This window comes from Mesorhizobium sp. WSM4884 (genome assembly GCF_029625675.1).
GTDB lineage: Bacteria > Pseudomonadota > Alphaproteobacteria > Rhizobiales > Rhizobiaceae > Mesorhizobium.
Genome location: NZ_JARTVO010000003.1, coordinates 371864 through 426276, shown reverse-complemented (window position 1 = coordinate 426276; position 54413 = coordinate 371864). Strand labels below are relative to the sequence as shown.

The 54413-nt window shown below is 64.7% G+C and carries 52 protein-coding genes and 1 pseudogene (1 of these 53 cut by a window edge); 41 read left to right on the top strand and 12 right to left on the bottom strand.

Annotation, left to right across the window (positions count from 1 at the left end; all coding sequences use genetic code 11):
- Window positions 1-151, top strand: a pseudogene (locus P9236_RS07345) (5-aminolevulinate synthase); the annotation flags it as partial.
- A 42-nt stretch (window positions 152-193) separates the two neighbouring features.
- Entirely contained in the window at window positions 194-940 is a 747-nt protein-coding gene (locus tag P9236_RS07340) for a phosphoribosyltransferase (RefSeq protein ID WP_278073936.1), read from the top strand.
- Window positions 941-1053: 113 nt separating this feature from the next.
- Here P9236_RS07340 and P9236_RS07335 read toward each other — a convergent pair whose 3' ends face one another.
- The gene (locus P9236_RS07335) at window positions 1054-2094 is read right to left on the bottom strand and encodes a proline racemase family protein (protein WP_278073935.1); all 1041 of its coding nucleotides are present in this window, start codon (window positions 2092-2094) and stop codon (window positions 1054-1056) included.
- 95 nt (window positions 2095-2189) lie between these two features.
- Between P9236_RS07335 and P9236_RS07330 the strand changes: the two genes are divergently transcribed.
- Window positions 2190-3149 (top strand): dihydrodipicolinate synthase family protein, encoded by a 960-nt coding sequence (locus P9236_RS07330; RefSeq protein ID WP_278073934.1) that lies wholly within the window; start codon window positions 2190-2192, stop codon window positions 3147-3149.
- 54 nt (window positions 3150-3203) lie between these two features.
- Here the strand turns inward: P9236_RS07330 and P9236_RS07325 are convergent, their stop codons facing one another.
- Window positions 3204-4397: an SGNH/GDSL hydrolase family protein gene (locus P9236_RS07325; RefSeq protein WP_278073933.1), complete on the bottom strand. Its 1194-nt coding sequence runs from the start codon at window positions 4395-4397 to the stop codon at window positions 3204-3206.
- Window positions 4398-4772: 375 nt separating this feature from the next.
- Between P9236_RS07325 and P9236_RS07320 the strand changes: the two genes are divergently transcribed.
- From P9236_RS07320 to P9236_RS07285, 8 genes are all read left to right on the top strand, one after another.
- Window positions 4773-5885 carry a sugar ABC transporter substrate-binding protein gene (locus P9236_RS07320; protein ID WP_278073932.1) on the top strand — a complete coding sequence of 371 codons (1113 nt, stop codon included), beginning with the start codon at window positions 4773-4775 and terminating at the stop codon, window positions 5883-5885.
- Window positions 5886-5958: 73 nt separating this feature from the next.
- Window positions 5959-7479 (top strand): sugar ABC transporter ATP-binding protein, encoded by a 1521-nt coding sequence (locus tag P9236_RS07315; protein ID WP_278073931.1) that lies wholly within the window; start codon window positions 5959-5961, stop codon window positions 7477-7479.
- Between the two features lie 23 nt (window positions 7480-7502).
- Window positions 7503-8453, top strand: coding sequence for an ABC transporter permease (locus P9236_RS07310; RefSeq protein ID WP_278073930.1), 951 nt, complete (start codon window positions 7503-7505; stop codon window positions 8451-8453).
- 171 nt (window positions 8454-8624) lie between these two features.
- A complete protein-coding gene (locus P9236_RS07305; RefSeq protein WP_278073929.1) occupies window positions 8625-9509 on the top strand; it encodes an AraC family transcriptional regulator in 885 nt (294 codons plus the stop codon).
- Between the two features lie 115 nt (window positions 9510-9624).
- A complete protein-coding gene (locus tag P9236_RS07300) occupies window positions 9625-10353 on the top strand; it encodes an SDR family oxidoreductase (protein ID WP_278073928.1) in 729 nt (242 codons plus the stop codon).
- 29 nt (window positions 10354-10382) lie between these two features.
- A complete protein-coding gene (locus P9236_RS07295; protein WP_278073927.1) occupies window positions 10383-11990 on the top strand; it encodes an FGGY-family carbohydrate kinase in 1608 nt (535 codons plus the stop codon).
- 119 nt (window positions 11991-12109) lie between these two features.
- Complete coding sequence (locus P9236_RS07290) at window positions 12110-12505, top strand: hypothetical protein (protein ID WP_278073926.1); 396 nt, start codon at window positions 12110-12112, stop codon at window positions 12503-12505.
- A 170-nt stretch (window positions 12506-12675) separates the two neighbouring features.
- Window positions 12676-13866, top strand: a complete 1191-nt coding sequence (locus P9236_RS07285) for an NADH-quinone oxidoreductase subunit D (RefSeq protein WP_278073925.1) — start codon at window positions 12676-12678, stop codon at window positions 13864-13866.
- Between the two features lie 238 nt (window positions 13867-14104).
- On the opposite strand, the gene P9236_RS07280 is transcribed toward P9236_RS07285, so the two are convergent.
- Complete coding sequence (locus P9236_RS07280; protein WP_278073924.1) at window positions 14105-14539, bottom strand: hypothetical protein; 435 nt, start codon at window positions 14537-14539, stop codon at window positions 14105-14107.
- Between the two features lie 314 nt (window positions 14540-14853).
- On the opposite strand from P9236_RS07280, the gene P9236_RS07275 reads away from it, so the two are divergent.
- Window positions 14854-15036, top strand: a complete 183-nt coding sequence (locus tag P9236_RS07275) for a hypothetical protein (RefSeq protein ID WP_278073950.1) — start codon at window positions 14854-14856, stop codon at window positions 15034-15036.
- 43 nt (window positions 15037-15079) lie between these two features.
- Here the strand turns inward: P9236_RS07275 and P9236_RS07270 are convergent, their stop codons facing one another.
- Window positions 15080-15739 carry a methyltransferase domain-containing protein gene (locus P9236_RS07270; protein ID WP_278073923.1) on the bottom strand — a complete coding sequence of 220 codons (660 nt, stop codon included), beginning with the start codon at window positions 15737-15739 and terminating at the stop codon, window positions 15080-15082.
- A 237-nt stretch (window positions 15740-15976) separates the two neighbouring features.
- Here P9236_RS07270 and P9236_RS07265 point away from each other — a divergent pair, with 237 nt between their 5' ends.
- Complete coding sequence (locus tag P9236_RS07265) at window positions 15977-16567, top strand: TetR/AcrR family transcriptional regulator (protein WP_278073922.1); 591 nt, start codon at window positions 15977-15979, stop codon at window positions 16565-16567.
- 66 nt (window positions 16568-16633) lie between these two features.
- Here the strand turns inward: P9236_RS07265 and P9236_RS07260 are convergent, their stop codons facing one another.
- Window positions 16634-17818: a Gfo/Idh/MocA family oxidoreductase gene (locus P9236_RS07260; protein ID WP_278073921.1), complete on the bottom strand. Its 1185-nt coding sequence runs from the start codon at window positions 17816-17818 to the stop codon at window positions 16634-16636.
- Between the two features lie 455 nt (window positions 17819-18273).
- Here P9236_RS07260 and P9236_RS07255 point away from each other — a divergent pair, with 455 nt between their 5' ends.
- The 10 genes from P9236_RS07255 to P9236_RS07210 all read left to right on the top strand — a co-directional run bounded on the left by P9236_RS07255 (window position 18274) and on the right by P9236_RS07210 (window position 28668).
- The gene (locus P9236_RS07255; protein ID WP_278073920.1) at window positions 18274-19167 is read left to right on the top strand and encodes a MurR/RpiR family transcriptional regulator; all 894 of its coding nucleotides are present in this window, start codon (window positions 18274-18276) and stop codon (window positions 19165-19167) included.
- Between the two features lie 71 nt (window positions 19168-19238).
- Window positions 19239-20021 (top strand): SDR family oxidoreductase, encoded by a 783-nt coding sequence (locus P9236_RS07250; protein ID WP_278073919.1) that lies wholly within the window; start codon window positions 19239-19241, stop codon window positions 20019-20021.
- Window positions 19997-21547: a mannitol dehydrogenase family protein gene (locus P9236_RS07245; RefSeq protein ID WP_278073918.1), complete on the top strand. Its 1551-nt coding sequence runs from the start codon at window positions 19997-19999 to the stop codon at window positions 21545-21547. Before P9236_RS07250 ends, P9236_RS07245 begins: the two co-directional genes overlap by 25 nt.
- 18 nt (window positions 21548-21565) lie before the next feature.
- On the top strand, window positions 21566-22477 hold the full coding sequence (locus P9236_RS07240; protein ID WP_278073917.1) for a sugar phosphate isomerase/epimerase: 912 nt from the start codon (window positions 21566-21568) through the stop codon (window positions 22475-22477).
- Window positions 22478-22549: 72 nt separating this feature from the next.
- Entirely contained in the window at window positions 22550-23584 is a 1035-nt protein-coding gene (locus P9236_RS07235; RefSeq protein WP_278073916.1) for an ABC transporter substrate-binding protein, read from the top strand.
- Between the two features lie 140 nt (window positions 23585-23724).
- On the top strand, window positions 23725-25272 hold the full coding sequence (locus tag P9236_RS07230; RefSeq protein WP_278073915.1) for a sugar ABC transporter ATP-binding protein: 1548 nt from the start codon (window positions 23725-23727) through the stop codon (window positions 25270-25272).
- On the top strand, window positions 25269-26255 hold the full coding sequence (locus tag P9236_RS07225) for an ABC transporter permease (protein ID WP_278073914.1): 987 nt from the start codon (window positions 25269-25271) through the stop codon (window positions 26253-26255). The genes P9236_RS07230 and P9236_RS07225 overlap by 4 nt, the downstream gene beginning before the upstream one ends.
- Entirely contained in the window at window positions 26252-27238 is a 987-nt protein-coding gene (locus P9236_RS07220; protein ID WP_278073913.1) for an ABC transporter permease, read from the top strand. Before P9236_RS07225 ends, P9236_RS07220 begins: the two co-directional genes overlap by 4 nt.
- Window positions 27239-27586: 348 nt before the next feature.
- Complete coding sequence (locus tag P9236_RS07215; RefSeq protein ID WP_278073912.1) at window positions 27587-27823, top strand: hypothetical protein; 237 nt, start codon at window positions 27587-27589, stop codon at window positions 27821-27823.
- 122 nt (window positions 27824-27945) lie between these two features.
- Window positions 27946-28668 carry a Crp/Fnr family transcriptional regulator gene (locus tag P9236_RS07210; RefSeq protein ID WP_347405171.1) on the top strand — a complete coding sequence of 241 codons (723 nt, stop codon included), beginning with the start codon at window positions 27946-27948 and terminating at the stop codon, window positions 28666-28668.
- Window positions 28669-28785: 117 nt separating this feature from the next.
- Here P9236_RS07210 and P9236_RS07205 read toward each other — a convergent pair whose 3' ends face one another.
- Both P9236_RS07205 and P9236_RS07200 read right to left on the bottom strand, forming a co-directional pair.
- Window positions 28786-29229: a hemerythrin domain-containing protein gene (locus P9236_RS07205; RefSeq protein ID WP_278073911.1), complete on the bottom strand. Its 444-nt coding sequence runs from the start codon at window positions 29227-29229 to the stop codon at window positions 28786-28788.
- Between the two features lie 189 nt (window positions 29230-29418).
- A complete protein-coding gene (locus P9236_RS07200; protein WP_278073910.1) occupies window positions 29419-30912 on the bottom strand; it encodes an ATP-binding protein in 1494 nt (497 codons plus the stop codon).
- A gap of 320 nt (window positions 30913-31232) precedes the next feature.
- On the opposite strand from P9236_RS07200, the gene P9236_RS07195 reads away from it, so the two are divergent.
- On the top strand, window positions 31233-31487 hold the full coding sequence (locus P9236_RS07195; protein ID WP_278073909.1) for a hypothetical protein: 255 nt from the start codon (window positions 31233-31235) through the stop codon (window positions 31485-31487).
- A 228-nt stretch (window positions 31488-31715) separates the two neighbouring features.
- Here the strand turns inward: P9236_RS07195 and P9236_RS07190 are convergent, their stop codons facing one another.
- The gene (locus P9236_RS07190; RefSeq protein WP_278073908.1) at window positions 31716-32201 is read right to left on the bottom strand and encodes a hypothetical protein; all 486 of its coding nucleotides are present in this window, start codon (window positions 32199-32201) and stop codon (window positions 31716-31718) included.
- A gap of 191 nt (window positions 32202-32392) precedes the next feature.
- On the opposite strand from P9236_RS07190, the gene P9236_RS07185 reads away from it, so the two are divergent.
- Together P9236_RS07185 and P9236_RS07180 are read left to right on the top strand one after the other, a co-directional pair.
- Window positions 32393-32758, top strand: a complete 366-nt coding sequence (locus tag P9236_RS07185; protein WP_278073907.1) for a RidA family protein — start codon at window positions 32393-32395, stop codon at window positions 32756-32758.
- A gap of 87 nt (window positions 32759-32845) precedes the next feature.
- Complete coding sequence (locus P9236_RS07180; RefSeq protein WP_278073906.1) at window positions 32846-34078, top strand: amidohydrolase/deacetylase family metallohydrolase; 1233 nt, start codon at window positions 32846-32848, stop codon at window positions 34076-34078.
- Window positions 34079-34287: 209 nt separating this feature from the next.
- Here P9236_RS07180 and P9236_RS07175 read toward each other — a convergent pair whose 3' ends face one another.
- Window positions 34288-36075, bottom strand: a complete 1788-nt coding sequence (locus P9236_RS07175; RefSeq protein ID WP_278073905.1) for an NAD(P)/FAD-dependent oxidoreductase — start codon at window positions 36073-36075, stop codon at window positions 34288-34290.
- A gap of 217 nt (window positions 36076-36292) precedes the next feature.
- Complete coding sequence (locus P9236_RS07170; protein ID WP_278073904.1) at window positions 36293-37240, bottom strand: MurR/RpiR family transcriptional regulator; 948 nt, start codon at window positions 37238-37240, stop codon at window positions 36293-36295.
- A 275-nt stretch (window positions 37241-37515) separates the two neighbouring features.
- Between P9236_RS07170 and P9236_RS07165 the strand changes: the two genes are divergently transcribed.
- The 5 genes from P9236_RS07165 (at window position 37516) to P9236_RS07145 (ending at window position 43407) form a co-directional block, all read left to right on the top strand.
- Entirely contained in the window at window positions 37516-38349 is an 834-nt protein-coding gene (locus P9236_RS07165; protein WP_278073903.1) for an ABC transporter ATP-binding protein, read from the top strand.
- A complete protein-coding gene (locus P9236_RS07160) occupies window positions 38346-39194 on the top strand; it encodes an ABC transporter permease (RefSeq protein WP_278073902.1) in 849 nt (282 codons plus the stop codon). The genes P9236_RS07165 and P9236_RS07160 overlap by 4 nt, the downstream gene beginning before the upstream one ends.
- An 80-nt stretch (window positions 39195-39274) precedes the next feature.
- Window positions 39275-40447: an ABC transporter substrate-binding protein gene (locus P9236_RS07155; RefSeq protein ID WP_278073901.1), complete on the top strand. Its 1173-nt coding sequence runs from the start codon at window positions 39275-39277 to the stop codon at window positions 40445-40447.
- Window positions 40448-40653: 206 nt separating this feature from the next.
- Window positions 40654-41745 carry a Gfo/Idh/MocA family oxidoreductase gene (locus tag P9236_RS07150; RefSeq protein ID WP_278073900.1) on the top strand — a complete coding sequence of 364 codons (1092 nt, stop codon included), beginning with the start codon at window positions 40654-40656 and terminating at the stop codon, window positions 41743-41745.
- 228 nt (window positions 41746-41973) lie between these two features.
- Entirely contained in the window at window positions 41974-43407 is a 1434-nt protein-coding gene (locus P9236_RS07145; RefSeq protein WP_278073899.1) for an amidase, read from the top strand.
- On the opposite strand, the gene P9236_RS07140 is transcribed toward P9236_RS07145, so the two are convergent.
- Window positions 43404-43946 (bottom strand): hypothetical protein, encoded by a 543-nt coding sequence (locus tag P9236_RS07140; protein ID WP_278073898.1) that lies wholly within the window; start codon window positions 43944-43946, stop codon window positions 43404-43406. The genes P9236_RS07145 and P9236_RS07140 overlap by 4 nt on opposite strands.
- A 194-nt stretch (window positions 43947-44140) precedes the next feature.
- On the opposite strand from P9236_RS07140, the gene P9236_RS07135 reads away from it, so the two are divergent.
- From P9236_RS07135 to P9236_RS07090, 10 genes are all read left to right on the top strand, one after another.
- A complete protein-coding gene (locus tag P9236_RS07135) occupies window positions 44141-44290 on the top strand; it encodes a hypothetical protein (RefSeq protein WP_278073897.1) in 150 nt (49 codons plus the stop codon).
- A 45-nt stretch (window positions 44291-44335) separates the two neighbouring features.
- On the top strand, window positions 44336-44425 hold the full coding sequence (locus P9236_RS07130; RefSeq protein ID WP_040990279.1) for a K(+)-transporting ATPase subunit F: 90 nt from the start codon (window positions 44336-44338) through the stop codon (window positions 44423-44425).
- Between the two features lie 23 nt (window positions 44426-44448).
- The gene (kdpA, locus tag P9236_RS07125; RefSeq protein ID WP_278073896.1) at window positions 44449-46152 is read left to right on the top strand and encodes a potassium-transporting ATPase subunit KdpA; all 1704 of its coding nucleotides are present in this window, start codon (window positions 44449-44451) and stop codon (window positions 46150-46152) included.
- The gene (locus P9236_RS07120; RefSeq protein WP_278073895.1) at window positions 46136-46390 is read left to right on the top strand and encodes a hypothetical protein; all 255 of its coding nucleotides are present in this window, start codon (window positions 46136-46138) and stop codon (window positions 46388-46390) included. The genes kdpA and P9236_RS07120 overlap by 17 nt, the downstream gene beginning before the upstream one ends.
- Window positions 46387-48483, top strand: a complete 2097-nt coding sequence (gene kdpB / locus P9236_RS07115; protein ID WP_278073894.1) for a potassium-transporting ATPase subunit KdpB — start codon at window positions 46387-46389, stop codon at window positions 48481-48483. The genes P9236_RS07120 and kdpB overlap by 4 nt, the downstream gene beginning before the upstream one ends.
- A 12-nt stretch (window positions 48484-48495) precedes the next feature.
- On the top strand, window positions 48496-49059 hold the full coding sequence (gene kdpC / locus P9236_RS07110; RefSeq protein WP_278073893.1) for a potassium-transporting ATPase subunit KdpC: 564 nt from the start codon (window positions 48496-48498) through the stop codon (window positions 49057-49059).
- A 56-nt stretch (window positions 49060-49115) separates the two neighbouring features.
- Window positions 49116-51839 (top strand): sensor histidine kinase KdpD, encoded by a 2724-nt coding sequence (locus tag P9236_RS07105; protein WP_278073892.1) that lies wholly within the window; start codon window positions 49116-49118, stop codon window positions 51837-51839.
- Window positions 51836-52528 (top strand): response regulator transcription factor, encoded by a 693-nt coding sequence (locus P9236_RS07100; protein WP_278073891.1) that lies wholly within the window; start codon window positions 51836-51838, stop codon window positions 52526-52528. The genes P9236_RS07105 and P9236_RS07100 overlap by 4 nt, the downstream gene beginning before the upstream one ends.
- A gap of 287 nt (window positions 52529-52815) precedes the next feature.
- Window positions 52816-53094, top strand: coding sequence for a hypothetical protein (locus tag P9236_RS07095; RefSeq protein WP_278073948.1), 279 nt, complete (start codon window positions 52816-52818; stop codon window positions 53092-53094).
- A 148-nt stretch (window positions 53095-53242) separates the two neighbouring features.
- Window positions 53243-53710: an NUDIX hydrolase gene (locus P9236_RS07090; protein ID WP_278073890.1), complete on the top strand. Its 468-nt coding sequence runs from the start codon at window positions 53243-53245 to the stop codon at window positions 53708-53710.
- Between the two features lie 10 nt (window positions 53711-53720).
- Here P9236_RS07090 and P9236_RS07085 read toward each other — a convergent pair whose 3' ends face one another.
- A protein-coding gene (locus tag P9236_RS07085) for a citryl-CoA lyase (protein ID WP_278073889.1) crosses the window boundary here: on the bottom strand, window positions 53721-54413 show its 3' portion. The gene runs 147 nt beyond the window's last position; the window shows 693 of its 840 coding nt (coding positions 148-840); the start codon falls outside the window, past its right edge; the stop codon is at window positions 53721-53723.

Sequence of the window (54413 nt, the reverse complement as noted above, 5' to 3'; positions counted from 1 at the left end):
CTTCCATTCGGACGCGCTGATCGCCGAATTGCAGGACGCGCTGGTCGAGACCTGGGACGCGCTCGGCATCCCCTACGCCGCCGCCGGCCGCCCTGCCGTCGCCGAGAGCGATCGGATCGTTCCGCTGCTGGTGCCGAAATCGGGCGGGTAGCGAGTTTCCAATCCAGTAGCGATCATGACGGGGAAATGACCAATGTTTCGCGATCGCCAGGAGGCGGGACGAAAGCTCGGGGTCGAGCTGGAAAAGCTTCAGCTCGAGAACCCGATCGTGCTCGCATTGCCGAGGGGCGGCGTTCCGGTCGCCGCCGAGGTCGCCAGGGCTCTCAACGCGCCACTTGACTTGGCCATAGTGCGAAAGGTCGGAGCGCCGGAAAATCCGGAACTGGCCGTCGCCGCGATCGTCGATGGCGACCCGCCGGACGTCGTGCTCAACCGGGAGGTCGTGGAGGCCTACTCGCTCGGCGATGACGAACTCCGGGACCTGGTCGCAAAGGAACGTCCGGAGCTTGAAAGGCGCCGCATGGCATATCGCGGCAAGCACACGCCTCTTGAGGTAGCCGGCAAGACGGTGATCGTCGTTGACGACGGTGCCGCCACCGGAACGACGATGAAGGTCGCGATCCGCGCGCTGAAGAGGCGTTCACCTCTCGAAATCGTCGTAGCCCTCCCGGTGGCGCCGCCCGAGACGTTGACCGACCTTGCCGGGGAAGCCGACTGGACCGTCTGCCTCAGTGAACCAGCGCATTTCCGGGCGCTCAGCCAAAACTACCTCAACTTTCCTCAGCTCTCGGACGACGACGTCATTGCCATCTGCGACGAGGTCGCACGCACCCAGAATGCCAAGGCATGTCTCCCGAAGGGCGGAACCGGTTTCGGGTCAAAGACATGTGTAAAACCTAAAGCGCATCGAGCGAATCCGAAAGATCGCGACGCGCTTTAGGCTGTGGTGATCCAACGCGAGCCTGCAACGCGACTGCAAAGAGGCACGCTGCAGCCGCTCCGAAGATACCTTCGGCCAGCTCGGCTGTCCGTCCCTCGGCATCGCTGATCGCGTTACTGCGTCACCGAGGTCGACGTGCCCCACGTGTCCGACAGCACATAGCCTTGCGGATAGGGATCCGTCGGATCGAGATAGTAGTTGTGCTCGCCCGTGATCCAGGCGCGGCCGGTGATTTGCGGCACGATCGCCTTGCGGCCGGTGATTTCGGTCAGTTCGAGAATTGTGCCGGTGAAGCGCGAGCCGATGATCGATTCATGGATCAGAACGTCGCCGACGCTCATCAGACCCCTCGCCTGCAGCACGGCCATGCGGGCCGATGTGCCGGTTCCCGTCGGGCTGCGGTCGGAGCGTCCGGGCGAGACGATGCAGGTGTTGCGCGTGACATTGCCCGGCCCCTGGAACGGCATGGCGAACTGTACGATCGACACGCCGCGCACATTGTCGAGCTCCGGATGCACGACATCGAGCTGCTCGCGTGCAGCGCGGCGAACCTTCTCGCCGATTACCGCCAGGTCGCGCGCCTCGTCGGGTGTGACCGAGAAGCCGAGCGCGGCGGCATCGACAATGGCGTAGAACATCCCGCCATAGGCGATGTCGACTTTCAGCGTTCCCAGCCCCTCGACGTCGATACTGGCATCGAGGCGTTCGGCGAAGGCGGGCGCGTTGCGGAAAGTTATCGACAGGCATTTGCCGTCGCGGCATTCGGCGCGCACCTCGATGACACCGCCCGGCATGTCCAGCTTGAAGCGCGTCTCGGGCTCGTTCATCGGCACCATGCCGGTCTCGAGCAGCACGGTGGCGACGCAGATCGTGTTGGAGCCGGACATCGGCGGGTATTCCGTCGGCTCCATGATGATCGCTCCTGCGACGCAATCCTCGCGCGTCGAGGGGACCAGGAGATTGACGTGCCGGGCGATGCTGCCGCGTGGCTCGCAGATCAGCATGCGCCTTATATGATCGTGATCGCGTTCCATCGTGATCATCTTTTCCATCATCGTGCGGCCCGCCGGCGGCAGCACGCCGCCCACGATGACGTCGCCGACCTCACCCTCGGCATGGCAGCCGACGACGCGAATGCTTGATCTGGTACGCATTGTTTCTCCCTGTCGACCACGACTATCCGCTTGGCAAGCGGTATGCCTCCGGGACAAACTGACCAATCTGCGTGCCAGCCTCAAGGAGAATCCGAATGAACGCCAACGTCTTTTCCGGCTGCATGCCGGCGCTGATGACGCCTTGCACGAATGATCGCCTTCCCGATTTCGACCCGCTCGTGCGCAAGGGACGCGAGCTGATCGCCGCCGGCATGTCGGCGGTCGTCTATTGCGGCTCCATGGGCGACTGGCCATTGCTGCGCGACGAGCAGCGCATGGAAGGCGTCGAGCGGCTGGTGAAAGCCGGCGTCCCGGTGATCGTCGGCACCGGCGCGGTCAACACCGCCAGTGCCGTGGCGCACGCCGCGCACGCCCAGAAGGTCGGCGCACGCGGCCTGATGGTGATCCCGCGCGTCTTGTCGCGCGGGCCCTCGGTCACGGCGCAGCGCCACCACTTCAAGGCAATTCTCTCAGCCGCACCCGATCTGCCCGCGGTCATCTACAACAGCCCCTATTACGGCTTTGCCACGCGCGCCGACCTCTTCTTCGCGCTACGCGCCGAACATCCGAACCTGGTCGGCTTCAAGGAGTTCGGCGGCCCGTCGGATTTGCGCTACGCGGCGGAAAACATCACCAGCCGCGACGACGAGGTTGCGCTGATGATCGGCGTCGACACCGCGGTCTTTCATGGTTTCGTCAATTGCGGCGCGTCCGGTGCCATCACCGGCATCGGCAATGTGCTGCCCAAGGAAGTGCTGCATCTCGTCGGTCTCAGCCAGGCGGCGGCGAAGGGCGACGCCGAAGCGCGTCGGCTGGCGCTGGAGCTGGATGCGGCGCTCGCCGTGCTCTCCTCCTTCGATGAAGGCCCCGACCTGGTGCTCTATTTCAAACACATGATGGTGCTGAAGGGTAATCCCGAATACCGGCTTCACTTCAACGAGACGGATGCCCTCACCGACAGCCAGCGCGGCTTTGCCGAGGCGCAGCTAAAATTGTTCGATGCCTGGTACGCCCAGTGGTCGAGGCAGCCCGCAATGGCGAGATACGCGGCCTGATTGGCCCGTATGGCGGCGGGAGCTCGCTGAACCAGAACGCGCTCCCTCCGGCCGTCATTTCGGCGCCTGCTGGCCAGCCAGCAATCCCTCGAAAGCTTTCTCGAACACCTTGGCCATTTCGGCGTAGCCGTCGTCGGACGGATGCAGGCCGTCGCCGCAATCGAGGGCGGGGAGCAGCCTGGTCGGGTTGGCGGGATCGGCCAGCGCGCGCTCGAAATCGACGACGGCATCGGCTTCGCCCGATGTCCTGATCCAGGCGTTGACCGCCTGGCGGTCGCGCTCCTTGGACGCAGAATAGAAGGTCCTTAGCGGCTGGCCTTCGAACGCGCCGCCGAAGGGCGGCAGCGTGCCGAGCAGCACTTTGATGCCGCTGAGGCGGGCGCGTGCGATAATTTGCCGGTAGGCCGAAATGAGGCTTTCGACGGCCACGGCCTCTTGGCCTCCGGCGAGCATGGTTTCCGGCCAGCCGATATCGTTGATGCCCTCCAGCACCGAAATCCATTTGACGCTGGGAAAGCTCAACACGTCGCGGTCGAAGCGGGCGAGCGCATTGGCGCCGCGGGCGCGGCTGACAAGCACGCGGTTGCCGCCGATCCCCTGGTTGAGGACGCCAATGCCTGATAGCCGGCCGCTTTTCGCGAGCCGCTCCGCCAGCCGGTCCGGCCAGCGCGCATTGCCGTCGACGGTCGAGCCGAAGCCGTCGGTGATGGAATCGCCAAGACAAACCAGCGAGCCGCTGCCCGGCCCGCTCTCGACCATGACGGCGCTGAGGAAATAGCGGCTGGTCGAGGTCTGCTGCACGGGCAGTTCGGGCGCGTCGGCGAAATTGCCGAACTCGGAGATATAGGCGGTCTGCTGCGCCTCGTAGTGGTAGGTCTCGATCGGCGCGAAGTCGGGGAAATAAAGGCTGATCGCGATCTGCCCGAGATCCGGAACCTTGAGCTCGATCGGATCGCTGAGCAGCGGGGCGCCGGGCGCGAGATGGGTTCGCCTCTCACCGCCGAATGTAACTTGACGAATGTTGGCGGCGTCGACGGCGCCGTCTTTCGCGGCAAGCGCCACGGTGGCGGCACCGATCCGAATCGGCGAGGCGCCATATTCGTTGGACAGCCTCAATCGCAACCTCTCGCCGCCCTTGCTGATGCGCAACACTTGGCGCACCGTCTGCTGATGGAAGCCGTAGAGCACGGCGTCTCCAGGCCAGACATTCATCGGGCTGGCGCTCCAAGTTCCGATCCAATGTTGCATCTTCTCCATCCCTTCGATTTTCGGCGTGGCCAGCGTGAACACAGATAGCTGCAGCGCGCGGCGCAGGCTACCGATTGCACTTTGCACGACACATACATTTTTGACTCGCCGCGCCACGCGCCGGCAGTCCAGCCCTTCACTTTCCGGGGACGACGGCGCAGCCGCCGCATCGTCTTTTTCGAGCGGAATCAAAAAAGTACTAACACCCGCCCCGGAACGTGGTGGCTGGCCGGACAGCGCGCGCCTAGCCTGAAATCGACATCGGATCACCGGGGGAGGAGACGTCCGGGAGATGTCTGGGGCTGCGTGCCCGCCGGACGGCTTGGTGGAAAAGCCGCGACGGCAAAGGATTCCAACCATTCTAGGGAGCGAGACATGGGTTCCGAAACCAAGAGCTTTACGATGAACCGCCGCGCGCTTTTGCAGGGCGCGGCAGCCGCTGCCGGCGGCCTGCTGCTGGCCGGAGGCGAGCGCGCCGCGGCGCAAGGTGCGGCATCCAAGGTGGTGGCCTGGGAGACGGGCTATCTCGGTTTCTTCTTCTTCGTCGTGCTGCAGGAGGCGCTGAAGCGCAAGGTCGAGAGCCTCGGCCTGGAATTCGTCGGCAAGGACGCCAATGGCGACGCCAACGCGCAGGTGAACGACTGGAATAGCCTTCTCCTGCAGAAGCCGCGCTACCTCATTTCCGACGCGCTGGATTCGGAGCTGCTCATCCCGCTGAGCAAGAAGGCGAAGTCGCTCGGCGTGCCGCTCGGCATGGTCGACACCGTGCTCACCGGCGGCGAGGTGGCGGCCTCCGTCACCTTCGACAACAAGCAGTCGGGCGTCATGGCGGCCGAGAAGACCGCCGAGCTGCTCACCAAGAAATATGGTTCGCCGAAGGGCAGCGTGCTCAACAATTACGGCTCGCTTACGGCGGTCGCGCTGCGCGACCGCAAGGATGGTTTCGAGGACACGCTGAAGAGCAAGTACCCCAACATCGAGATCATCTCGCGGCCGCAGAACAACCAGCATGAGCAGGCGCTTGCCGTGGTCTCGGCGACGCTGCGCGAACGGCCGGACCTCGACGCCATCCACATGCCCACCGACATTTTCGTCGTCGATGCGCGCAAGGCGCTCGAAACGCAGCAGCGGCTGTTCCCGGTTGGGCACGAGAAGCACATCATCCTGACCAGCATCGATGCCTCGCCGAATGCGCTGGAATGGGTGAAGGCCGGCGAGATCGACGCCGATATCGCGCAGGACCCGATCGCCTATGTCGAGATCGTCGTCGATCTGCTGGAAGAGTACACGCTGAAGGGCAAGCCGGTCCCGACCGGGCCTTACGAGAACAAGAAGTATTTCTGGGAGAAGGGCACCATCGCCGACAGCCCGTCCGGCCCGCTGCTCACCATCCCGCCCTACTTCCTCACCAAGGAAAACGCCGACGACCCGCGCCACTGGGCCAATGTCGTGACCCAGGTGTGGAAGATGCAGCAGAACGCCGGCTGAGATCGCAACCGACGAGACCGGTGGGAACGCGCCGTCGCGTTCTCACCCCATTTCGGATTTACCGGTTATCCAGATGAATGTCGCCGAAGGCACGATCGTGCCCGATAGTCTTGCGCCGGACAACGCCGGTGCTGTCTTGACCGTCGGCAACGTCTTCAAGCGCTTCGGCCCGCTTGCGGTGTTGGACGGGGTCTCGTTGAGCGTGTCGCGCGGCGCGATCCACGGCCTGCTTGGCAAGAACGGCGCTGGCAAGTCGACGTTGTCCAACATCATCGCCGGCCTGCTGCGCCATGACAGCGGCTCGATCCTGCTCAACGGCGAGGACATATCGGCCTTGCCGCTGACTGCCCGTAAGAAGCGTGGGCTCCATCTTCTGTCGCAGCATTCCGAGATCTTCGAGGACCTCTCGATCGGCGAGAACCTTCTGCTGCCCGATTTGCCGACGCGCTTCGGCCTGACCGACTGGCCGGCACTTCACCGCCTGGCGGCGCGCCTGCTCGAGAGCCACGGCATGCCGGTCGACCCGAGGCGGCGCGCCGGCGACCTCGGCGCCAGCGACAGGCGAAGGCTCGCCATCATCAAGGCGGTCGCGGCCGAAGCCTCGCTGATCATCCTCGACGAGCCGACGGCGGGCCTCGCCGCGGCCGAACGGCTGCATCTTCTCGAATGGGTCGAGAGCCTCACCGAAAGGGGCACGTCCTTCATCTACATCTCGCACCACAATGACGAGGTGCGTCAGCTCTGTTCGGAATACACGGTGCTGCGCGACGGCAAGGTCACGGCCAGCGGCAAGGCGGCGGCGCTTTCGGCCGACGCCATGGCGCGCGTCATCACCGGCGCCGATGTCGCCGAATTCCACCGCAGCCGCGAGGATCACCCCGCCGCCATCGTGCTCAGCGGGCTTTGCTTTCCCGGCGGCGGGCCGGTCGATCTGACGATCGGCCGCGGCGAGATCGTCGGCCTCGTCGGCCTGCTTGGCGAAGGACCGCAGGAACTGATGCGGGCGCTGGGCGGCCTACTGCCGGTCGAAGCCGGCAGCGTCGTCATCGATGGCCGCGCACTGCGTCTCGGCTCGCCGGGGCAGAGCCTCGAATCCGGCGTCGCCTACCTCACCCACGACCGCATCGGCGAGGGCCTGGTCGGCTCGATGTCGGTGACGGAGAACCTCAACCTCGGCAACTGGCCGCGGTCGCTCGGTTGGCTGGTCAGCGGATCGGGCATGAACCGCCGCATGCGCGAGGCGCGCGGCGCCATGGATATCGTCATGGGCGGCGGCGGCCAGGAGATCGGCGAGCTGTCCGGCGGCAACCAGCAAAAGGTGATGCTAGGCCGGCTGCTGGAACGCAAGCCAAGGCTGCTTCTGCTCGATGAGCCGACCGTCGGCGTCGACGTCGCCGCCAAGGAACAGATCCACCGCCTGATCGACGACGCGACGAGGAACGGCGTCAGCGTGCTGCTGCTGGCGCAGGACCCGGAAGAGATGCAGCGCCTCGTCGACCGCGTGGTGATCTTTTCCAAGGGCCGCATCGCACGCATGCTGCAGCGCGCCGACATAACCATCGACGCAATCGCCGAAGCGAGAACTGCGCGATGAGAGTTTTGAGGTAAGGCTCCAAAATGGCCAGCAAGAAATTCCTTCTCGACAATGTGGTCTGGATCCTGATCGTCGTGTTCAGCATCCTCGCCGGCTTTCTCAATCCGTTCTTCCTCTCGGAAGGCAATCTGCAGAATGTGCTGGTGCAGGCGACAACGCTCGGCGTCCTTGTGCTTGCGGTTTCCTTCACGCTTCTGATCGGCGAGATCGATCTGTCGGTGGTCGGCAATCTCGTCTTTTCGAGCATGGTCGGCGCCTACGCCATGCAGCAGTTCGGCGTCCACTGGACGCTGGCCGTGCTCGTCACCATCGCCGCCGGTATCCTCGTCGGCCTGCTCAACGGCTATTTCGTCGCCTATCTGCGCATGAACTCGCTGATCGCGACGCTGGCGATGGGGCTTTTCCTGCAGGGCGCGGTGCTCGGCGCCACCCAGGCCCGCACCATGGTCGTCACCGACGAGGGCTACAGCTACATAGGCAGCGCCACCGTCGGCAACTGGCCGGTGATGCCGATCGCCCTCTTCGTCGCCTATCTGCTGGCGCATGTCGTGCTTGCCTATTCCGCCTGGGGCCGGAACCTCTATGCCACCGGCGGCAATCGCCGTGCCGCCAATGCCGCCGGCATCAACGTCAAGCGGGCGAGGCTCGGCGCCTTCACCGCTTCCGGCTTTCTCGCCGGAGTGGCCGGCTTCCTCTACACCTCCTATCTCGGCGGCGTCAGCGTCACCGTCGGCAGCACGACGCTGCTTTATGCCGTGGCCGCACCCGTCATCGGCGGCGTCTCGCTTTTCGGCGGTCGCGGCCGTGTCGTCGGCATGCTCGGCGGCACGCTGCTCATCACCGTCATCCAGACCGGCCTTCAGCTGATCAACGTCTCGGCCTACTACATCCAGATGATCGGCGGGGCGATGATCCTGCTCGCCATCGCCGTCGACGCCTTCCGCATCAGAAGTGAGGAGCGCGGCGTCGTCTGAATGCTAGAGCTGGAGTCGTGGAGGCTCAGTATAGTCAAAAAAGTACCAATGATCGGATGGGAACATGGTGGCGCCGGTTTTGTCGGCTCAGTAGTTTGGCTGGCATGAGGCCGATGACAAATAACGCATCGATGAGGGCGATGACGTTGAAGGCTTCGAGGAGGAACAGCGATGAAACCTGATCTCGAGGTTGTGCAGATCAGGCCCGGCGAATCGTTCACCGCCTGGTCGCACGGCTATCCGTTCCGCACCGTGCGCTGGCATTTCCATCCGGAATACGAACTGCATCTCATCGTCGCCACTCGCGGCCGCTATTTCGTCGGCGACTTCATCGGCGAGTTCGAACCGGGCAATCTGGTGCTTGCCGGCCCCAACCTGCCGCACAACTGGGTGAGCGACGTGCCGAAGGATGCGACGGTGCCGCTGCGCTGCCGCATCATCCAGTTCAATGAGGGCTTCATCGACGGCGCCATCAACACCTTCCCCGAGCTCGCCGCCCTGACGCCGGTGCTCGAAGCCTCGCGCCGCGGCGTGCTTTTCAGCCGGCAGACCAGCCGGCAGATCGCCCCGCTGATGGAAGAAATCATGAATTCCCAAGGCGTGCGCCGCATCGAGCTGTTCATGATGATGATGGGCCTGCTCAGCCGTGCCGAAGGCGCGCGCATGCTGGCCAGCGCGAGCTACCTGCCGGACCCGTCCGGCTACATGTCTGCCGGCATCAACAAGGCGCTGGCCTATCTGCGCGAGAACCTGACCCAGCCCTTCAGCGAGACGGACCTTGCCGCCATCGCCGGCCAGTCGCCCAGCGTCTTTTCCCGCTCCTTCCGCCAGCACACCGGCATGACGCTGGTGCAGTATGTGAAGCGGCTGCGCATCAACCTGGCCTGCCAGATGCTGATGAGCGACGAGCAGGCCTCGATCACCAGCATCTGTTTCGAGGTCGGCTACAACACCCTTTCCAACTTCAACCGGCAGTTCCTCGCCGAAAAGGGCATGACGCCTTCGCATTTCCGGCGGTTGACACTGCACAACATCAACCTGGCGAAAGCGGCCTAAGGCGGCTGACACGGCAATATCGGCATCGAGACGCGGTTGGGGCAAGCCACCCCGGCAGGCGAAGCGCTGCCTACATGCTGACTGGAACGGCAAGACGATAGGAATGTGAGGACCCATGGCTCAGAAACTGATCGACAAGGTCGCCGCGGTCACCGGCGCCGCCTCGGGCATCGGGCTCGAATGTGCCCGCATGATGGTCTCGGAGGGCGCGCGCGTGGTGTTGGTCGACCGCGACGAAGAGGCGGTGCATGCCGTCTGCGAGGAGCTTGGCCCGGCGGCGGTCCCGTTGCGGATCGATCTGACGGATGCCGCCGATGCCGCCCGCATGATGCCTCAGATCCTCGATCGCGCCGGCCGGCTCGACATCTTCCACGCCAATGCCGGCGCCTATATCGGCGGCGAGGTGGTGAGCGGCGACCCCGATGCCTGGGACCGCATGCTGAACCTCAACATCAACGCCGCCTTCCGCTCCATCCGCGCCGTGCTGCCGCATATGGTCGAACGCAAGACGGGCGACATCGTCATGACCAGTTCGATCGCCGGGCTGGTGCCCGTCGTCTGGGAGCCGATCTACACCGCCTCCAAGCACGCCGTGCAGGCCTTCGTCCACACCGTCCGTCGACAGGTCGCCAAATACGGCCTGCGTGTCGGCGCCGTCGCGCCCGGTCCGGTGGTCACCGCGCTCATCAAGGACTGGCCGAAGGACAAGCTTGAGCAGGAACTCGCCGCCGGCGGCCTGATGCAGCCGGTCGAGGTGGCGGAAGCCGTTATGTTCATGCTGACCAGGCCGCGCAACATCACCATTCGCGACCTTGTCATCCTGCCGCAAAGCAATGACCTGTAGAAACGGGATCGGGCGAAGGATCTGAAGTCATGGGCAGCCATTTCATCGGCATCGACATCGGCACCGGCAGTGCCCGCGCGGGCGTCTTCGACGAACAAGGCGTGCTGCTTGCATCCGCCAAGGCCGACATCGCCATCTGGCATGCCGAAAGCCATATCGTCGAGCAATCGAGCAACGACATATGGCGGGCGGTTGCGGCCACCGTCCGCGAGGCCGTGTCGCTTGCCGGAATTTCGGCCCGGTCGGTGCATGGCGTCGGCTTCGACGCGACCTGCTCGCTTGTCGTTCTCGGGCCGGGCGGCGCGCCGCTGACGGTGAGCCCGTCGGGCGATCCCGAGCGCAACATCATCGTCTGGATGGATCACCGCGCCACCGAGCAGGCGCGCCGCATCAACGACACCGGCGAGGACGTGCTGCGCTATGTCGGCGGCACCATCTCGCCCGAGATGGAGACGCCGAAACTCTTGTGGCTCGCCGAGAACATGCCGCGGACTTTCGCTGACACCTGGCAGTTCATGGACCTTGCCGATTACCTCACCTGGCGGGCGACCGGCAGCCTGGCGCGCTCGACCTGCACGGTGACCTGCAAATGGACCTACCTCGCGCATGAGGCGCGCTGGGACGACGCCTATTTCCGGAAAGTGGGGCTGGGCGCGCTTGCGGACGAGAAATTCGCGCGGATCGGCACCGAGATCGTGGCGCCCGGAAGCGCCCTCGCCAATGGCCTTACGAACGAGGCTGCGGCCGAGCTTGGCCTGCTGCCTGGAACGCCGGTCGCGGCCGGCATGATCGACGCCCATGCCGGCGGCATCGGCTCGGTCGGCGCGCGCGGCGGCGCCGGCGGCGTGACGACGCGCATGGCCTATGTCTTCGGCACTTCCGCCTGCACCATGACGACGACCGAGCAGGCGGCTTTCGTGCCTGGCGTGTGGGGGCCCTATTTCTCCGCCATGGTGCCCGGCCTGTGGCTGAACGAAGGCGGCCAGTCGGCGGCGGGCGCCGCCATCGATCGCCTCGTCGGCATGCACCCCGCCGCGGTCGAACTCGCCGGGATTGCGTCGCGAAACGGCCAAAGCCTCAGCCAATGGCTGGCGCAGGAGGCGCAACGCCATGGTGGCGCGGCCATGGCGGACAGGTTGATCGGCGGCCTGCACGTCGTTCCCGAATTTCTCGGCAACCGTGCCCCCCTGGCCAATCCCGACGCGCGCGGGCTCATTGCCGGGCTGGACATGGCGACCGGCGCCGACAGCCTCGTCGCGCTCTACCTCGCCGGCCTTTGCGGCCTCGGCTACGGCGCCCGGCAGATCCTGGAGGCGATGCGCGCCCGCGGCATCAAGATCGACACGATCGCCATCAGCGGCGGCGCCGGCCAAAACCCGCTGGTGCGGCAGCTCATCGCCGACACGACCGGCAAGGTGGTCTACGCGCCGACCTCTCCAGAGCCGGTGCTGCTCGGCTCGGCGATGCTCGGCGCCGTCGCCGCCGGCCGCCATCCCGACCTCCCCGCGGCCATGTCGGCGATGTCGGAAGTGGGCGAGGTCTATTCGCCTGACCTCTCGCTTGCCACCTGGCACGACAGGCGCTTTGCGGCGTTCGAACGCCTGCAGGCCGCGGCGCTGTCGGTGCTGGCCGCCTGATTCCATTGGCGGGGGCGGCTGTTCGGCTTCGTCGGCCTTCGCCTCCGACTTGCCGCCGGGAACCATCGCCCGGCAGAGGGGTTGTGTCGTCAGACTTTCGAGACATGGAAGGAAAGACGATGCGGACATTGACGATGGTCCTCACGCTTTCAGCGCTGGCGCTGGCGCAGCCGGTCTCGGCCCAGCGTGTGGACCCGCAGCCGCCGCAGGCCTTACCGCCTGCACAGCAACCTGCGCCGGACCATGCGCAACCCGGTCAGGAGAATTCCGGTCAGAAATTCACCAATGTCGTGGTGGTGGCGATCGAGGATCTGCCCGCCGAAGTGAAGGCGCAGGCGGAAGCCGTGGTCACCAGGACGACCGCCAAGGACCTGGCAAAGCTGCAGAAATCGATCGATGCCTCGCCGGCGGCGGTATCGGTCCTGCAGGCGAACGGGTTGAATTCCTCGCAGGTCGTCGCAGCCAACATCGATGGCGACGGCACGCTGACGCTGATCATCCAGACGACCACATGATCGGCGCTGCCTGGAGCGGTTCAGCGTTTGATGGGATCGCCGACCCGCTCCACGCGTTTGTCTTTACGCAATTCCGGACGGAAAACGGCTGTGCACTTTTCCTGGAATTGCTCTGGCGCGGTTGATCGGACTGCACCGGCCGAAACGAACAGCTTCCGCGGAGGGGCCGCATGACCGAAACCGCCGTCCGCAACTTCACCCTCAATTTCGGGCCGCAACACCCGTCGGCGCATGGCGTGCTCCGGCTGGTGCTTGAACTGGATGGCGAGATCGTCGACCGCGCTGATCCGCATATCGGTCTGCTCCATCGCGGCACCGAGAAGCTGATCGAGTACAAGAACTATCTGCAGGCCCTGCCCTATTTCGACCGGCTCGACTATGTGGCGCCGATGAACCAGGAGCATGCCTTCTGCCTCGCCGCCGAGAAGCTGCTCGAACTGCCGGTTCCCCGGCGCGGTCAGCTCATTCGCGTTCTGTTTTGCGAGATCGGCCGTCTGCTGTCGCATCTGCTCAACGTCACCACGCAGGCCATGGATATCGGCGCCCTGACGCCGCCGCTCTGGGGCTTCGCCGAGCGCGAGAAGCTGATGGTCTTCTACGAGCGCGCCTCCGGTGCCCGCATGCATGCGAACTATTTCAGGGTCGGCGGGGTGCATCAGGATCTGCCGGAGCAACTGCTCGACGACATCTGGGATTTCTGTGACCCTTTCCTGAAGGTCTGCGACAATCTCGAGGACCTTCTCACCGGCAATCGCATCTTCAAGCAGCGCAATGTGGATGTCGGTGTCATCTCTCTCGATGACGCCTGGGCCTGGGGTTTCTCCGGTCCCATGCTGCGAGGGTCGGGCGCCGCCTGGGATCTGCGCAAGGCGCAGCCTTATGAATGCTATCCCGAGATGGATTTCGACATTCCCATCGGCAAGAACGGCGACTGTTACGACCGCTATCTCGTGCGCATGGAGGAGATGCGGCAGTCGGTGCGGATCATGCGGCAATGCCTTGAAAAACTGCGCACGCCCGACGGCGTTGGACCGGTCGCCACGCCCAACCAGAAGATCACGCCGCCGCCGCGCGCCACCATGAAGCGCTCGATGGAAGCGACGATCCAGCATTTCAAGCTCTACACCGAAGGGCACCGCGTGCCGGCCGGCGAGGTCTATGCTGCGGTGGAAGCCCCCAAAGGCGAGTTCGGCGTCTATCTGGTCTCGAACGGCAGCAATGTTCCCTACCGCTGCAAGATACGCGCGCCGTCTTTCGCTCATCTCCAGGCGATGGATTACCTATCGCGCGGGCACATGATCGCCGACGTCGCGGCCATCATAGGCTCGCTGGACATCGTGTTCGGCGAGATCGATCGCTGAGGGAGCCGTCCGGAAAAGGGAACTGGAGCAATTCCAGGAAAAGTGTAGCGATTTTCCGTCCGGAAGTGCGTAACGCGAGCTACCGGAGCACTTCGGCGATTCTGCCGAACGCTGAAGTGCCCTCGCGAGGCTGCCCAGGTCTAACCTTGCCGGCCGGCGGAGAGAGCTGAAACTCCCCTCGCCTCCGGCAAAGTCCGGTATTGAACCTGCCGCGGTTCCGCGAACCGCGGCAGTCGCCTCAGTGCATGAACACCGATCTCAACCAGGCAAGAATGCCCGAGCCTGGAGAGATCGCCGCGCGGACGCGGGACGCTGCCCAGCGGGCCGGCAGATTGGCGCCGACATGGCAATGGCAGACGACCTCATGCAACTGCCAGTCGCTGAGCTCGAAGAAGCGCTTCGCTTCGCCGTAACTGTCGTCGTGCAAGCCTTGCGCACGAAAGATCGGGTCTTCGAAAGCGACAGTGATCGGCGATCCGGCCGCACGCATTCTTTCGCGCACGTCGGGGGTCGCGTATTCAGTACCCGCAAGCGCGGTCAGGCGCCGGCCAGGGTCCTGCTCGAGAAGTTGCGCCCAGCGTTCGAGGCGCTGGCCTCGACTGGCAAGAAGAACCGCTGCTTCAGCATTAACGTCGGCAACGGCATTGAGTTGATCAACGGTTTGGTACTTCAAGGCCGCCTCCTATGTCGGCAGTTTGACCACCCGCCCCGCAACGGAACTAATGCGCTGCGCGACACCGGCAAGAGCCGAAACGGGTTACAGGAATCATTTGATCGGCATTCGCATCCGCCGCCGCCGGAATGCGGCAGGTTCGCCTTGGAACCATCCGCGGCCCTGACCGTTCTGCCAGCGTTAGCCGCCCTCGGGCCCTCGATCGGCGCCGGGGCTGCTGCGATCAATCCGTCATGTTCTGGTCGGGCAGATATCCGGTTACCGGAAACCGCGTCACGCCGACGACCCGCCAGCGCAACGAGGGAAACCACAGCATGGCCATTATCCCCAATCCCGATCCTACGCCCACGCCGGTGCCCACGCCGCCGCCTTTTCCCGACCCGAAGCCGATGCGCGAACCGGATCCGGAGCGGCTGCCGGACGAGGAGCCTGTCCCCAATCCGGATGAGAACGATGTGCCGCCCAAGCACTCGCGGGCAAGCGCACGTCGGCGCTAGTTTCGAAAGGCCGGAGGCGCCGGCGGAAGGCGCCACCGCATCTTCACACCTTCACGGCGCGCAGGTAATGCAGGCCGAGCCAGTTGAGCGGGCCGCCTTCGATACGCTCGAACCCGGCCGCAGCCAGCGGTTCGCGAAGAGGATGCAGGTCGAACTGGCCATGCAGGCCGTGCTTTGCCGACATGTGTCCGCGCTCGTTGACGGGACCGGCATAATCGACCAGCAACAGCCGCCCGCCCGGAGGCAGGACGCGCGCGGCCTCGCGCAGGCAGAGGCTGCGCCGCGGCTCCGGCACCATGTGCAGCACCGTCGTGAAAGTGACCGCGTCGAAGCGCCCATCCGCGAACGGCAGCTCGGCCGCATCGGCATGGTGAAACGGGATATCGAGGCCAGCCAGGCTCGCCTTGCGGCGAGCGGCGGCAAGCATCTTTTCGGAGACGTCGACGCCAACCACCGATCCGTCGGGCTGCACGCGGCGCCAGGCGGAAATCGCCTGTGTGCCGGTGCCGCATCCGACGTCCAGCAGTTGGAAGCCGGGTGCCAAACCGGCCAGATCGAGCAACGCCTCGCGATAGGCCCGATCCCGCCCCCGCGTCAGCATGAGAACGAGCAGGTCGTAAAGACGCGGGAAGCCAATGCCCTTGTTGGCTTCCGGGCCGATTGCGGCCCCAGCGGTACGCACTTCGCCTCGCATATGATGCATGTCCGTCACGTCCTTTCTTCAGCAGCGCCAGACCTTCAACAGCGCCAAGCCGGCGAATGCCGGTCCAGCGGCCTGGTGAAGTTCGAAACAATCCATATGATAATGGACATTCTGTCCGGAAGATTCGACGGACGATGCAAATGGAACGTCCGTTAGTGGACAATCCGGGTCCATCGTCCCGGAAAACGTGCGGAGAAAGGCTATCCGGGAGCGGATTGGCAAAGGGAGGAGTGATCCATGTCGCGCGGAATCGACCGACGGGCCGCCCGTACGCGCAAGGCCCTTCACCAGGCGCTGCTTACGCTCATGCTGCGCAAGGGCTATGAGGCCCTCTCGGTGCAGGACATCATCGATGAAGCCGATGTCGGCCGCTCGACCTTCTATGCGCACTATACCGGCAAGGAGGACCTGCTGCGTAGCGGCTTCCAGCTGCTTCGGGAAGAGCTGAAAGAGGCGCAATCCGCGGTGCCCGCAACAGCTGGAGCATCACAGGACGATCCGCTCGGCTTCAGCGCGGCCATGTTCGAGCATGCGGCCCGGTACGCCGACCACTTCCGGACGATGACCGGAGGGCGAGGCGGCGCCGTGACGGAGAACGAGATCCGCCTGATCCTGTCGGAAATGGTGCGTCAGGAACTGTCCTCCACCCTCCAGGACGGCACCGTCCCGCGCGACTTCGTCGTGCAATTCGTCGTCGGCGCTTTCCTTACGACCCTGAACTGGTGGTTCGAACGGAAGCCTGGGCTGCTGCCGTCTGAGGTCGACGCCATATTCCGGAGCCTGGTGCTCGATGGGCTTTCACCCGTGATTGGCGACGAGCATCGATAGGCGGATCACCCCGCTGCAGGTCGCGATGCGGATTGATCGCGATCCAGAGCCTGGAGCCGTCGGCATTTATCCGAGCAGCGCCGGCGTCCACACGCCATCTGCCGCGTTCGACTCCACTGCCGCTGCGACAAACTTCACGCCGCGCGCGCCGTCGACCACGTCCGGCACCTGCGCCACGCGCGCGGCATCCACGACTCCTCCCGAGCGATGCGCCCGAATGATGTCGGCTGCGTCGCGGTAGAGATTGGCGAAGGCCTCGATATAGCCCTCGGGATGCGCGGCCGGCATGCGCGAGACGCGCCGGGCTTCCGCCGTCGAGCCGTGGCCGCCGCGCGCCAGCGTGCGGGTCTCCTCGCCATAGGGCGAGAAGCGCAGCTCCTCCGGCCTCGTGCCCGACCATTCGAACCCGGCCTTCTCGCCATAGATGCGCACCGAGAGGTCGTTGTAGTGGCCGGGCGATGTCTGGCTGGCGAGGATCGTGCCGCGCGCGCCGCCCGTCCAGCGCACAAGCACATGCGCATTGTCGTCGAGCCGGCGCCCGGGCACGGCGGTGAAGAGGTCGGCCGAAACCGCCTCGGCCTCAAAGCCGGAGATGTAGCTCGCCAGGTTAAAGGCGTGCACGCCGATGTCGGCAAGCACCGCCGATTGCCCGGCGCGCGCCGGGTCGGTGCGCCATTCGGCCTGCTTCTGCCCCTGCGCATCGATCGGCTGCGTCAGCCAGTCCTGGATATAGGCGCCATGCACGGAAACGATGCGGCCGAGTTCGCCCGCCGCGACCATCTCGCGCGCCTGGCGGACCATGGCGTAGCCGGTGTTGTTGAGCGTGACGACGAAGCGGCGTTTCTTCGCCTTTGTCAGCGCCACCAGCGCCTCGGCCTCGGCAAGCGTCGTCGACAGCGGCTTGTCGCAGATGACGTCGATGCCGGCCTCGAGGAAGGCGGCCGCGATCGGCGCATGCAGATGATTGGGCGTGACGATGACCACCGCCTCGATGCCGTCCGGCCGCACTGCTTCGGCCTTCGCCATGGCATGATAGTCGGCATAGCTGCGCTCGGGCGCGATACCGATCTCGGCGGCCGAGGCCGCGGCATTTTCGGGATCGGAGGAAAGAGCTCCGGCCACCAAGACGATCTGGTCGTCGAGCCGCATCGCCAGCCGGTGCACCGCGCCGATGAAGGCGTTGCGGCCACCTCCGACCATGCCGACGGTGAGGCGTTGGCGCGAGGTTCCGTCAGCGGTTGCATAGACCATGTTTCGATTCCTCCCGGATGGCTGTCATTGACAGCGGGACTATAGGGAGCTCTCCGCCATTTTCGAACAGCTTTTCCAAATTTTGTTTTGTAAAACGATCGTGCCGCACTAGCCTTGCGCGAAAACGGTGGAGGAGGTTTGGCGATGGAAGCAGCAGGACAATCGCTCCGGGTTTTGAGTTCGCCCTATTTTCCGGGCACTGGCGCCGCCCCTCACCTGCCTGCCGGCATCCTCTCCCCGTATAGTGACGGGGAGAGGAGCGCTCTCATCTGCGGTTTCGCCAATCGCGAGCGTTGCAGGAAAGGCGTTGAGGCTGCGGCCAGCCGCCTTCTCCCCGTCACTATACGGGGAGAGGATGCCGGCAGGCGGATGAGGGGCGGCGCCGACTTCGACATTTGGTGGTCTCTGCCGCAGCTCGGGACCTCATACGAGACAGCTCAAGCCCGGCCCATGCCATGAGCGGCGTGCGAACCTCACCCGGCCGGGTCGGCAGCGGCGAGAGCCGCAAACAGGGCCGATCTCTGGCAGCACTTGGCCACACGAAACCGCAAACCTATGAAGAGCTGCGCGCCGTGCTCTCGTCCGGCACCGTGCATTTTCCGAAGCGCCTGCGCCAGGTCGCGATCTTCCTATGGCAGCACCCGAGCGACGTTGCGCTCGGCACCATCGCCCAGGTGGCGGATCAGGCCGGCGTGCAGCCCTCGACGCTGGTGCGCTTCGCGCAGATCTTCGGCTATGCCGGCTTTTCCGATTTCCAGGGCCTGTTCAAGGACCACATGAAAGGCTCCTGGCCTGAGGGTCGTGGACAGGGCAGCCAGGAGCCGGCTAAGGAGCATAGCGCCAATCTGCATTTCCTCAACGGCATGGTCGGCGCCTCGCAGGCCTCGCTCAGCCGCATCGGCAGCGGCTTCAACACCGACAGCTTCGAGAAGATGGTCGACCTGCTTGCAGGAGCCGAGCTGATCTATGTCATCGGCAGCAAGCGCGCCTTCCCCGTCACCACCTATCTGTCGCTGACGCTGTCGCAACAGGGCGTGCGCAATGTGCTGGTCGACAATGTCGGCTCGACGGCTCTCGATCAGGTCGGTTGCATAACACCGCGCGACGCGGTGCTTGCCGTCTCGTTTAGCCCTTACAATTCAATCACGCCCGACTTGGTCGCCGTCGCGCATGAGCGCGGGGCGCGCATCGTCGCAATCACCGACAGCACCTTTTCGCCGCTGGTGAAACTGTCGGACACCTGGCTGGAGGTGGTGGAGTCGGATTTCGCCGGCTTCCGCTCGCTGGCCGCTTCGCTGGCCGTCGGTATGGCTTTGGTCCACGGCGTCGTCGCGCGCCGGACAGGCTGAACAGTACGGTTGACTACAGGGAACTGTCGTTCCATGTTTGAAAAAATAGAAACTTTGTTCCGGGAGGAGGAATGGAGGTTCGGCTCGACGGCAAGGTGTTGCTGCTCACCGGCGCGACGCAAGGCATTGGCCGTGCGATCGCCGAGACGGCCGCGCGCTCCGGCGCCGAAGCTCTTCTGATCACTGGCCGCAACCAGCAACGCGGCGACGCTGTCGCGGCGGACCTGACGGCAATGGGCGCGCCTGCCGCTTTCGTCGCCGCCGGCCTCGGCGACCCGGAGACACCGGCGCTGCTCGCCTCGGCGTGCATCGAGCGCTTCGGCCGCATCGACGGACTGGTCAACGCAGGGGCTCTGACCGACCGTGCCTCCTTCGTCGACGCCGACCTGGACGGCTGGGCAACGCTGTTCGCCGCCAACGCCCGCGCGCCGTTCTTCCTGATGCAGGCAGCGATCGCCGACATGAAGAAGCGCGACCAGGGAGGCGCCATCGTCAACATCCTGTCGATCAATGCGCATTGCGGCGCGCCGGAGCTTGCCGTCTATTCCGCCACCAAGGGCGCGCTGGCGACGCTGACCAAGAACGCCGCCAACGCGCATCGCTTCGATCGCATCCGCGTCAATGGCATCAATGTCGGCTGGACCGACACGCCGGCCGAGCGCATCATGCAGGCCGAAACGCTCGGCCAGGGTCCGGGCTGGCTCGATGCCGCCAATGCGGCGCAGCCCTTCGGCCGGCTGTTCTCGGTCAACGACATCGCAAACCTTGCCGTCTTCCTGCTTTCCGACGCGGCCGGACCGATGACCGGCGCGCTGATCGACCAGGAGCAATGGGTGATCGGAGCGAACCGGTGACCGCCGCCGAGCGCCTCGGCCCTGCCTTGCTCGGGCGCTTGCCGCCCCAGGTAGGCAAGCCGGCTTACGATCGCTCGGCGCTGCGGTCAGGGATCGCGCATATCGGCGTCGGCGCCTTCCACCGCTGCCATCAGGCCGAATACACCGACGACCTTCTGGCCAAGGATTTCGACCGCTGGGGACTGGTCGGCATCAACATTCGGCCTCCCCTGCTCGCCGGGACGCTCGGCCGGCAAGGCGGTCTCTACACGCGGCTGATCCGCCAGAACGACGAGATCGAGGCCCGCGTCATCGGCAGCATTGTCCGCGTCGTCGACAGCCAGGACAGCGCCGGGCCAGCGCTCGAAGTGCTTTCCTCGCCCGAGATCGAGATGGTCTCCATGACGGTGACCGAGAAAGGCTATTGCCATATCCCGTCGAGCGGCGCGCTCGACCTCGACCACCCCGACATCGTCTACGATCTCGTCAACCCGCAAGCCCCGCGCAGCGTGCCCGGCATGCTGGCAAGGGCGCTGGAATTGCGCATGGCCTCGCATGGCCGGCCGGTGACGCTGCTTTCCTGCGACAACATCCCGGCCAACGGCACCATTCTCGGCAACGTCGTGCGGACATTCGCCGAACGACGCGGCAGCGGGCTGGCGGACTGGATCGCCGCCAATGCCGCGTTCCCCTCGGCCATGGTCGATCGCATCGCGCCGGCGACGACAGAAGCCGATATCGATGCGGTAGAAGAGCGCTTCGGCTATCGCGACAGCGCCGTCGTCGTCGGCGAGCGATTCCGCCAATGGGTGATCGAGGACAGTTTCGCCGGACGCGTGCCGCGCTGGGACCGCGTCGGCGCCAGCTTCGTCGACGACGTCACCCCGTTCGAGCATCTCAAGATGCGGGTGCTGAATGGCGCCCAGACGACGCTTGCCTATCTCGGCGTGCTCGGCGGCTTCGAGCACACTTTCGAGGCGATCGCCGACCGGCTTTTGGCAACCTTCGTCCGCCGCATGCTGACGGAAGAGACGTTGCCCACGCTGATGCCGGTGCCCGGCATTTCACCGTCCGCCTATGTCGAGCAGAGCCTTGCGCGCCTCGCCAATACGGCGATACGCCATCGCAATCACCAGATCGCCACCGACGGCTCGCAGAAGATCATCCAGCGCCTGCTCAACCCGATCCACGACCGTTTGGCCATGGGCCGGAGCATTGCGCTTCTCTCGGTCCCGGTCGCCGGCTGGATGGCTTATCTGGTCAAGGCCTCCGCGCGTTTCGGCCGCGCCTGGCAAGTTTCCGATCCCTATGCAGAAAAAATCGCGCTGATCGCCGACAGCGTCGGGAAGAACAGCAAAGAACTCCTCGAAGCGATTCTTGCCATCGACGCCATCTTTCATCCCGGCTTGGCGGCCGACGACACGTTCCGCGCAAATGTCACCATCGCGCTCGATGGATTGCTCTCAGAGGATCCGACGGCCTTTATCAGACATGTCTGCTCTGAACCAATAGATGCGCGGTTGAAGCGACCGGCACGGTCTGCATAGTACGAGGAGGGAGGGATCATGAAGCTTGGACTGCTCACCGCACCATTTCCGGATACTCCGCTTGACGAGGTCGCAGACTGGGCGCGCTCGGCCGGTTTCGAGGCGCTCGAGATCGCCTGCTGGCCGAAGGCGTCAGGCGCCAGCCGCCGCTATGCCGGCACCAGCCATATCGACGCCGAAGTCTCCGCGTCGGAGGCCAAGGACATCGCCGCCGGGCTCGCCGGCAAGGGCCTGACGATCTCCGGCCTCGGCTTCTACCCCAATCCGTTGCATCCCGATCAGGCGCATCGCGAGGCGGTGATCGAACATCTGAAGAAGGTGATCGTACTGGCGAGCCGCATGGGTGTCTCGCTCGTCAACACCTTCTGCGGCGGCGACGCTTCGAAGACTGTCGACGCCAATTGGGAAACAGCGCAGAAAGTCTGGCCCGCGATCATCGCCCATGCGCGCGAGCACGGCGTGAAGCTCGCCTTCGAGAACTGCCCGATGATCTTCAGCTATGACGAATGGCCGGGCGGGCACAACATCGCCTACTCGCCTTATGTCTGGCGCCGCATTCTCGAGGCCTGGGGCGGCGACATCGGCATGAATTTCGACCCCTCGCATCTCGTCTGGCAGATGATCGACAAGGAACGCTTCATCCGCGAGTTCGGCCCGCACATGCTGCATGTGCATGCCAAGGACCTGATGATTGATCATGATGGTTTGTACGAGCGCGGAATTCTTTCCGCTGGCATAGGCTGGCAGGTGCCGCGCATGCCGGGGCTTGGCGACATCAACTGGAGCAGCATCTTTTCGGGTCTTTACCGGGCTGGATATGACGGGCCGGTCATCATCGAGCATGAGGACCGCCGGTTCGAGGGAAGCGACGAAAAGGTGAAACGCGGTTTCCTGCTGGCCCGCGATGTGCTGCGCCCCTTCGTCAAATGACGAAAAGCTTGGGCTCCGGCCACAACGGAGCCCTGGAACTGCAACTGACAGTCAATGTGGAGGAGTACTGAAATGAAGAAATACCTGACCATCGGCCCGCTACTTGCCGGTACCGCCCTGCTGGCCTCGGTGAGCGTCTCGTCCGCCGAGGGCAAATACACGATCGGCATTTCCAACACCGTGCAGGGCAACGGCTGGCGCGAGGAAATGATCTGCGCGATGAAGGCGCAGGCGCTCGCTTCCGGCGAAGTGGCGAAGCTCAACATCGCCCACCGCAACACCGATGCCGCCGGCCAGCTCGAGGACATTCGCAACCTGATCAGCGCCAAGGTCAACGCCATCGTCGTCAACCCGGCCGATCCGGCCGGCATCAAGGCCGGGCTGGAGGAGGCGACCAAGGCCGGTATCGTCGTCGTCGCCGTCGACCAGGCGGTCACCGAGCCTTCCGCCTACATTATCTCCAACAACCAGGAACAATATGCCTATCTCGGCGCCAAGTGGCTGTTCCAGCAGATGGGCGGCAAGGGCGAGGTGCTTTACATGCGCGGCGCCGCCGGCGCCTCGGCCGACAGCGACCGGGACAAAGGCTTCAAGAAGGCGCTGGCCGAATTCCCCGATGTAAAGGTCGCGCAGGAGGTGTTCACCGGCTGGCAGCAGGATCAGGGCAAGCAGCAGATCCTGTCCTTCCTCGCCACGGGAGCGCCGATCAACGGCATCTGGACCTCCGGCATCGACAACGTCATTGTCGACGCGCTGGTTGAACAGCAAGCGCCGATGGTGCCGGTTGTCGGCGCCGACAATGCCGGCTTCGTCGGCCAGCTGAACACGGTCAAGGGTCTGGTCGGCGCCGCCGTCACCAACCCCGGCTCGATCGGTGGCGCCGGCGTCACGCTGGCGCTGCAGATCCTCGACGGCAAGAAGCCGGCGCAGCAGACCGTCCTGGTCGAGCCGCAGCTCTGGGAGAACGCCACGGACGAAGGCAAGGCCAAGCTGAAGTCGGCCGCCGATCCGTCGCTCAGCCCCGAGTGGCCGGTCTCGATCTCGATCCCGGACTGGACCACCTACACCAAGGAGCAGATCGTCGCCTGCAAGGGCCCGGGCGAATAAGAACACCCTCATCCGACCTCGCTTCGCGAGGCCATCTTCTCCCATAAGGGGAAGGAAGTCGCCGCTCCGCAGTACGCCGCGCGCAAGCGTGGCGTGCTGTTGTGTTAGAACAGGCCACACATGATCGAGACCCGCACGCTTTGACCACCAACCCTCTCCTCGACGCCACCGGCGTGGCGAAGAACTACGGCGCCGTCGCGGCGCTGCGCAACGCCTCGCTTTCGGTGCTGCCGGGCGAGGTCCATGCGCTGATGGGCGCCAACGGCGCCGGCAAGTCGACACTGGTGAAGATCCTGACCGGCGCCATCCGGGCGGATGCCGGCCGCATCCTGATCCGTGGCGAAACCCGCGACGTGCGCTCGCCTGCAGCTGCCCGCCGCGCCGGCCTGCTGCCGGTCTACCAGGAGCCGGCGCTGATCCCCGACCTTGATGTGCTTTCCAATCTGCGGCTGACCGGCACGCCGGTCGAGCCCTTCCGCGCCTGGGTGCGCGAGCTTGGCATCCCCAATCTCGACATACGCGAGACCGCGCGTGACATTCCACTCGCCGTGCTGCGCGTGCTCGATCTGGCGCGCGCGCTCGCCGTCGAACCCGATGTGCTGCTGCTCGACGAGATGACGGCAGCACTTCCCGCCAACCTTGCCGAAAAGGTGCTGGAAGTCGTGCGCCGCCAAGGCGACAGCGGCCGCTCGGTCATCTTCATCTCGCACCGTTTCGTCGAGATCTCCGCGCTGTGCGATCGGGCCACGGTGCTGCGCGATGGCGCCACCGTCGGCGTCGTCGACATCGAGCCCGGCATCGAGGAAAAGATCGTCGAGATGATGCTTGGCGCCCGCATCGAGAAGACCAGCGTCGCCGCCGCGCGGGTGGCAAGCCAGGCTGCCGGCGCACAAGACAGCCATCCGCGGCTATCGGTGCGCAACCTGCAGCTCGGCACCAAGCTGCACGATGTCTCCTTCGATCTCGCCAATGGCGAGGTGGCCGGCGTCGTCGCGCTCGAGGGCCAGGGCCAAGACGAGCTCTTCGCCGCCCTTGCCGGCTCGATCCGGCCGGCCGGCGGCACGATCGCGGTCGACGGCGCGCCGGTGAAGTTCTCGCATCCGAGCGATGCCATCCGCGTCGGTATCGCCTATGTTCCGGGCGACCGCACCGAGGCTTTGGCCATGCAGCGCTCGGTGCGCGAGAACATCGCGCTTCCTTTCAGCGCGGCGCTGCGCAAATGGGGGCCGATCAAGGTGCGCCGCGAGCGCATGGTGGTCTCCAGCGCCATTGCCCGCCTGCAGATCGACACTCGCGCGCAGGGCGAGGTGCAGCGCCTTTCCGGCGGCAACCAGCAGAAGGTGACCATCGCCCGCTGGATCGCGGCGGATGCCCGCACCATCCTCTGCTTCGATCCGACGCGCGGCATCGATGTCGGCACCAAGCAGGAGATCTACAAATTGCTGCGCGAGCTCGCCGGCCTCGGCAAGTCGGTGCTGTTCTACACGTCCGAGCTGGAGGAGGTGCAACGTGTCTGCGACCGCGTCATCGTCATCTTCGGCGGCCGCGTCGTCGACACGTTCCCGGTCGAGTTGGCCGACGAGCCGGCGCTGATGCGGGCGGCCTACGGCTTGCCGCGCGGCGCCAGGGAAGATGTCGGCATCCTTGCCGACGTCGGGCCCGTTTCCGATACGGAGGTCGCGCCATGACCCGCTTCCTGCGCCGCCAGGGCTGGGTCGCCGGCCTGCTTGCGCTGCTCGTATTCTTGTTCGTCGTCACCAAACTGATCCAGCCGGGCTACGGCAGCGGCGATTTCGGCTCGCTCGCGCGGGCAGTCTTGCCCTACGCCTTTGCCGTCGCGGCGCAGACCGTCGTCGTCATCGCCGGCGGCATCGACCTCTCGGTCGCCGCCATGATGGCGCTGACCAGCGTCACCGCCGCTTCGATGATGAATGGTGCCAGCGAGGAATATGCGCTCTTCGTCGTACCCTTCGTGCTGGCCATTGGCCTCGTGCTCGGCGCGCTCAACGGCCTCCTCATCGTCATCACCCGTGTGCCGGACATCGTCGTCACCTTGGCCACGCTGTTCGTGCTGCAGGGCGCGGCATTGCTGGTGCTCGACGCCCCAGGCGGCGCGGCCGCCGAGTGGCTGAAGGCGAGCGTGGTCGGCACCATGCCGGTCCCCGGCCTCCCGGATTGGGCCGATGCCTGGGTTCCGAAGGCGCTGGTACTGCTCGTCGTCTGCCTTTTCGTCATCTGGATCCCGCTCAGGCGCTCGCGGCTTGGCCTTTCCATCTACGCCATCGGCAGCAACGAGCTTGCCGCCTTCCGCAGCGGCGTGCCGGTGGCGCGCACCAGGATCGTCGCCTACGCGCTCTCCGGCCTGTTCGCGGCACTCGGCGGCCTTTCGCTCACCATCAGCACCGGCATCGGCGCGCCAATCCCCGGCCCCTATCTGCTCGCCAGCGTCGCGGCGGTGGTGCTTGGCGGCGTCGCGCTTGGCGGCGGCAAGGGCGGGCTGCTCGGGCCGATCATCGCCGTCTTCGTGCTCAGGCTGGTGCGCACCGACCTCACGCTGCTTGCCATCGATCCCAATGTCACCGCCATCATCGAGGGCGCAATCATGGTCGCCGTCGTGATGTTCGGCGCCTTCATCACCATCCGGGGACGCCCGGCGGGAGCAACGCCATGACGAGCACCGCGACCATGCCCCAGCCGGCTTCGTTCGGCCGGCGCCTGAGGCGCTTCATGGCGGACCGGCCGATCATTCCGCTGATCATGCTGCTCGTCATCCTGGTGGCGATCCTGCAGATCCTGCGGCCCGGCATCGTCAACGAGCGCTGGATCGCCAACGCCGCGAAGTTCGCCATTCCGCTGGCGATCCTCGCCGGCTGCCAGACCATGGCCATGCTGACCGGCGGCATCGACCTGTCGGTCGGCACGGTGGCGACGATGAGCGCCTTCATCATGGCGACCCAGATCGTCAACCAGGATCCGACGGTGGCGTTCCTTCTCGCCATGCTGCCGGCGGTGCTGATCGGCCTCGTCAACGGCATCGGCGTCGGCGTCTTCCGCGTCCATCCGCTGATCATGACGCTCGGCACCAGCCTGATCGGCACCGGCTTCCTGCAGGTCTACCAGCGCACCGTGATTGCCTCCGGCGCCAGGATTCCGGATTTCCTCAACTGGCTAGGCACCGGCCTCACCTACGGCTTTCCCAACGCGCTCTTGCTGTTCGTGCCGGTGGCGGTGCTGATCGTCTTTACGCTCAACCGCACCGGCTTCGGCCGCCTGCTCTACGCCGTCGGCGACAACGAGCGCGCCGCACGTTTGTCCGGCGTCCGCTACTGGCAGGTGATCACCGCGCTCTACGTCATCTCCAGCCTGCTCGCCGGCATCACCGGCCTGCTCTACATCGGCCTGATCAAGGCGCCTTCGCTGTCGCTCGCCGAGCCGCTGGTGCTGCCTTCGGTAGCGGCAGCCGTCATCGGTGGCACCTCGATCTTCGGCGGCCGCGGCGGTTATATGGGCACAATCGTCGGCGCGCTGATCCTCACGGTGCTGACGACGCTGCTTACCATCCTGCAGATGCCGGAAGGCGGCCGCCGCATCCTGTTCGGCTTCATCGTGCTGTTCGTGACCGCGGCTTACTTGCGGATCATCGAGGATCGGTGAGCTGAAGCGCCGCTATTTGACTCAAGGGATCTGAACCATCCCTGCCGCACCAGAGAAGCGCTCCTATGGCTAAGCGTTCGAATGCAGGAGAAACGAACGGAACTATCGCCAGCGGTCTCGCCGACGACGATCCTCGTCTTGCGTTCATCTATCAGGAGGCCGTGAGAGGCTCACGCATCAGCAGACCGTCGTGGAGAACATGAGTACCCGCGCCGGCAGTCTTATCTTTGCCACCGCATTCGCAAACTCGTTGCTTGGCAGTGCGGCCCTTTCCAACGGGCTTGGCTTGTGGGACTGGACCGCGGTGGCCCTCCTGTTCGCGATCGGTGGGCTGATCGTCTTCATGCTTTGGCCCTACACCAATACACGTTTCGCTTCGACCCGGAGGAACTGCTCCATCAGTATGTCGACGGCGACAGGCCGGCGACCATGTCGGCGATGCACCGCGGGCTTACCCTTCGCATCAAAGCGGACATGGCCAGCAACTGGCGAACAATCCAGCGGCTCCGAGTGGCCTTGCAGGTAGCGCTGATCTTTCTGCTGCTCGATATCCTGGCCTGGCTTCTGGCGATCGCAGGGGCCTGAGCCAAAGGTGCCGCGAGCAGTCCGCACGCCTGCAGGCAGCGCGACGCCCCTTACCACGGGCACAGGGCTGCGACGCTACGTTCGTTGCCGGCAGCCCGCGGGAACACTATAGCTGTTCCATCGTGCGCGAAGATATTCACACGACGGGCATTCCGGTTCTCTGCGTTTCATGCGAGGCGCGGCATCGTGGCGTTTGCGGCGCGCTCAATCCCGACCAGCTCGTCGCCCTTTCCAAGTCGACGAAGCGGCACAAGGCCGAGACCGGCAAGGAGCTGGTGAGCGATTCCAGAAGTGTCGAGCGCTTCGCAAACGTGCTTTCCGGCGTTGTGAAGCTTACCAAAACGCTTTCCGATGGCCGCCAGCAGATCGTCGGCCTGCAGTTTGCTCCCGATTTCCTCGGCAGACCGTTCCAGTCGGAGAGCTCGCTGACCGCCGAGGCCGCGACCGAGGTCGAGCTGTGCTCGTTCCCGCGTCAGGCGCTCGAGCGCCTGATGAAGGAGCAGCCGGATTTCGAGCATCGCCTGCTCAAGCAGAAGCTGCGCGAGCTCGACCAGGCGCATGACTGGATGGTGGCGCTCGGCCGCAAGACGGCCGCCGAGAAGATCGCGAGCTTCCTTCTGATGATCGCGCGCAACATCGATCCGGGCGCCGGTCCAGAGCGCCGCAGCGCCGCTTTCGAACTGCCGCTGTCGCGCGCGGAGATCGCCGACTTCCTCGGGCTGACCGTGGAGACGGTGAGCCGGCAGATCACCCGCCTGCGCGGAGAGAACGTGATCCACGTCGAGAACAACCGTCACGTCATCGTCGACGACATCGGACGTCTGGCGGCACGCGCCGGCGACTAGAGCGGTTCACCGTTTCACGGAAACAGCAACCCGCTCTATCTCTTTGCTTTGACGCAATTCCGGACAGAAAACCGTTTCCACTTTTCTTGGAATCGCGCGGATCCCAGTCATTGTCCTTTATTGGTGGCCAAGAACCTCGGGCAGCACGTGGTCGCGCTCGAAGGCGATATGGCGGCGCGTCGATTCGAAAAAGGCGCGCAGCATGTAGCCGAATGCCTCGGGGTTCTCGATCGGCCGCCCGTGGCCGTGGGTGAGCAGCGCCTCGCTGAGATCCGCCGCTGCGCTTTCGTCCTCCAGATGCTCGACCTTGAGCCGCTCGATGATGTCTTCCCGGCCAGTTCGCTGCGCGAAGGCGGGGAAGACGACGTCTTCCTCGAAGCGGTGGCACTCGCGAACGAGCGGCAAGAGGTCCGCCGCCACGGCCAGGCACTGCAGACGGTCAACGCGCGACGGCAGGTCGTCGGCGATACCTTCCAGCATGTGGCAAAGCGCAAGCATCTGCACATGCGCCCGCTTCATATCGGCCGGGGTGCGCAACGGCTCCGGTTTGGCGTCAGTCATGATGCTCCGCCCCGATGCCCGGGTCTTTTTCCTGGACACCTCTCATAGTGCCGGGACGATCGCCATGGCTTGATATGGATCAACCCTTTCCATCGCAACGCCTGCCAGGAACCCGCATGCAGGCTGATGGAGCGGGTTCAAGGCGTCTCTGGTCTTGAAGTTGTCTGCCGGGTCGTGCTCGGCGCGCTGTCAGGCCGCCGAGCTGTCCTCCTCCCCCGCATTCGGATCGCCCGGCGCGGTCGCCCAGGCGAGCTCCACCAGCGTTACCGTTCGCCGGCCGGTGCCGTCGATCTGGCAGACGATGAGGCCCTGCTCCTCGATGTAGTCGAGCAGCCGACGCGCGCGGCGCAGCGAATGCGAGCCGTAGGCGCGGGCAATCGCAGCGTCGCTAGGGCAGGGCCAGCCTTCCTTTGCCGCGCGGGCGATCATCATGAACACGCCCTGCATGTCCTCGGGCAGAAGCGAGGCGCGCACGGAAACGTCGCGCCACGCATCGTCCTCGGCCATGTCGGAGCCGACGCCGGCGCGGGCGCGTGTCAGCATGCGGCGGAACTCCGATAGGTCCGGCACGACCGAAGCCAGCCCCTCGATCCGGCAGCGGACCACGAACTCCTGGTAGAGCACGCCGATGACGCGGAACCCGGCGTCGGGTTCGGCCAGGATGGCGCGCAGGATTCGGTCCATCCGCTCGCGCCGCTCGGCGAGATCCTCGGCGCTCGGCTGCGGCTCGGCCGGCTCGGGGCGGATATCCAGCGGCGCTGCCTTGGCCGCCATCAGCTGATCGAGCAGGTCCGGCGAGGGCCGCCGCTGCGGCCGCACCGTCTCCGGCGGCGGCGCCGCCAGGATGATCGAGCGCGCATCCTCCAGCGCCGCCTCCGGCAGCGGCATCAGCCGCGGCGTGCCGTTGCGCGGGCTCGTCTCGGTCGATCCGATCCGCACGCTCAGCGGACGGCGCGACAGTGCGGGGCCAAGCGCCATGAAATGCCCGCGCTCCAGGTCACGAAACGCTTCCGCCTGTCGCCGCTCCATGCCGAGCAGGTCGGCGGCGCGCGCCATGTCGATGTCGAGGAAGGTGCGGCCCATCAGGAAGTTGGAGGCCTCGGCCGCGACGTTCTTGGCGAGCTTCGCCAGCCGCTGCGTGGCGATGATGCCGGCAAGCCCGCGCTTGCGGCCGCGGCACATCAGGTTGGTCATCGCGCCGAGCGAAAGCTTGCGCGCCTCGTCGGAAACCTCGCCGGCAGCGGCCGGCGCGAAGAGCTGCGCCTCGTCCACCACCACCAGCATCGGGTACCAATGGTCGCGCGCGACCTCGAACAGCCCGCCGAGGAAAGCGGCGGCGCGCCGCATCTGGTTTTCGGCATCGAGCCCTTCGAGATTGAGCACCGTCGAGACGCGGTGAATGCGCGCCCGCTCGCCCGCCGCCTGCAGGCCCCGCTCGGTATGTTCCTCGGCATCGATCACCAGATGGCCGTAGCGCTCGCCGAGCGACACGAAGTCGCCTTCGGGGTCGATGATGGTCTGCTGCACCCAAGGCGCGCTCTGCTCCAGCAGCCGACGCAACAGATGCGACTTGCCGGAGCCCGAATTACCCTGCACCAGCAGGCGGGTCGCCAGCAGTTCCTCAAGGTCGAGGGCCGCCGGCGCGCCTGCCGTCGTCTGCCCCATCTCGATTGCAACCGTCATATCTCGACTCGAATGGTCTCCCTGCGCGGGAGGGGCTTAGCAACCGGAGCGCGACGCGTCGAGCTTGGGCCTTTGCCGCCGGCGTGGTGTTCCACACCTAACGGCATGTCGCCCAAAAAATGCGCTACGGTTTTGGGAAAACGACATGCGCAACAGAAAGATTTGGAGCGCTTCGCCTGAATCCGTTTCAGCGCGACGCGCTTTCAGGGCAATGGCGGCAGGATGTCGCCAATCGCACTGGTCGGACCACCATTTCGCTGGCGCAATCCCACCATTGGCGTATCATCCTTTTAGGGAGGGTTCACGGCAGGAGGAGGTCGATGAACGTCGCTGCGGAAGTGCCCGTTATGGATCCGACGGTGCAAGATCTTGTTTCGTCTGCTCTTTCGAAATTTCGCGCCGGCGACACGATCTCGACCCGCGCGATGCTCGACGCCATCCGCCAATCGGATCCCTCCTGCGAGGACAGCGACGACCATCTGGTCGAACTGATCGTGATGGCCGCCGTTGGTAAGACCATGGGTGTCGTGTTCGACCACCGCTCGCCCGACGAGCGGCTGCCGCGGCTTTCTTAAGCTGCTGCCTTCCGGAGGCATGTGCCTGCGGGCTTCGAGTCGCCGCGCTCCGCGGTCTGTTGAGATTTAGGTCAGGCCAAGCCGAGAAGGGCGGTTTCCGAGAACCGGCCTACGCCGGTCATAGCCTTCATAGAGCGGAGACACTTACGAGGGCTTCGGCCGGCGAAGGCCGGAAGTGCAGGAGGCCGCCATTCGCAGGCCGGCCTCACCTTAATCTCAACAGACCGTCTAGCTTCCCAGCGGATGCGGCATATAGCCGACAAAGCCGGCGATCTTCCAGCGGCCGCCGACCTTGCGGCAGAAATAGAGCGTCTGCCATTTGAGCCTGTCGACGCCGCCATCCGCCTTGGCTACTGAGCCGTCGAACTTCTTGTGCAGCACCGCGCGATCGCCGTCGACGTCGATGTCGCGCATGTTGGTGATGCGGAACAGCGCCTCGCGCAGCGGCTCGGCGAATTTCGTCGCCGCGGTTTCCTTGGCCTGGCGCAGCCATTCGTAGCGATAGATTTCCAGCCTGGGGAACTGCAGCCGCCAGGCGTCGGCATTGGCGAGGAAATGCGCATGCATGCCGAAGAAACTCTCGGCGATGAAATCGTCCTCGACCATCGCCCAGTCCTGGCCGAGGAAGGCATCGATGTCGCGCCGCACCAGCATTTCCCACAGCGCGTGACGATCGGCGTCGCCTTCCGGAAACGGATTCTTGTCGAAGGTCATCGGGTCCCCCTCTCATGCGTACCGGCGGCACGAATTGCCGACCTGCGTAGAGACGCAGGATGCTCAGGCTTCTGTAATTAAGCAACATGGATTCTCGAAAAATGTTGCTTTCCAACAGGAGCTCTATGAGGATCACGCGCGTGTAGACGGCTAGAAGAAACGGTCCGTTCAGTCGACAACAGGAGGCTCGCTTGCCCAAGCAGTGTTTTGGAAAATCGCATGTCCCGCTCTCGCCGGCGGTGCGCGCCGGCGATTTCGTCTATGTCTCCGGCCAAGTCCCGGTGGGCAGTGACGGCCTCGTAGTCAAGGGCGGCATCGCCGAGCAGGCCGAGCAGGTGCTGCAGAACGTCAAGGCCGCGCTGGCGCTTGCCGGCTGCACCATGGACGACGTGGTGAAAACCACCGTCTGGCTCGAGGACGCCCGCGATTTCGGCAGCTTCAACACAGTCTATGCCAGGCACTTCCCCAATGACCCGCCGGCGCGCACCACCGTCGAATCCCGCCTGATGATCGACACCAAGATCGAGATCGAGGCGATCGCCTACCGGCCGGTCTGATCGCAAGGGCGATTCCAGGAAAAGCGCGAAGCGGTTTTCCGTTCGGGATCGCATAAAAACAAACAGTTAGACAACAGGGAAGCGCCGATGCAGTTCGATCTGCTGATCAAGGGTGGCCGTGTGATCGACCCGGCCTCGGGCCTCGATGCGGCGCGCGACGTCGCCATCGCCGATGGCCGCGTCGCCGCGATCGACGCGGCCATCGATGCCGAGGCCGCCGGGGAGGTCGTCGACGCCAGGGACTGCATCGTCGCGCCGGGTCTCGTCGACCTGCACAGCCATGTCTATTGGGGCGGCACCTCGCTCGGCGTCGATGCCGACCGGCTCGCCGCCAAGAGCGGCACCACCACCTTCATCGACGCCGGCAGCGCCGGCGCCGGCAACTTCCTGGGCTTTCGCCGCCACGTCATCGAACGCTCCAAGGTCCGCATCCTCGCTTACGTCAACATCTCCTTCGCCGGCATATTCGGCTTCGCCAAGACCGTGTCGGTCGGCGAATGCGGCGATCTCAGGCTCTGCGAGCCGCGCGAGACGGTGGCTGCGGTGCGCGAGCACGCCGAGGTCGTCGTCGGCGTCAAGGTGCGTTCCGGCAAGCATGCCGGCGGCACCAGCGGCATCGCACCCTTAGACCTGGCGCTCGAAGCCGCCGATAAGGTCGGCCTGCCGCTGATGGCGCATATCGACGAGCCGCCGCCCGGCCGCTCGGAAGTGCTGCCGAGACTCCGCCACGGCGACATCCTCACCCACTGCTTCCGGCCGTTCCCCAACGCGCCGGTCTTCGCTTCGGGCGCGGTGCGGCCGGACATGCGCCTTGCCCGCGAGCGCGGCGTCATTTTCGACATCGGCCACGGCATGGGCTCCTTCGACTTCGAGGTCGCCAAGGCCATGCTTGCCGAGGGCCTGGCACCCGACGTCATCTCGAGCGACGTCCATCTCTACTGCGTCGATGGCCCCGCCTTCGATATCCTGGTCTGCATGTCCAAGCTCATGGCGCTCGGCATGCCGCTGGTCGAGGTGCTGCGCGCGGCGACGCAGCGCCCGGCTGAGGCGATCGCGAGGCGCGAGCTCGGCACGCTGGAAGTCGGCGGCATCGGCGATGTCGCCGTGCTCAAATTGCAGCCGGGACGCTTCACCTTCGTCGATGCGGTCGGCGCTTCACTGGTGGCGGATCGGCGGCTGGTCTCCAACGGCATCGTCATCGGCGGCAAATGGTGGCCGAACGAGGCCGCGAACCATAACGAAACGGAACGCTTCGAAGCGCATGCCCATCATACGCATGTCGAGGTTGCGGCCACGCATTTTCGGCATCGGCATGATTAGCCGACCTCCCTGAGGGGAGATGGCCGGCAGGGTTGCGGCGGCGGCGCGTTTGACGAATGGCTACCCCACTCCGTCGCTGCTTCGCAGCGCCACCTCTTCCCCCTCCAGAGGGAGAGGAAGGGAGCCAGCCGAATAAGTTCGCGCCTTTCCTCTCTTCCCGTCGATCGGGGAGAGGTGTCGAGCGAAGTTCGACGGAGTGGGGGTCGACCTTACCCAGCATTACTCGGCTCGCCGTAAACCGGCGTGGCGATCCCCTCCAACCTCGCCTTGATCTGCATTGCCACGAACTTCGAATAGAAGCGCGACAGCGCGAGGTTGCCGCCGTGAAACCACAGCGCCTCCTGCGCCGTCGGCTTCCACATGTTGCGCAATTCGCCTTGCCATGGGCCGGGGTCGCCCTTGACGCCGGAGCCCAGGCCCCAGCACGGGCCGACCTTGTCGGCGACCTCGCGCGAGACGATCGCCGCCACCGTCTCGTTCATCGACTGGTAGCCGGTGCAGCAGACGATCGCGTCGACGGCGAGCTCGCTGCCGTCCTCGAACAGGATGCCGCTCGGCGACAGCGCCTTGATGCCGATCCCGCTCTTCACCGCGATCTCGCCGTTCAGGATCAGCTCGCAGGCTCCGACATCGATGTAGTAGCCCGAGCCGGTGCGGTAGGCCTTCATCAAAAGACCGGTCTCGTCCTCGCCGAAGTCGATCGCAAAGCCACTGGCGCTCAGCCGCTTGTAGAAATCCGCGTCGCGCTCGCGGATAACGTCATAGAGCGCCCGCTGGCCTTTCGGCACCAGGGCGAACGGCGTCGAGGCGACGATCATGTCGGCCTTGTCGGTGGTGATGCCGCGCGCCAGCGCCTTTTCAGAAAAGATCTCGAAGCCGACATCCATCAGCGTGTCGGACTTCACCACCGTCGTCGGCGAGCGCTGCACCATGGTGACCTTGGCGCCCGCCTCCCAGAGGTCGACGCTGACATCGTGGCCCGAGCTTGCCGCACCGATCACCGCGACGCGCTTGCCGCGGAATTTCTCGCCGGTCGAATACTGGCTGGAATGCAGCAGCTCGCCCTTGAAGCTGTCCACGCCGGGCAGCTCTATCCGACGCGGCGGCCCGTAGGCGCCGGTGGCGAAGACGATGTGCCTGGGCCTCAGTGTGATGCGCTGGCCGACACGGTCGACCACCACTGTCCAGACCTTTTCGGCCTCGTAATAGGCAGCGCTGATGCATTTGGTGGCGACCCAGTAGTTCAGCTCCATGACGCGGACATACATTTCCAGCCAGTCGCCCATCTTGTCCTTGGGCGTGAACACCGGCCAGTTTTCCGGGAATGGAATATAGGGCAGATGGTCGTACCAGACCGGATCGTGCAGCACGAGCGAACGGTAGCGGTTGCGCCAGGAATCGCCGGCGCGCGCGTTCTTCTCGACGATGAGCGTCGGCACGCCGAGCTGCCGCAGCCGGGCGCCCAGCATGATGCCGCCCTGGCCGCCGCCGATCACCAGGCAATAGGGCTGCTCGTGCACGCCGAGGTCGCGCGCCTCGCGCGCTCTTTTCTCGGCCCAGGTCTCGCGTTCGGGATCGGCCTTATGGCGGATACCGAGCGGCCGGGCCGGCCCCTTCTGCTCCTCGAAGCCCTTGAGCTCGCTCATCGCCGTGAACAGCGTCCGGCAGCGGCCGTCCTTGAGCCGAAGGATGCCCTCGCCTCGCGCCACAGCCGTCTCGAAGCTGAACCAAGCCTCGATGATGCCGTCGTCGACGCTGGCTTCGCCGGACAGGCGCCAGTGCGACGGCCGCGCCGATGGCAGCGTGGCCTCGAGCATCTCGCGGACCGCCGCCTGGCCCTCCATGGTCTTGATGTTCCATGTGAAGGTGAGCAGATCGCGCCAGTAGCAATCCTCAACGAAGAGGTTCGTCGCCGCCTCGATGTCGCCGACTTCGAGCGCCCGGCCGAACGAGCCGAGCCAGGTCGCCGCCTGTTGCGATGGTGCGATATCGAGCATTCTTCTTCGTTCCCTTTTCAGTTCGAATTCTTATCGAAGCCGGCGCGGCCGCCTTTTCCTTCTCCCCTTGTGGGAGAAGGTGGATCGGCGCGATAGCGCCGAGACGGATGAGGGGTGTTCCAGCGGAATGAGACGCTGGCGTTCCCTGGAACACCCCTCATCCGACCTCGCTTCGCGAGGCCACCTTCTCCCACAAGGGGAGAAGGAAGAAACTGCCTCAATCCCCGAGCGGCTCCATCTCCTTGCCCGTTCGGTGGATCTGGGCGTTGTACTTGATCCGGCGCACCGTCTCGCGCGCCGGGCCGTCGAGCTTGTAGGCCGACGCCACCGCCAGCAGATCGATCGCCGCCAGGAAGGCGTAGCGCGAAGCGGTCGGCTTCAGCGTGTCGGGATATTCGGGAACCGCCATCGTCAGCCGCACGTCGCAGACCCGCGTCAGTTCCGTGTCCGGTGCCGTCACGCAGATCGCGTCGGCGCGATAATGTTTGGCAAGCTCCACCGCCTCGATCACCTCCCGTGTGCGCCCGGTCGCCGAAATCGCGATCACCACATCGCCGGGCTTCAGCGTCGAAGCCGTCATGCGCATCAGATACGGGTCGCACTGCGCGCTGATCGTTATGCCATAGCGGAACAGGCGGTATTGCGTTTCCTGCGCCAGCGCCGACGAGCTGCCGCCGAGGCCGAACACCGTCACCTGCCTTGCCTTGGCGATCAGTTCCGCTGCCTTCTGCAGCTGCCCCGGATCGATCTGCCGCTCGGCCTCCTGCAGCGCGCGCCGCGCTTCGCCGAACACGGCGTTCCAGAACGGCATGCCGCTGTCGCTGTTCGAAGGTTGCGGCTTGGTGCTGAGATAGAGCGCGCCGACGACCAGGCTCTGCGCCAGCTTCAGCTTGAAGTCGCGCACGCCCTCGCAGCCGATGGCGCGACAGAAGCGGGTGACCGTCGGCTCGCTGACCTGCGCGCGCTGCGCGAGCGCTGCATTGGACGCATCGACCGCGTATTTGACATCGTCGAGCACGACATCGGCGACGCGGCGCTCGGCCGGCCGCAAATCCGCGTAGCTGTCCTTCACCTGCGAAATGATGTCCGGGAAGCGTCTGACATGGTCGTGCCGGTCGCCGTCCTCATCGGGAATTCGCAGCACCTGGCTGTCAGCTTCGGTCATTGGCCAGTCCTTCCCTGCCCGTTTCTGGACCCACCATATTTGCGATTATCCGCCCGCTGGCCATAGGCAATCAACTGAAGCGAGTATGTAGGAAAGTAACACACACCGCAAGGGGATCAAAAAATAGCGAGAAATCAGACTCTTAGATAGGAACTGATTGAACCTGATTGCGTCAGCTCTTTGTCGTCGCTTGACAGTAAAGTAGGATAGTTACAAACTGATTTCGCGGACGGATGGGCCTTTGGCAACGCATCGCGCAGTCTCCGAGGGGGAGCATGAATACGGGCAGCGCAAGAACGCCGAAGCTCGGCGTGCAGGCAGCGAGCAAGGTCTACAGCACGGCCTCCGGCGATCTCCTCGCCTTGGACCGCTGCAGCCTCGATGTGCACGCCAATGAGATCGTCTCCATCGTCGGCCCTTCCGGTTGCGGCAAGACCACGCTTTTGTGGTCGATGTCGGGCCTGCACCGGCTGACCAGCGGCTCGATCCTGCTCGACGGCAAGGAGATCACCGGCCCACGACCCGAGATCGGCATCGTCTTCCAGGAAGCGAACCTGCTGCCCTGGCGCAACCTCGACGCCAACATCAACTTCCCCTTCGAGATCAAGGGCGAGAAGCCCGACCGGGCCTGGATCGCGCATCTCTTGAACCGCGTCGGGCTCGACGGCTTTGGCGGCAAGTTCCCGCGCGAGCTTTCCGGCGGCATGCAGCAGCGCGCGGCGATAGTGCGCGCCCTGGCGCTGAAGCCTTCCGTGCTTCTGATGGACGAGCCCTTCGGCGCGCTCGACAGCTTCACTCGCGAGGAGATGAACCGCCTCGTCGAGGAGATCTGGCTCGACACCAAGACGACGATCGTGTTCGTCACTCACAGCATCGAGGAAGCGATCTTCCTCTCCGATCGGGTCGTGGTGTTGACCACGCGGCCAGGCCGCGTCGCCAAGGTCTATGACGTGCCGTTTCCGCGGCCGCGCTCGCTGGAGATCATGGCGACCAAGGAGGTCTTCGACCTCACCAACCGCATCAAGATGGACATCGTCGGCGAGCGCCGGCCGAAGGGATCGGAGCAGCAGGGACAAAAAACCGCTGAAATCGTGAGGATCAGGCCGTGAGCGGGGGCGACGCCATTCCGGAATTCTCGAAGAGCAAGGGCGGCGACGGCCAGGACGTCAGCCTCACCAATCTTTCCGCCTTCGCCAGCGGCCCCGGCGTCAAGTCCGGCGCCGAGGTGGCGGCGATCCTCGTAGTCGCCGTGGTGATCATCGGCGGTATCGAGCTGGCGCTCCGCATCTTCCACGTGCCGCAATACATCATGCCGCCGCCAAGCGCGATCGTTTACGCGCTGTTCGATGAGTTCCCGCTGATCGCGCCGCATCTCGGCTACACGCTGGTCGAGCTGGTGTCGGGCTTTGCCATCGGTGCCATCGTCGGGCTGGTGATGGCGGCGGTGATCACACAGTTCCCCTTCGCGGAAAAGATCGTCGCGCCTTACATCCTCATCCTCGTCACCACGCCGATGCTGGCGCTGGTGCCGCTGCTCATCCTGCGCTTCGGCTTCGGCTATGCGCCGCGCATCATCGCCGTGGCGCTGGCCGCCGGCCCGATGGTGATGATCAACGCCGCTACCGGCTTTCGCCGCGTCGACAGCGCCAAGATCGCGCTCGCCCGCTCCTACGGCGCGAGCACCTTGCAGATATTCTGGAAGATCCGCGCGCCGATGGCGCTGCCGATGATCCTGGTCGGCCTGATGATCGGCGCGATCTTCGGGCTCTTGACCGCCGTCGGCGCCGAGATGGTCGGCGGCGGCTTCGGCCTCGGCAACCGGCTCACCTCCTATTCGTCGATGATCCAGATGCCGCAATTCTTCGCAGTGGTGCTGATCCTGTCGATCCTCGGCATCCTGATCTACGTGCTGTTCTTCCTGATCGGCAAGAAATGGGCGAGCTGGGAGACCTGAGCATCGGCTCATGAACGCCCGGGAGGCGGGCGAAGGCAAGGCAAGCGATCGACAGAGGGCAATCAACAAAGGGGAATGCCATGACCAATGAAAATCCGATCCATTCCACGGCTGCTGCGGGCATCAGCCGCCGCTACTTCCTGCAGGTGACGGCGGCCGGCGTCGTGACCGCCACCGCGCTCGGCGCATCAGGCTTGAAAGCCAAGGCGGCGGCCTATGAAAAATTCACCTGGATCTCGCCGCGCGGCACGCTGGAAGTGCTGGACGACTATCCCTACTGGTCGGCCAAGAAGGCCGGCTATTTCGGCGACCTCAATACCGACATGCAGCCTGGTCCGTCGGACGGCACGGCGACGGTGAAGTTCGTCGATGTCGGACAGGCCGACATGGGCTTCCCCTCGCCCGGCGTCTTCTCCTTCGCCATCCAGAACGGCATGAAGCTGAAGTCCGTGTTCCACATGGGCGCGCGCGACACCTTCAGCCTCGCCTTCCGCAAGGGCCAGGGCACCAAGAACCTCAAGGATCTCGAAGGCAAGACCATCCTGCTCGGCTCCGCCGCCTGGCAGGCGATCGTCGATCCGCTGCTTGCGGCCCAAGGCGTCGACATCAAGAAGGTGAAATATGTCGAGGCCGGCTGGCCGACCTGGGGTACGGCACTTGCCGGCGGCCAGGGCGACGCCGCACTCTCCTGGGAGGGGCTGCGGGCCGAATGGATCGCCAAGGGCCTTGACTTCGAATATTGGCTGGGCGTGCAGAACTCGAAGCTGCCGGCCAACACCTTCGTGGTGCGCGCCGCCGACCTCGAGGATGCCGACAAGAAAGCCTTCCTGGAGAAGTACCTGCGCGGCTGGGCGATGGGCCTCGAATTCGGCTACCAGAACCCGCGCGCGGCCGTCGAGGCCGTGTTCGAGCAGTTCCCGACCTTGGCCAAGAACCTCGGGCCGGAGCTCGGCACCACCTCGATCCTGCAGCAAATCAATGTCTTCCGCGGCGACATGGACAAGCGCGGCGGCTGGGGCTCGCATGACATGGCGAGCTGGCAGGGCTTCTTCGACGAGATCCTGAAGATCGGCCAGATCACCGCGCCGGTGAAGGCCGAGGACGTCTGCACGAACGACCTGATCCCGGCCGCCAATGATTTCGACAAGGCCAAGGTCAAGGCCGATGCCGACGGCGTGAAACTGTCGGACGGCTTTGCCGCGCTCGACATCGAAAAGATCAAGGCGCACCTGTTCGATTCGGCGGTGAAGTAGGGCTGCAATTGTTGAGGTAAGCGCTGCAACGCCGGCGATTGGCGAAACCCTCGGCGAAGGGCTCTTTCTCTCCGTCACTATACGGGGAGAAATGCCCGGCAGGGCAATGAGGGGCAGCGCCAACCTGAGGCGATTGCCCGGACAGGCACATGGGCGGCGGCCGTACATCGCCACCCACAGTTCAATCGATAATCTGGGAGGCTGACATGGCCGACAAAGTAAGAATCCTGGTGATTGGCCTGGGCAATATGGGCGCCTCGCATGCCAGCGCCTATCACCGCTCGGACGGCTTCGAGATCGTCGGCATCATGAGCCGCACCATCAAGAGCAACAGGAAGATCCCAAAGGAACTTGCCGGCTATCCGCTCTATGAGGATTTCGACCTGGCGCTGAAGGAAACCAAGCCGGACGCGGTCTCGATCAACAGCTGGCCGAATACGCATGCCGAATATGCGCTGAAGGCGATCGCCGCCAACTGCCATGTGTTCATGGAAAAGCCTCTCGCCACCAACATCGCGGACGCCGAGAAGGTGGTGGCCGCGGCGCGTGCCAAGAACCGCAAGCTGGTGCTGGGCTACATCCTGCGCGTCCACCCGTCCTGGATCAAATTCATCGAGGTCGGCAAGACGCTCGGCAGGCCGCTGGTGATGCGCCTCAACCTCAACCAGCAGAGCAGCGGCACTGCCTGGCATTGGCACAAGAACCTGATCGACTCGCTGATCCCGATCGTCGATTGCGGCGTGCACTATGTCGACGTCATGTGCCAGCTCACCGGCGCCAAGCCGGTGCGCGTGCACGGCATCGGCGCGAAACTCTGGGCCGAGGCCGACAAGCAGAATTACGGCCACCTGCATGTCACCTTCGATGACGGCTCGGTCGGCTGGTACGAGGCGGGCTGGGGACCGATGATGAGCGAGACGGCCTATTTCGTGAAGGACGTGGTCGGCCCGAAGGGTGCCGTCTCGATCGTCGCCGGCCAGTCGGGAAGCAGCGCCAAGGAAGCCGAGGAGGTATCGGATTCCGCCGACATCGACCGCCATACCAAGACCGATGCGCTGAAGATCCACTATGCGCAGGTCGACGGCGACAAGAATTTTTCGAAGCCCGACGAGATCGTCAGCATGGAGGACGAGCCTGGCCATCAGGAGCTTTGCGACCGCGAGCAGGCCTTCTTCCTGCGCGCCATCCGCGAGGAGCTCGACCTGACCGAGCAGATGGATGCGGCCGTCAACAGCCTGCGCATCGTGCTCGCCGCCGAGCAGAGCATCGCGGAGAAGCGCACCGTCGAGCTAGTTTGAGGAGGTGCGCAGTCTGTCGCTTCGGCCAATCGCAACGGTTGGCGCTGCCCCTCATCCGCCTGCCGGGGACGGGGAGAAGGGCGATGGCCGTAACGCTGGCGACCCCCTCTCCCCGTCCTTCACGGGGAGAGGGTAAGGGTGAGGGGCAGCGCCAGCCATTGCGATTGCCGAAGCGATAGCTCGGTCGCCCTACGAGACTCCGGGAGGGCGCAGCATCGGGAGGGACACATGATCACCGAAAACCTGCTCGAAACCTACACCAATTCCGATGCGCTGGCGCTCGCCGGCCTGGTGAAACGCGGCGAGGTTTCGCCGAGCGAGCTGGTCGAAGCGGCCGTCACCACGATCGAGCGCCTGAACCCTGAACTGAACGCTGTCGTCCATCGCCTCTACGACATGGCGCGCGCCCAGGCGGCGACGGTGGACAGGAACGCGCCTTTCGCCGGCGTGCCTTATCTGCTCAAGGAGCTCGCTTCGTCCTGGAAGGGCGCGCCTCTCACCAATTCCTGCTTCTACCTGAAGGACTTCGTCGCCGATTCCGACAGCGAGGTGGTGCGCCGCATCAAAGCGGCGGGCCTGGTGCTCGTCGGCAAGTCCAACGCACCCGAGAACGGCTGGTCGATCACCACCGAGCCGAAGCTATACGGCACGACGAAGAACCCCTGGAGGGAAGGCATCACGCCGGGCGGATCGAGCGGCGGTGCTGCGGCCGCGGTCGCCTCGCGCATGGTGCCGATCGCCGAAGCCAGCGACGGCGCCGGCTCGATCCGCGTGCCTGCCTCGTGCTGTGGCATCGTCGGGCTGAAGCCGTCGCGCGGCCGCGTCAGCCTCGCGCCCTTCGGCGATTATTGGTATGGTGGCGCCTATTTCCTATGCTTATCGCGCACGGTGCGCGACACGGCCGCCTATCTCGATGCCGTGGCCGGCGCGCTGCCGGGAGATGCCTACACGCCGCCGGTTCCGGCGGACAGCTGGCTCAGCCTTTCCGCGCGAACGCCGAAGAAGCTGTGCATCGGCTTTACCGTCACGCCGCCCGATGGCACCGCCATCGATGCGGAGGTCAAGGCGACGGTGCTTGCGGCGGTGGCCGCGCTTCAGCGCCTCGGCCATGATGTCGAGGAGCACGACATGCCGCTCGATGCCGATGCCGCCTGGAAAACGTACACGGACATGACCAACGTCCAGACGGCCGCCACCTTCGGCTTTCTCGAAACGCTGGTCGGCCGTCCGGTGACACCGCACGACGTAGAGCCGGTGACCTGGGCAGTGATCTCGCGCGGCCGCACGACCAGCGGCATCAAGCATGTTTCCGATGTCGAGCAGCTGAGGCTGATCGGCCGCGACATCGTCACCGACCTCAACTCCTACGACATCTTCGTCACCCCGACGCTGACTGAGCTGCCGCGCCCCTTCGGCTATTACGACATGTCGGAGACCGATCTCGACCGCTACAACGCCAAATGGGGCGACGCGGTCTTCAACTTTCCCTTCAACATCTCCGGCCTGCCGGCGATCTCGCTGCCGCTTGGACAGTCCGCCGGCGGCGCGCCGATCGGCGTTCAGCTCGTCGGCCGCTATGGCGACGAGGCGACGGTGCTCGCGCTGTCATCGCAGCTGGAAGAGGCCATGCCTTGGAAGGATCGGCGGCCGAAATCCAGCTAACCACGCCGGCCTGAAGGCAACCGGTCCGCCAGTTGCGCTCTCTGCCGAGTCAACGCCTCAAGCCGATAAGCATTCAGGGCTTCGACCATCTGCTCAGTCGATAACGGCCACCTGCCGGGCAGCAAGACTTTAGTGCCGAGTCTTTTACTGGTCAGTGCAAGAGGCGAAGCGCCTTTTGCATCGTCCCGAAAATTGTAGCCAATAGCATCGCTGCCTCTGGGCAAACGGTAGACCAAAAAACTGTCTATATCCCCCCAGAGAACTTGCTGTGGCGTGCGAACAAATCCACCCTGCAATGTGAATCCATCGCTGTCCAAAAGCAGGAGTGGCGGACGGACTAACCACCAGAAAAACACGAGCGCGGTTGACCCAAACAAAATCACCGAACCCCATCCAACGAAGGCATCATCACGCATCGTTGCTCCACCATAAACGAAAGCAAGGCTCGTAAGGAGATAGACCGCAACTTTGCCTCGCGACCCTCTTATGGTCTTCGATTCGATAGGTTCGGTGACCATAGCATTTTCGGGGGCAGACATGTCCGTCGTCTTTCAAAATACTTGAGCTTCACAGATATGAAGCACAAAGGCGGCTGACAACTTCTGAATGGCCTTGCATTCGACCCGATGACGGTCGATCCACCAAACCCCTATAAAATTCCTATATCTTTCCCACCCGCCTCGTCTCGAACCTTTATGGCGATCGGGTCCATATTTTCCTTCGAAAGAACGCTTTGATCGCCGTCATCGCCAAGGTGATGCGCGGTCGCGTGCAGTTTTTAGCCTGTCCAAGCGGGCTGCAAACACAAATGGAAAGCAAGGAACGCCTGAAATGGACCTTATTATTCTCGGGATCGGGATTTTATTTTTTGCCCTGTCCTTAGCCTACGTCAAAGCCTGCGACAGAATCTGAGCGGAGCGGTCGGATCATGCTTCTTGATTACATACTTGGCGGCGCGGTGACCTTGTTCCTGCTTGCCTATCTCACCTACGCGCTCATTCGCCCAGAACGCTTCTGATTGGCGCAAGGAAGGGTCACATCATGACACTCAATGGCTGGATACAGATCCTCCTCTATTGCGGGATCCTGCTTTTGCTCGTGAAGCCGCTCGGCGGCTACATGCACCGCGTCTTCAGCGGTGACCGAACCTTGCTGTCTTCGATGCTCGTCCCGATCGAGCGCGGCCTCTATCGGCTCGCCGGAACGAGCGAGAAGGAAGAGCAGCACTGGGCCGTCTACGCGACAGGCATGCTGCTCTTCAATCTTGCCGGCTTGCTTGTTCTCTATGCGCTGCAGCGGCTGCAGGGTGTTCTGCCCTACAATCCCGCGGGGATGACGGCGGTCGACCCTCAACTCGCCTTCAACACCGCCGCGAGCTTTGTCACCAACACCAATTGGCAGAACTACGGCGGCGAAAGCACGATGTCTTACCTCGTGCAGATGGCCGGCCTCACCGTCCAAAACTTCGTCTCGGCTGCTACCGGTATCGCCATCGCAATCGCCCTGATCCGCGGCTTTGCCCGCGCTTCCGGCAAGTCGATCGGCAATTTCTGGGTCGATCTCACCCGCTGCACGCTCTACGTTCTCTTGCCTCTCTGCATCCCGCTCACCCTCGTCTATGTCTGGCTCGGCGTGCCGCAGACGCTTGGGCCTTATGTGGACGCGACCACGCTGGAAGGCGCCAAGCAGACCATCGCGCTCGGCCCGGTCGCCTCGCAGATCGCCATCAAGATGCTGGGCACCAATGGCGGCGGCTTCTTCAATGCCAATGCCGCGCACCCGTTCGAGAATCCGGACGCGATCTCCAACCTGATCCAGATGCTGACAATCTTCGCGCTGGGCGCTGGTCTCACCAACGTCTTCGGCCGCATGGTCGGCAACCAGCGCCAGGGCTGGGCGATCCTGTCCTCGATGGGCGTACTGTTCGTCGCCGGCGTCGCCGTCTGCTACTGGGCCGAGGCCGCCGGCAATCCGCTGGTTCATGCGCTTGGCATCGACGGCGGCAACATGGAGGGCAAGGAGACGCGCTTCGGCATTGCGCTCTCGGCCTTGTTCGCGGTCATCACCACCTCCGCCTCCTGCGGCGCCGTCAACGCCATGCATGATAGTTTCACCGCGCTCGGCGGCATGATCCCGCTCATCAACATGCAGCTCGGCGAGGTCATTGTCGGGGGCGTCGGCGCCGGCTTCTACGGCATCCTGATGTTCGTCGTCGTCGCCGTCTTCGTCGCGGGATTGATGGTCGGCCGCACGCCGGAGTATCTCGGCAAGAAGATCGAGGCCAAGGAGGTCAAGATGGCGATGCTAGCCATCTTGTGCCTGCCGCTGGCGATGCTGATCTTCACGGCCATCGCCGTGGTCCTGCCGAGCGCCGTGGCCTCGATGGCCAATGCCGGCCCGCACGGCTTCTCCGAGGTGCTCTATGCCTACACGTCGTCGGCCGCGAACAACGGCTCGGCCTTCGGCGGACTCACCGGCAACACGCCCTGGTACAATCTCACCGGCGCCATCGGCATGCTTATGGGCCGCTTCCTGGTCATCATCCCGGCTCTCGCCATCGCCGGCTCGCTGGCCGCGAAGAAGACCGTGCCCGCTTCGGCCGGCACCTTCCCGACCGACGGCACGCTGTTCGTCGGCCTGCTGGTCGGCGTCATCATCATCGTCGGCGGCCTCACCTTCTTCCCGTCGCTCGCGGTCGGGCCGATCGTCGAGCACCTGGCGATGATCCATGGACAGACTTTCTGAGATGACCATGCCCTGGTTCAACCACATACGTCGGCACGACCGTCATCAACCCGATGATGGGACACCCGATGACGGAGGGGGTGAGAGGCCTCGTCCTTTCCCGACGCTCTCCACCTTCCTCGGCATGGCAGCGGTGCTGTTCGTGCTGTGGCTGCTGGCTTCCGGTCTTCCGCGCCTGTTCCCGAAGACCGAACACCCGGCGCCGTCCAACATCACCGATACTGGAGCCTCGAAATGAGCCAGTCCAAATCCGCGAGCATTCTGGATGCCCGCATTCTGGTGCCCGCCATCGGCGGCGCCTTCCGCAAGCTCGATCCACGCACGCTGGTCAAGAACCCGGTGATGTTCGTCGTCGCCGTCGTCTCGGCGCTCACCACCGTTCTGTTCGTCAAGGATCTCATCACCGGCGGCGGCGATCTCGGCTTCACGCTGCAGATCATCATCTGGCTGTGGTTCACGGTGCTGTTCGCCAACTTCGCCGAGGCCGTCGCCGAAGGCCGCGGCAAGGCTCAGGCCGACTCGCTGCGCAAGGCGCGCACCGAGACCCAGGCCAAGCTGCTCGTCAACGGCGAGGATCGCGGCAAGTTCAAGCTGGTGCCCGGCACAAGCCTGAAGGTCGGCGACATCGTGCTGGTCGAAGCCGGCGACATCATCCCTTCGGACGGCGAGGTGATCGAAGGCGTGGCTTCCGTCAACGAGGCGGCAATCACCGGCGAATCTGCGCCCGTCATCCGCGAATCCGGCGGCGACCGTTCGGCCGTCACCGGCGGCACGCAGGTGCTGTCCGACTGGATCCGCGTGCGTATCAGCGCCGCCTCCGGTCACACCTTCCTCGATCGCATGATCTCGCTGGTCGAGGGCGCGGAGCGCCAGAAGACCCCGAACGAGATCGCGCTCAACATCCTTCTCGTCGGCATGACGCTGATTTTCGTGCTGGCGACCGCGACCATTCCGAGCTTCGCTTCCTATTCCGGCGGCTATATCCCGGTGACGATCCTCGTAGCCTTGTTCGTGACGCTGATCCCGACCACGATCGGCGCGCTGCTCTCGGCCATCGGCATCGCCGGCATGGACCGCCTGGTGCGCTTCAACGTGCTCGCCATGTCCGGCCGCGCCGTCGAGGCCGCCGGCGACGTCGACACCCTGCTCTTGGACAAGACCGGCACCATCACGCTCGGCAATCGCCAGGCGACCGAGTTCCGTCCGGTCAAGGGCGTCACCGAGCAGGAGCTGGCCGATGCCGCCCAGCTTGCTTCGCTCGCTGACGAAACGCCGGAAGGCCGCTCGATCGTCGTGCTCGCCAAGGAGAAATACGGCATCCGTGCCCGCGACATGGCGACCTTGCATGCGGCCTTCGTGCCCTTCACCGCGCAGACCCGCATGAGCGGCGTCGATATCGACGGCTCGTCCGTACGCAAGGGCGCGGTCGACGCGGTGCTGGCTCACGTCAACCAGGCAACCGTCGCCGCTCACGGCACGCGTCCCACCGGCGAGACGATCCGCGACCTGCAGGCCATAGCCGACGAGATCGGAAAGGCCGGCGGCACGCCGCTGGCGGTCGAGCGTGACGGCCGCCTGCTCGGCGTCGTTCATCTCAAGGACATCGTCAAGGGCGGCATCCGCGAGCGTTTCGCGGAGCTGCGCAAGATGGGCATCCGCACGGTGATGATCACCGGCGACAATCCGCTGACGGCAGCGGCTATCGCGGCCGAAGCCGGCGTCGACGACTTCCTTGCCCAGGCGACGCCGGAGAACAAGCTGTCGCTGATCCGCGAGGAACAGGCCAAGGGCAAGCTGGTCGCCATGTGCGGCGACGGCACCAACGACGCGCCGGCGCTCGCTCAGGCCGACGTCGGCGTCGCCATGAACACCGGCACGGTCGCCGCGCGAGAAGCCGGCAACATGGTCGACCTCGACAGCGACCCGACCAAGCTGATCGAGATCGTCGAGATCGGCAAGGCGCTGCTGATGACGCGCGGCTCGCTGACGACCTTCTCGATCGCCAACGACGTGGCGAAGTATTTCGCCATCATCCCGGCGATGTTCGCGGTCTTCTACGTCGCGCCCGGCCAGTCCGCCGGTCCGCTGCAGGCGCTCAACATCATGCATCTGGCGACGCCGCAAAGCGCCATCCTGTCGGCCATCATCTTCAACGCACTGATCATCATCGCGCTGATCCCGCTGTCGCTGAAGGGCGTCAAGTACCAGGCCATCGGCGCCGGCGCGCTGCTTACCCGCAACCTGCTCGTCTACGGCCTCGGCGGCATCGTCGTGCCGTTCGTCGGCATCAAGGCGATCGACCTGATCGTCACCGCCCTCGGCCTCGCTTAAGGATCTGTTCCGATGTTCAAGCAACTCAGACCCGCTTTTGTCATGATCGTCTTCTTCACGGTGCTTACCGGCCTCGTCTACCCGATCGGCATGACCGGCATCGCCCAGGCACTGTTTCCCAGCCAGGCCAATGGCAGCTTGATCACGAAGGGCGGCAAGGTCATCGGCTCCGAACTGATCGGCCAGGCCTTCGCCAGCGACCGTTATTTCCACGGCCGGCCGTCGGCCGCCGGGGACGGCTACAACGCCGCCGCCTCCAGCGGCTCGAATCTTGGACCGACCAATGCGAAGCTGATCGAGCGCATCAAGAGCGACGCCGACAAGTTGAAGGCCGAGAACCCGAGCGCGCCGGTGCCGATGGACCTCGTCACCACCTCGGGCAGCGGTCTCGACCCAGACATCAGCCCCGAAGCCGCCTATTTCCAGGTGCCGCGGATTGCCAAGGCCAGAGGCATCGACGAAGCCAAGGTGAAGTCGCTCGTCGGCAGCCATGTCGAGGATCGCGAGCTTGGCTTCATGGGCGAGCCGGTGGTCAACGTGCTGGCGCTCAATCTCGCGCTTGACGACCTGAAATAATCAGCACCCGCGCCGGGGATCGACACGACCCCCGGCGCAATTCATGATTGGACTTGATGCCGGACAACAGGACAAACCCCGAGAACAGACCATCTCCCGACGCGCTGCTCGAGCACGCCGAGCGGGAGGGTCGCGGCCGTCTGCGGATATTCCTCGGCGCCGCGCCCGGCGTCGGCAAGACCTACGAGATGCTGATGGCGGGCCGCGCCCGCCGGGCCGACGGCATCGACGTCGTGATCGGCGTCGTCGAAACGCACGGCCGCAAGGAGACCCAGGCGCTGGTCGACGGCTATGAGGTGGTCCCGCGCCACCAGGTCGAATACCGCGGCCATGTCCTCGAGGAGATGGATATCGACGCCATCCTGAAACGGCGCCCGGCGCTGGTTCTGGTCGACGAGCTCGCTCACACCAACGCGCCCGGCAGCCGCCACCCCAAGCGCTACCTCGACGTGCAGGAGATCCTGTCGCAGGGTATCGACGTCTACACCACGCTCAACATCCAGCATGTCGAAAGCCTGAACGATGTCGTGGCACAGATCACCCGCGTCCGGGTGCGTGAAACCGTTCCCGATTCCATCATCGACGAGGCCGACGACATCGAGGTCATCGACCTCACCCCCAACGACCTGATCCAGCGGCTGCATGAAGGCAAGGTCTATTTCCCTCAAACCGCGCAGCGTGCGATCGAGAACTATTTTTCGCCGGGCAATCTGACGGCGCTTCGCGAGCTGGCGTTGCGACGCACCGCCCAGCGCGTCGACGAGCAGCTCCTCAACCACATGCAGTCGCACGCCATTCCGGGGCCATGGGCTGCCGGCGAACGGGTTCTCGTCTGCGTCGACTCGCGTCCCGGCGGCGCCGCCCGCATCCGCTACGCGCGCCGGCTTGCCGATCGGCTCCGCGCGCCCTGGACGGCGCTGCATGTCGACACGCCTCGCCTGGCCGGCATGTCCGAGGAGGATAAGGACCGGCTGGCGACGAACCTGCGCCTTGCCGAGCAGCTCGGCGCCGAGGTGGCGACCATCCCGGGCCAGAACGTCGCCCAAGACATCGTGCGCCACGCGACGGCGAACAACTTCACTCATATCGTCATCGGCCGGCCGACCCGCTCGCGCTGGCGGGAACTGATCGAGGGCTCGCTCACCTATGATCTGATCCGCAATGCCGGCGACATCAGCGTGCATGTCATTTCGGGCACCGAGCGCGACGCGGGGACGCCTTCGACAAGGGTGAAAGCGGCCGCCGAGCAGAAGCCTTTCCAGATCTGGCCCTATTTGTTCTCCACGGCCTATGTAGCCGGTGCACTGGCCGTCAGCTCGGTTCTCGACCAGTTTTTCGATGTTCGCAATCTGGCAAGCGTCCTGCTCCTGGCCGTGCTGACGTCGGCGGTGACCTTTGGGCTCTGGCCAGCGCTTTATGCTTGTTTCCTGAGTGCCCTTGCCTTCAACTTCTTCTTCCTCGAGCCGCGCTACACGCTGACGATCAGGGACCCGGAGAGCATCGTCGCCTTTGCCGCCTTCCTCGTGGTCGCCGTCATAGCCAGCAATCTGACGGCGCGCGTGCAGCGCCAGGCGGTCGCCGCCCGCTCGCGTGCACGGGCAACCGAGGACATCTATTCCTTCTCCAAGAAGCTCGCCGGCGCCGGCACGCTCGATGACGTGCTGTGGGCCACCGCCTTCCAGATCGCCTCGATGCTGAAAGTGCGCGTGGTGCTGCTTCTGCCGGAAAACGGCACGATCACGGTCAAGGCCGGCTACCCGCCGGACGACACGCTGGCCGAGGCCGACATCGCGGCGGCCCGCTGGGCCTGGGAACACGACCGCCCGGCCGGCCGCGGCGCCGGCACGCTGCCCGGCGCAAAGCGTCTCTACCTCCCTTTGCGGACTGGGCGCACGGCGGTCGGCGTCGTTGGCCTCGACAACGACAGGCAAGGCCCGTTGCTGACGTCCGAGCAGCAGCGTCTTCTCGACGCGCTCGCCGATCAGGCGGCGGTCGCTATCGAGCGCATCCAGCTTGTCGCCGATGTCGACCGCGCCAGGCTGGCGGCGGAAGCAGACCGGCTGCGCACAGCGCTGCTCACCTCGATCTCGCATGACCTGAAGACGCCGCTGGCTGCCATCATGGGTGCCGCCGGCACGCTGCGGGAATATGCGGCCGCCCTTCCCGAAAAGGACCGCGCGGACCTTCTGTCGACTGTGGTCGACGAATCGGAGCGGCTGAACCGCTTCATCGCCAACCTGCTCGACATGACCAAGATCGAGTCGGGCGCCATGGAGCCAAACTACGCCTTCCATTATGTCGGCGACATCGTCGGCTCGGCGCTCGATCGGGCCCGCAAGATCACCGGCGAGCACCGGATCGACACCGACATTCCGCCGGACCTGCCGATGCTGCGCCTCGATCCTGTCCTGTTCGAGCAGGTGCTGTTCAATCTTCTCGACAATGCCGCGAAATATGCGCCGCCAGGCTCGGCCATCCGCCTGCAAGGCTGGCTCGACAACGGGTCCGTCATCCTGCAGATCATGGACGAGGGACCGGGCATTCCGGTCGACGACCTCGAGCGCATCTTCGACACCTTCTACCGCGTGCGCAAGCGCGACCAGGTCCGCGCCGGCACGGGTCTCGGCCTGTCGATCAGCCGCGGCTTCATCGAGGCCATGGGCGGCGCGATCTCGGCGGCGAACCGTACCGACCGGCCGGGCGCGATCTTCACCATCCGCATGCCGGTTCCGGAGGAAATTCCGGACCTGGCCGTCGCCAAGACGGATGACGCCGCATGACCAGCCAGAACGTCAGCATCCTGGTCGTCGACGACGAGCCGCCGATCCGCAAATTGCTTCGGGTCGGCCTCGGCAGCCAGGGCTATACGGTCTCCGAGGCGCCGAATGCCAAGGCCGCAATCGAGCTCATTGAGACGGAACGGCCCGACCTGATCCTGCTCGACCTCGGTCTGCCCGGCATGACCGGCCTCGAGCTTCTCGGCAAATGGCGTAACGACGGCATGGACGTTCCGGTCGTCATCCTTTCGAGCCGCACCGACGAGGCCGGCATCGTCTCGGCGCTCGAGCTCGGTGCCGACGACTACGTGACAAAGCCCTTTGGCATGAATGAGCTGGTCGCCCGCATCCGCGTGGCGCTGCGCCACAAATTCCAGCAGCAGGGCGAGAAGCCGGTATTCCAGACCGGAGACCTGTCGGTCGACCTGGTGAAACGCATCGTCAAGGTCGAAGGCAAGGAAGTGAAGCTTTCGCCCAAGGAATACGACATTCTGCGCATGCTCGTGCAGTATGCCGGCAAGGTGCTCACCCATCAATTCCTGATGAAGCAGATCTGGAACGATTCGACCGACGTGCAGTATCTGAGGGTCTATGTCCGCCAGTTGAGGCAGAAGATCGAGAAGACGCCGGACCAGCCGCGCTACATCATCACCGAGACCGGCGTCGGCTATCGCTTGCGTGAGGTCGACTAAGAGCAATTCCAGGAAAAGTGGAAACGATTTTCCGTCCGGAATTGCGTGAAAACAAAGAGATAGAGCGGGTTACCGTTTCCGTGAAACGGTGAACCGCTCTAGCTGACGCAAGCCGTGGCGGTTGGGCCGAAGCAGCCGGCCGGATTTTCTTTGGCAGGACATTCGGTCAACCGACCGCGTACACAAGCCTGAACCATGGTACATCCGGACAAATCCCCTATATTATGGGGAGGTTTCGTTTTTCATGCGGGAAGGAAGCAATGTTGCATCCTCGCTTTTTGGCGATCATGACCTCGGTGGCCCTGGTGTCTGCTACCCTTTGGGGTGTGGCTTCAAACGCCTCGGCTCAGGTCGTCATCCCGACGAACCGCGACGCGCTGATCCAGCAGAACGAACTGCAAACACTCCGGAACCAGCTGCAGCGGCAGCAGTTCCAGCAACAGCAGCAGCTATACCGTGAACAGGATCGGCAGATTGCGCCGAAGCCTCGCCCTGAAGTGCCGATCGTCAAGCAGAATTGCCAGTCCCAGGTAATTGGCACCACGATTTCGCGGGTCTGCCGCTGACATTCCGGCTTTTTCGGTTTATTTAGCCGACTTACTTGCTGGCAAAAAGCCGGATTGCAAGGACGATGGTTTTGGGGTTTGCAGGGGCAAGGCTTTTGCCGTGCGCGCATGACGCGCGGGGCGGATGCTGCTCTCATCGGATTTTGGGATGGCAACAGCCAAGAAGAAAGCAGTACGCAAAGCAAAGAAAGGAGCGCGGATCCGCCAGGTGGCGGCCATCCCCTTTCGTCTGCGCGAAGACGGCACCATCGAGGTGCTGGTGGTCACCTCACGCACGACCAGGCGCTTCATCGTCCCCAAGGGATGGCCCATGAAGGGCAAGAGCGGGCGCAAAGCGGCTGCGATCGAAGCCCAGGAAGAGGCCGGCGTGCTGGGCAAGGCGCTGAAGCAGCCCGCGGGCACCTATTCCTACTGGAAACGCATGGCCAACGGTTTCATTCGCGTCGACGTGGCCGTCTATCTGCTCGAAGTCACCGAGGAGATGACCGACTGGCGGGAGGCCGCGAACCGACAGCGGGCCTGGCTGCCGCCTGCCGATGCCGCCTTGCTCATCGACGAGCCGGAGCTTTCGACGCTGCTCAGGGACTTGACGATCCCCGCAACCGTTCCGGCCTGACAGGATTTCTTTACTCGGCGTCGCCAGGGAAAGGCCGTACCGGCATGCCGGTATAGGCCCATAGCCATTCCTTGGGCAGCGGCCCCTTGTTGCGGTCGCTCTCCTGCGACTGCTCCCAGGCATGCGCCAGGATGCCGACCGAGCGCGACAGCACGAAGAGACCGCGCGTCAGTGGCGGCGGGAAGCCGAGCTCGCCATAGATGACGGCGGTGGCGCCGTCGATGTTGAGCGGGATCGTCTTGCCCTTGCGTGTTGCAACCTCCGCCTCGATCGCCTCGGCAATGCCGGCGAAGCGCCCGCTGACGCTGCCGCGCGCGGCAAACGCGCGCGTCAGCTCCATGAGGCGGGGCACCCGCGGATCGATTGGATGGAAGCGATGGCCGAGGCCGGGCACATAGCCTTTCTCCTCGGCAAAGAAACGATCGAGCCGCGCCGACACCGCTTCCGCAAGGCTTGCGCCGCCATCCATCGCGGCGGCAATGTCGCCATATAAGGCGAGCGCCTGCTCGCCGGCGCCGCCGTGCACGTCGCCCAGCACGTTGATGGCGGAGGCCATGGCGTTGTTGATGCCGACACCGCAGGTGGCGGCCATGCGCGCGATCGCGATCGAGGGCGCCTGCGGGCCGTGATCGACGGCAGCTCCCAACGCGATGCCGAGCAGCGCCGCCTGCTCCTCGCTCGGCAATTCGCCGCGCAGCATCAG

Bases quoted from the DNA above. Each gene is read 5' to 3' on its own strand.
- P9236_RS07340 (WP_278073936.1), top strand. From the start codon at position 194: ATGTTTCGCGATCGCCAGGAGGCGGGACGAAAGCTCGGGGTCGAGCTG.
- P9236_RS07335 (WP_278073935.1), bottom strand. From the start codon at position 2,094: ATGCGTACCAGATCAAGCATTCGCGTCGTCGGCTGCCATGCCGAGGGT.
- P9236_RS07330 (WP_278073934.1), top strand. From the start codon at position 2,190: ATGAACGCCAACGTCTTTTCCGGCTGCATGCCGGCGCTGATGACGCCT.
- P9236_RS07325 (WP_278073933.1), bottom strand. From the start codon at position 4,397: ATGCAACATTGGATCGGAACTTGGAGCGCCAGCCCGATGAATGTCTGG.
- P9236_RS07320 (WP_278073932.1), top strand. From the start codon at position 4,773: ATGGGTTCCGAAACCAAGAGCTTTACGATGAACCGCCGCGCGCTTTTG.
- P9236_RS07315 (WP_278073931.1), top strand. From the start codon at position 5,959: ATGAATGTCGCCGAAGGCACGATCGTGCCCGATAGTCTTGCGCCGGAC.
- P9236_RS07310 (WP_278073930.1), top strand. From the start codon at position 7,503: ATGGCCAGCAAGAAATTCCTTCTCGACAATGTGGTCTGGATCCTGATC.
- P9236_RS07305 (WP_278073929.1), top strand. From the start codon at position 8,625: ATGAAACCTGATCTCGAGGTTGTGCAGATCAGGCCCGGCGAATCGTTC.
- P9236_RS07300 (WP_278073928.1), top strand. From the start codon at position 9,625: ATGGCTCAGAAACTGATCGACAAGGTCGCCGCGGTCACCGGCGCCGCC.
- P9236_RS07295 (WP_278073927.1), top strand. From the start codon at position 10,383: ATGGGCAGCCATTTCATCGGCATCGACATCGGCACCGGCAGTGCCCGC.
- P9236_RS07290 (WP_278073926.1), top strand. From the start codon at position 12,110: ATGCGGACATTGACGATGGTCCTCACGCTTTCAGCGCTGGCGCTGGCG.
- P9236_RS07285 (WP_278073925.1), top strand. From the start codon at position 12,676: ATGACCGAAACCGCCGTCCGCAACTTCACCCTCAATTTCGGGCCGCAA.
- P9236_RS07275 (WP_278073950.1), top strand. From the start codon at position 14,854: ATGGCCATTATCCCCAATCCCGATCCTACGCCCACGCCGGTGCCCACG.
- P9236_RS07270 (WP_278073923.1), bottom strand. From the start codon at position 15,739: ATGCATCATATGCGAGGCGAAGTGCGTACCGCTGGGGCCGCAATCGGC.
- P9236_RS07265 (WP_278073922.1), top strand. From the start codon at position 15,977: ATGTCGCGCGGAATCGACCGACGGGCCGCCCGTACGCGCAAGGCCCTT.
- P9236_RS07260 (WP_278073921.1), bottom strand. From the start codon at position 17,818: ATGGTCTATGCAACCGCTGACGGAACCTCGCGCCAACGCCTCACCGTC.
- P9236_RS07255 (WP_278073920.1), top strand. From the start codon at position 18,274: ATGAGCGGCGTGCGAACCTCACCCGGCCGGGTCGGCAGCGGCGAGAGC.
- P9236_RS07250 (WP_278073919.1), top strand. From the start codon at position 19,239: ATGGAGGTTCGGCTCGACGGCAAGGTGTTGCTGCTCACCGGCGCGACG.
- P9236_RS07245 (WP_278073918.1), top strand. From the start codon at position 19,997: ATGGGTGATCGGAGCGAACCGGTGACCGCCGCCGAGCGCCTCGGCCCT.
- P9236_RS07240 (WP_278073917.1), top strand. From the start codon at position 21,566: ATGAAGCTTGGACTGCTCACCGCACCATTTCCGGATACTCCGCTTGAC.
- P9236_RS07235 (WP_278073916.1), top strand. From the start codon at position 22,550: ATGAAGAAATACCTGACCATCGGCCCGCTACTTGCCGGTACCGCCCTG.
- P9236_RS07225 (WP_278073914.1), top strand. From the start codon at position 25,269: ATGACCCGCTTCCTGCGCCGCCAGGGCTGGGTCGCCGGCCTGCTTGCG.
- P9236_RS07220 (WP_278073913.1), top strand. From the start codon at position 26,252: ATGACGAGCACCGCGACCATGCCCCAGCCGGCTTCGTTCGGCCGGCGC.
- P9236_RS07205 (WP_278073911.1), bottom strand. From the start codon at position 29,229: ATGACTGACGCCAAACCGGAGCCGTTGCGCACCCCGGCCGATATGAAG.
- P9236_RS07200 (WP_278073910.1), bottom strand. From the start codon at position 30,912: ATGACGGTTGCAATCGAGATGGGGCAGACGACGGCAGGCGCGCCGGCG.
- P9236_RS07195 (WP_278073909.1), top strand. From the start codon at position 31,233: ATGAACGTCGCTGCGGAAGTGCCCGTTATGGATCCGACGGTGCAAGAT.
- P9236_RS07190 (WP_278073908.1), bottom strand. From the start codon at position 32,201: ATGACCTTCGACAAGAATCCGTTTCCGGAAGGCGACGCCGATCGTCAC.
- P9236_RS07180 (WP_278073906.1), top strand. From the start codon at position 32,846: ATGCAGTTCGATCTGCTGATCAAGGGTGGCCGTGTGATCGACCCGGCC.
- P9236_RS07175 (WP_278073905.1), bottom strand. From the start codon at position 36,075: ATGCTCGATATCGCACCATCGCAACAGGCGGCGACCTGGCTCGGCTCG.
- P9236_RS07170 (WP_278073904.1), bottom strand. From the start codon at position 37,240: ATGACCGAAGCTGACAGCCAGGTGCTGCGAATTCCCGATGAGGACGGC.
- P9236_RS07165 (WP_278073903.1), top strand. From the start codon at position 37,516: ATGAATACGGGCAGCGCAAGAACGCCGAAGCTCGGCGTGCAGGCAGCG.
- P9236_RS07155 (WP_278073901.1), top strand. From the start codon at position 39,275: ATGACCAATGAAAATCCGATCCATTCCACGGCTGCTGCGGGCATCAGC.
- P9236_RS07150 (WP_278073900.1), top strand. From the start codon at position 40,654: ATGGCCGACAAAGTAAGAATCCTGGTGATTGGCCTGGGCAATATGGGC.
- P9236_RS07145 (WP_278073899.1), top strand. From the start codon at position 41,974: ATGATCACCGAAAACCTGCTCGAAACCTACACCAATTCCGATGCGCTG.
- P9236_RS07140 (WP_278073898.1), bottom strand. From the start codon at position 43,946: ATGTCTGCCCCCGAAAATGCTATGGTCACCGAACCTATCGAATCGAAG.
- P9236_RS07130 (WP_040990279.1), top strand. From the start codon at position 44,336: ATGCTTCTTGATTACATACTTGGCGGCGCGGTGACCTTGTTCCTGCTT.
- kdpA (WP_278073896.1), top strand. From the start codon at position 44,449: ATGACACTCAATGGCTGGATACAGATCCTCCTCTATTGCGGGATCCTG.
- P9236_RS07120 (WP_278073895.1), top strand. From the start codon at position 46,136: ATGGACAGACTTTCTGAGATGACCATGCCCTGGTTCAACCACATACGT.
- kdpB (WP_278073894.1), top strand. From the start codon at position 46,387: ATGAGCCAGTCCAAATCCGCGAGCATTCTGGATGCCCGCATTCTGGTG.
- kdpC (WP_278073893.1), top strand. From the start codon at position 48,496: ATGTTCAAGCAACTCAGACCCGCTTTTGTCATGATCGTCTTCTTCACG.
- P9236_RS07105 (WP_278073892.1), top strand. From the start codon at position 49,116: ATGCCGGACAACAGGACAAACCCCGAGAACAGACCATCTCCCGACGCG.
- P9236_RS07100 (WP_278073891.1), top strand. From the start codon at position 51,836: ATGACCAGCCAGAACGTCAGCATCCTGGTCGTCGACGACGAGCCGCCG.
- P9236_RS07095 (WP_278073948.1), top strand. From the start codon at position 52,816: ATGACCTCGGTGGCCCTGGTGTCTGCTACCCTTTGGGGTGTGGCTTCA.
- P9236_RS07090 (WP_278073890.1), top strand. From the start codon at position 53,243: ATGGCAACAGCCAAGAAGAAAGCAGTACGCAAAGCAAAGAAAGGAGCG.